Genomic DNA, 57671 nt, shown 5'->3' on the forward strand with positions numbered 1-57671 from the left:
GGGGCACTTCCCCCGCGGGGAAGTGCCCACTCGACGTGGTTGGGGGCGCTCGGTCGGGTCAGAGGAGCCTGCGTATGCCGGCCAGCTCGTCGGCGACGCCGGCCGGGTCCGTGGTCGGCCGGGACCGGAACAGCTCGAACACCATGACCGCCAGCTGGTCCATGACGGCGGCTGGCCCGAGGTCCGGGACCGGCCGGACCGGGACCCCACGCTCCCCGGCCACCCGGTCGGCGAGCGACTGGACGAGGACCCGGACGGACGGCATACGCGAAAGCGCGTGGTCGAGCGGCAGCTGGTGCCACCGCTCGACCACGCGCCGGAGCTCGTCGGACACCTCCTGCGGGGTCGGCGAACCCACGCGTGGAGATGCCATGGCCGTCAGTCGCGCAGGCGCGCGAAGAGACGGACGAACTCGATGTAGAGCCAGACGATCGAGACGATGAGGCCGTGCGCGAGCAGCCACGAGTACTTCTTCGGGGCGCCGACCCGCACGGCGTTGTCGATCGTGTCGAAGTCGATGGCCAGGGAGTACGACGCGAGGCCGACACCGAGGACCGACAGGACGATGCCGAGGCCGCCGCTGCCGCCGAAGCCCCAGCCGCTGATGACGCCGGTCATGAGGAGCACGACCTGCAGCAGGGAGAAGAGGCCGTAGCCGACGATGGCGAAGAAGAACATCCGGCGGGTCTTGTCGTTGACCTTGACGAAGCCCGTGGCGTAGCCGACGTACATCGCGACGAAGACGCAGAGCGTCGCGAGGACCGCCATCTGCACGACGCCGTCGTACTTCGGGATCGACGCGATGTACTGGCTGAAGGCGCCGAGGAAGGCACCCTGCAGCACGGCGTAGACCATGAGCAGCGGCACCGACACCTTCTTCATGAAGGCGATGACGAAGCCGAGGATCAGCGTGCCGAACATGCCGCCGAGCCAGAACGGCAGCGTCATGTCGGTGTTGGCGGCCGTCCAGAACCACGAGACGCCGGCCACGGCGACCGTGACGACGAACAGCGTGAGGCTCTTGATGACGACGTCGTCGACGGTGACGCGCCCGGTGTCGGCCGGCCCGGCCGGCGGCTGCGCGTACATCTCGTTGAGCTGCCGAGCCGTCATCGCGTCCTGGGTCGCGTAGCCGGTCGAGGCAGCCTGGGTGCCGTGCTGCGCCTGCTGATGCGGACTGCCCTGGGGCGAGCCGAAGCCGGCGTAGCGCTCCTTCTCGATCTGCTTGTTGAGCCGGTCGAAGACCGGGTTTCCACCTGCCATGTGAGTGCGCTCCTAAAAGCACTGGGTGCCACGACCCGCGACTGGGCGTGACGACTGTCCCCAAGGGTAAGCGAACGCACCCCACCAGAAGGTTCCCGCGCGCCGGATCCGAGCACGCACGACACCGAGGCCGGCGCCCGGCACGGGGTCGACCGAGCCGACCGCCGGGACGGCATACTGGGGACCCCGCCCCCGTGGCCCAACCGGCAGAGGCAGGCGACTTAAAATCGCCAACGGTGAGGGTTCGAGTCCCTCCGGGGGTACGTCAGGGGAGCCAGCCCTCCGGGCACGGTTCGGTAACGCCCTGCTCACGCCTTGGCGAGGCGCGGCAGGCGCCGCGCCGCTCCGCCTAGAATGGCCGGCGAGACCGTGGTCCAGGGGCTGCCTACGCGCTCCTTCTGGATCGTGCGCGCCGTCTGGCGCCGACCCCTCACCAGACGAAGGAGCAGCGGGTGCTGGAGCATCGAGTCGCCGACGCGACGTCGACCGGCTCCGCACGCACGTCCCTGCTGACCGCGTGGCCCGTCGACGCCCGTGTCGCAGCCTTCGGCGAGCGCCTCGCCGACGCGCTGCGCCGCACGTGGGCCGACCCGATGGTCCGGCGAGGCACGCTCGGCACGACCCTCGTGGCCGCCGGCTCGATCAGCCCGGCCTTCCTGCCCGCCGACACCTTCGAGCACCCCGCCTCGCCCCTCATCGAGCGCTTCGGCCTCGAGTGGCTCGGCACGGGCGCGGGTCGGGTGCTCACGACGATCCTGCTCGCGGTCGGCATGGCCCTGCTCGTCGACGCGTGGCTGCGGATGCGTCCGGTGCACGGTCGCAAGGCGCCGTCGCTGGCTTGGCTCCTGTGGAGCCTGCCGATCATGCTCGCGCCGCCGCTCTTCAGCCGCGACGCCTACAGCTACGCCGCGCAGGGCCAGATCGTGCTGCGCAACATGGACCCGTATGCTGTCGGCCCGTTCTGGGTGCCGGGTCCGTTCGCCGACCAGGTCGACCCCATGTGGGTCGACACGCCCGCGCCGTACGGTCCGCTCGCGCTCCAGGTGCAGCACCTCGTCGTCAGCATCTTCCCCGAGAACGCCTACCTCTCGGCCCTCGCCATGCGCGTGCCCGCGCTGCTCGCCGTCGGTCTGCTCGCCTACGCGCTGCCCCGCCTCGCCGAGCGCTACGGCGTCAGCGGACGTCACGCGCTGTGGCTGGGCGTGCTCAACCCGCTCGTCATCATGCACTTCGTCGGCGGGGCCCACGGTGACGCGGTCATGGTCGCGCTCGTGACCTTCGCGCTGCTGCTGGCCAGCCGCGGCCAGTTCGTCACCTCCGCGATGACGATCGCCGCCGCTGCGGCCTACAAGCAGACCGCGGTCCTCGCGCTCATCGGCGTCGTCGGCATGGCCCTGCAGGCGCAGGGCGACCTCGCACCCGGTGCACCGGCGCGACTGCGCGCGATGGTCCGCCACGGCCTCGTCTACGGCGGGGTCACGGCCGCGACCTTCACGGCGATCACGGCCGTGTCCGGTCTCGGCTGGGGCTGGATCCCCAACCTCTCCGTGCCGGTCTCGTTGCGCTCGATGCTCTCGCCGCCGACCTTCGTCGGCAGCGTCGTCGAGTGGCTGCTCCGGGTCGCCGGCATGCCCGAGAGCGTCACGTCGGCGCCGGTCCCGATCGCCCAGTCCATCGGACTGCTCGCCGGTCTCGCCGGCATCGCCTGGATCGTCTGGCGAGTGGCGCCCCGAAACCCGGTGCTCGCCACGGCCGGAGCCCTGCTCGTGCTGTGCGCCTCGGGTCCGGTCATCCACCCGTGGTACCTCCTGTGGGGTGGCCTGCTGCTCGCGGCGGTCCGCCTGTCGGCCAAGCACGTGCGCGCCGTCGTCTTCGTGACGCTCTTCTTCGTCACCTACGGCGTCGTCGACGCGACGGTCTCCAACGGCACGTGGGCCCTCGGCGTCTCGGCCGCCCTCTGGATGATCGCGCGGTGGCGCGCCAACCGCCGACGGGTGCACGAGCAGTCCGACGAGCCCGTGCTCGCCGCTGCGCTCCCCCGGACCTGAGGGTCAGGCGCGGCGGGCCGCGCTCAGCGCGATCCCGTCGAGGATGTCGTGCTCCGACGTGACGACCTCGGTGACGCCGGCACGGTCGACGACCCGCTCGACGACGCGGCGCCAGACGAGCGCGCCCGCGCCGATGACGTCGACCCGGCCCGGGTGCACGTAGGGCAGCTCGGCGCGCTGCGCCCGTGGCATCGCGAGCAGCTCGTCGCAGGCGACGACCATGTCCGCGGGGGCCGAGCGGGCCAGGTGCACCCGTTCGGGGTCGTATGCCGGCAGGCGCAGCAGGTGCGCCGTGATCGTCGTGACGCTGCCGGCCAGACCGACGAGCGTCGCGACTCCCTCGAGGGGCACGAAGGACTCGGCCACGTCGAGCGCCGCGTCGATGTCGCGGGTCGCCGCTGCGATCTCGGCGTCGGTCGGCGGGTCGCCGACGAGGTGGCGCTCGGTCATCCGGACGCAGCCGATGTCGACGGAGCGGGCGGCCTCGACGTGGTCGGTGCCGCGAACCAGCTCGGTCGAACCGCCGCCGAGGTCGACGACGAGGTACGGCCCGCAGACCCCTCGGGCGGCGAGGCCGCCCGTGGCCCCGGCGAACGACAGCGCGGCCTCCTCGTCACCCGAGACGACCTCGGGTGAGACCTCCGAGCCGAAGTGCTCGGCGAAGGCCGCCCGCACGCCCTCGATGAAGTCCGCGGCGTTGCGCGCGTCGCGCGAGGCGGAGGTGGCGACGAAACGCACCCGGGTGGCGCCGAGCTCACGGCACGCGGCGGCATACTCCCGCGTGACGGCGAGGGTGCGCTCCATCGACTCGGGCGCGATGACGCCGGTGCGGTCGACACCGTGGCCGAGGCGGACGATCTCCATGCGGCGCAGGACGTCGGTGAGCGCGCCGGACGCGGGGTCGACGTCGGCGACGAGGAGGCGGATCGAGTTCGTGCCGCAGTCGATGGCGCCGACGCGCAGGGGCTCCCCCGTGCTGCCAGCGGTGCTCACGGGGGTCGTCATCGGTCGACCCCGTCCGCGGTGTCCTGCTCGGTGTGCTGCGCGGTGTCCTGCGCGGTGTCCTGCGCGAGCGCCGTCGTGGCGTCCTCGGCGGCGTGGACGGCCGCGCACGACGTCGGCTTCCACCAGTCGCCCAGCATGGCGAGCGCCTCGTCACCGAGCGGGTTGACCCCGGGTCCGGCGGCGAGCGAGTGACCGACGAGGACGTGCAGGCACTTGACGCGGGTCGGCATGCCACCCGCCGAGACGCCCTCGATCTCCGGGACCGCGCCGAGCTCGGCGCGCTGTGCGAGGTAGTGCTCGTGGGCCTTGGCGTAGGCGGCAGCGAGCTGCTCGTCACGACCGAGGCGCTCGGTCATCTCCTTCATGACCCCGGCCGTCTCGAGCGTGCTCACCGCGCCGGTGAGCCGCGGGCACGTCGCGTAGTACGTCGTCGGGAAGGGCGTGCCGTCGGGCAGACGGGGCTCGGTGCGCAGCACGTCCGGCTCGCCGCACGGGCACCGGTGCGCCACGGCGGCCACGCCGCGGGGACGTCGCCCGAGCTGGCGCTCGACGGCGTCGAGGTCGGCGGGCTCGACGGGCGGCTGGGAAGGACGGTCGGGGTTGCTCACGCGGTGCTCACTTCTCGGTCTGACGGGGCGACCGCGGTCACTTGGTGCTGGTGACCCCGGCCGCGGGTCGGTCGGCGATCTGCACCGACTGCCACACCTTGCCGTACCAGGGTGACGCGGCGTTGGCCAGGGGTGCGGCCACGGCGGGGCGCGCGGTGGCCGGGGTGGCGGCCCGGTCGGCCGACGGGTCGATGACGGTGTAGGCGCGGTCGCCGACCCGGACGAACTTGAGGCGTTCGCGCGCCTGGACCTCGATGTAGGCGGGGTCCTTCCACAGCGCGGCCTGGCGTTCGAGCTGTTGCACGCTCTGCTGCTGCTCGGCGACCTTCTCCTGCATCGCCGCAGTGTCGCCGCGCTGCTGCACGAGCGAGCGCAGGGTCGGCACGATCGTCACGGCGAGCATGACGACGATGCCGAGCAGGATGGCGCCACGGACCCACGCCGTCGAGGCCGACGGCGGCGCGGCCTGGGGCGTGCGCGGGCGGGCGGCGAGCGCGGGTCGCTCCTTGCCCGCTCCCGGCCGGCTCGTCCGGGCCGCGCCGGGACGCGACCGTCCCGGTCGGGTCGCGGACGAACGCCCGGATCCGGCGCGGCTGCTGGTGCGTGCGGAGGACGAGCGGCCGGCGGACGTCGAGGACCCGGTGCCGGGACCCTTCGCCGTCGAACCCGACGTGGAGCTCGGCTTGGGGCTCGGCTTGGGTGCCGACGTCGCGCTGGGCGTCGACGTCGAGCCCGCCCCGGACCCGGACCCCGACGCGGGGCGCGAGGTCGGGCGGGCACCCGGCCGCGCGCCGCCGCCCGGGCGACCCGTCGACGACGGGCGGCCCGGGCGGGACGGCGTGCGGTCGGCCATGAGCTCAGCCCTCGGCGCCGAAGCGGCTCGCGTCGAAGCGCGGGAAGGCGCCCGTGCCGGCGTAGACGGCGGCGTCGTCGAGCTCCTCCTCGATGCGCAGGAGCTGGTTGTACTTCGCGACGCGCTCGGAGCGGGCCGGGGCGCCGGTCTTGATCTGGCCGCAGTTGGTGGCGACGGCGAGGTCGGCGATCGTGACGTCCTCGGTCTCACCGGACCGGTGGCTCATCATGCAGCGGTAGCCGTTGGTCTGCGCGAGCGTGACCGCGTCGAGGGTCTCGGTGAGCGTCCCGATCTGGTTGACCTTGACGAGCAGGGCGTTGGCGGTGCCGGTGGAGATGCCGCGCCCCAGCCGCTCGGGGTTGGTGACGAACAGGTCGTCGCCGACGATCTGCACCTTGTCGCCGAGCAGGTCGGTCATGGCCTTCCAGCCGTCCCAGTCCTCCTCGTTGAGGGGGTCCTCGATGGAGACGAGCGGGTAGGCGTCGACGAGCTCGGCGTAGTAGGCGACCATCTCCTCGGCCGACTTGCTGGCGCCCTCGAAGGCGTAGGAGCCGTCCTCGAAGAACTCGGACGCCGCGACGTCGAGCGCGAGGGCAATGTCGCGACCGGGCTCGTAGCCGGCGGCCTTGATCGCCTCGAGGATGAGGTCGAGCGCGGCGCGGTTGGACTCGAGGTTGGGAGCGAAACCGCCCTCGTCGCCGAGGCCGGTGGCGAGGCCACGCTCGCTCAGGACCTTCTTCAGGGCGTGGTAGACCTCGGCGCCCCAGCGGACGGCCTCGCGGAAGGTCGGTGCGCCGACGGGCGCGATCATGAACTCCTGGATGTCGACGTTGGAGTCGGCGTGCGACCCACCGTTGAGGATGTTCATCATCGGGACCGGCAGGACGTGCGCGTTGGGGCCGCCGACGTAGCGGAAGAGCGGCAGACCGGCCGACTCGGCCGCGGCGTGCGCGACGGCCAGCGAGACGCCCAGGATGGCGTTGGCGCCGAGGTTCTCCTTGTTGGCCGACCCGTCGAGCGCCATCATCTCGGCGTCGATGAGCCGCTGCTCGCTCGCGTCGAACCCGACGAGGCGCGGGTTGATCTCCTCGATGACCGCGTCGACCGCCTGCTCGACGCCCTTGCCGAGGTAGCGACCCTTGTCGCCGTCGCGGCGCTCGGAGGCCTCGAAGGCCCCGGTCGAGGCGCCGGACGGCACGGCCGCGCGAGCGAACGTCCCGTCGTCGAGGCGGATCTCGACTTCGACGGTGGGGTTGCCGCGCGAGTCCAAGATCTCGCGGGCGCCAATCTCCTCAATGCTGGCCACTGACACTCCTGTGAGGGTTCGCTTCGACATCCGGCGCGGTTACGCGTGGATGCTCCGGTGGGGGGCAGTGCACCCGGGGAGCCTGACCTCCGAGCGGTGCGCACGACGCCCGATACGGTCGAAGCCTAGTCGCTGCCCGGGGCGCCAGCCTTCAGCGACCCGGCTGTGGCCCGAATCGTGGATGGCGCGAGGTCGTGAACCTGAAATCCCCTGAGACATTGCATCCCAAGTCGACCCATACAACGCCAAACAGACATGGTCTTTACTCATTCCTTACCCGCGCTTGACCCGGACGGACATACTCCGAAGTAGTCATCCGGGGGGGTGGCAATTCATGGGTGAGTTACGACGCCAAGGGGGTTGGTGCTGTCATGGGGCAAGCCGTGGGTCAGCCGGGGATGATTCTCCTGGACCTGAGTGCACGAGTGGATGCACGAGGAACGACGGACCGGGCGCGGGGGGAGCGCCTGCTCCAGCTCGCGATCGCAGCGGGCGACGTGTTCATCATCGCGACGGCGACGCTTCTTGCCGCCGCCCAGCGGTTCGACGTCCCCATCATCCCGGTGACCAACGACATCAACTCCATTGCGGTTTCGGTGGGCCCGTGGATCGTCATCGCGTGGGTGCTCGCCAATGTCGTGCGTGGCACCTACGCGCGGGCCCACGTCGGAGTCGGCACCGTGGAGTACGCGCGCGTGCTCAGCGCGGCGGGACTGACAGCAGGGGCCATCGGCATCAGCAGCTACCTGACGAAGTTCGAGCTCTCTCGGATCTTCTTCGTCCTGATGTTCCTCATCGGCGTACCCATGCTCCTGCTGTGGCGGTGGTCTGCCCGCCGCATCGTCCACGTCCTGCACCACCGGGGACACCTGCTCACGAAGGTCCTCATCTCCGGTTCTGAGGAGCGGATCGACGAGGTCGCCACCGTGCTGCGCCGCGAGAAGTGGCTGGGCTTCCAGATCATCGGAGCCCTGGTGCCGACGTCCGCGACGGCCACCGAAACCCCTGGGGGTGTGCCGGTCATCGGCTTCACGAACGAGACCGCGCCCAACGCGCTCGCCTCAGAGGCCGATCTCGTGCTGTTCGCCGAGGGCGCGTTCCCATCCCCGGTCGACTTCCGACGGATCGCCTGGGACCTCGAGGGTCATGACGTCCAGATGGCGGTCGTCCCCAGCCTGAGCGACATCTCGTCGGGCCGGATGGCGATGCGTCCGGTCGGCGGCCTCCCCTTGGTCCACGTCGAGCCTCCCCAGAGCCTTGCCGCCTCGCGAGGCCTGAAGCGCGCCTTCGACCTCGTCGGTGCCAGCATCGCCCTGCTGCTCGCGTCACCCGTGATGCTCGTCTTCGCGCTGCTCACCAAGCTCCAGGACGGTGGTCCGGCGCTCTTCCGCCAGACCCGCGTCGGCCGGGACGGTCAGCTCTTCGAGTGCCTCAAGTTCCGCAGCATGGTCGTGGACGCCGAGGCGCGCCTCTCGAGCATCGGCCACCTCAACAAGAACGCGGAGGGCGTGCTCTTCAAGGCCCAGAACGACCCTCGAATCACGCGCGTCGGCGCAGTCATGCGACGGTTCTCGATCGATGAGCTGCCCCAGCTGATGAATGTCATCAACGGGGACATGAGCCTCGTCGGTCCGCGACCAGCCTTGCCGGCCGAGGTTCGTCGCTACGAGATCGACGTCCAACGTCGCCTTCACGTGCGTCCGGGACTGACCGGCCTCTGGCAGGTGTCCGGTCGCAGCGACCTGTCGTGGGATGACACCGTCCGCCTGGACCTCTACTACGTCGACAACTGGTCGATCGTGCAGGATCTCAGCATCCTCGCCCGGACCGTGCACGCCGTCTTCGCCTCTCACGGTGCGTACTGAAGCCTGAGAGCGACGAAGCTTCAGGAAGGTCGATCCCGGTCGGCTGCTCACCGCAGTCGCGGGGGCCGTCGTGCCGGCTCAGGCGTCCGGCGTCAGTTCACCCGATGCGCTGGCGGCCTCGAGCTGCCGTAGGGTCTCGCGCAGGGCTGCCTCGGCGTCGACGCCCTCGGCCCGCGCCCGGCGCACGAGGTCGAGCAGCCGGGCGCCGAGACCGTCGGCGGCCACGGCCGTCTCGACGAGGTCGTCGCGCCCGGCCCGGTGCAGCCGCGAGACGTACTTCTCGGCCCGGGCCAGCGCCGGCAGCGAGGTCGGGACCCCCTCGAGCGGGTGGGTCCGGTGCTGCTTCTCGGCGGCCTTGATCGTCTCCCAGTTGGCCTCGACGGCGTCCGGGGTGTCGGCCTCGATGTCGGAGAAGACGTGCGGGTGGCGCCGGACGAGCTTGTCGACGAGGCCGCCGGCGACGTCGTCGATGCCGAACGGCTCGCTCGGGTGCTCCTGCGCGACGCGGGAGTGGAAGACGATCTGGAGCAGGAGGTCGCCGAGCTCCTCCTGCATGTGCTCGGGGTCGCCGCTCTCGATCGCCTCGATGGCCTCGTGCGCCTCCTCGAGCAAGTACGGGACGAGGGAGGCGTGCGTCTGCTCGGCGTCCCAGGGGCAGCCTCCGGGCGAGCGGAGACGGTCCATGACGGCCACGACGTCGAGCAGCCGGGCTCCGGGCACGTCGTAGGAGCCGATGAGCAGCTCGACGTCGGGCGGCTCGGGCAGGCGGGTCACCTCGACCGCGACCGCGTCGCTCAGCCCGGGGTCGCCGTCGGAGGACCCGACCCACACGACGTCGCGGACAGCCGAAGCGGTGACGAGGTCGCGCGCGAGGTCGGCCGGGTGACCCTCCTCGCGGGGCACGACCTCGATCCCGGACTCGACCAGGGCGGCGACGAGCGGCTCGTCGGGACGGCCCCACACGGCATCCGCCCGTTCGAGGGTGCTCCAGGCCTCACGGGTCAGCAGGCCGGGGGCGATGCGTGGGGTCGTGACGAGCAGGACGACGCGGGCGGTCACGACGGCGAGGGGCGCAGGACTACTGCGCGGGGGTCGGCGTGGCGGCCGGGGCGGGGTTGGCGCCCGGCTTGACCCAGTTGGGGGTCTGCTGGCCGAGCGTGAAGTAGACGGGGCCCTGGTCGGACTGCACGATCGAGCCGTACTTGGGGTTGACCGAGATGTTCGCCTTCTTGAGGTCGGCGCGGTAGGCGGCGACGTCGGCGGGCGTCATCTTCTGGGACTGGATGAGCGCGACCGCCTCGACGAACTCCTTCGTCGTGTCGGTGGCACCGGGGATCGAGGAGATGACCGAGGCGTAGGTCTCGTCGGGCTTCCAGCTACCCGAGGCGGAGACGGCGTCCTTGAGCAGCGGCGCCGCGACGAGGGCCGTGACGACGATGTTCTCGGCGAAGTCGAGCTTGGCCGCCTTGAGCTGGTCGAACGTCTCGCGGACGTCGGACTCGTGGATGACCGTGCCGTTGACGACGGCGGCGGCCTGCTGGCGCGTCTCGAAACCGCACCCGCCGAGCAGCGAGACGGCACCGAGCGCCACGACGCCGACGACGGCCGCACGCTTCGCGGGATGAGCAGACCAAGCCTTCACGAATTTCCTCCTCTGGCGGATGCGTCTGACATCCTACGGTGCTCCCGCGGCGGACCTGGCCGCACCCGACGATGCGGCCGCCGAGGCGGACATCGAGGCGGACGCGGCAGCGATGTCGTCGAGCAGGACGGCTTGGATCAGCTGCCTCGCCCACGTCAGCACCTCGACGTCGCGCAGCGGCTTGCCGCCGACCCGCGCCGTCATCGGGGCGGGCACGAGGATCGTGCCGAGGGCCTCCTTGACGAGCGTGCCGGGGTAGAGGCGCATGAGGCGGAGCTGCTGGCTCTCGCGCAGCTCCTTGACCGGTCCGAACCGGACGACCTTGCCCTGGACGCCGATGTCGCCGATGCGGGCGGCTCGGGCCACGACCCGCAGCCGGGCGACCTCGAGGAGGTTCTCGACCGGCTTCGGCGGCGCGCCGTAGCGGTCGCGCAGCTCCGCCTCGATCTCGTCGACGGCCTCGAACGTCTCGACGGTCGCGAGCTTCTTGTAGGCCTCGAGGCGCAGCCGCTCCCCCGGCACGTAGTCGTGCGGCAGGTGCGCGTCGACGGGCAGCTCGATCTTGATCTCGGCCGGCAGGTCGACGGCGTCGCCGCGGAAGTCGGCCACGGCCTCCCCGATGAGCCGGACGTAGAGGTCGAAACCGACACCCTGGATGTGGCCCGACTGCTCGCCGCCGAGGAGGTTGCCGGCGCCGCGGATCTCGAGGTCCTTCATGGCCACGGCCATGCCCGACCCGAGGTCGGTGTTGCTCGCGATGGTGCGCAGGCGGTCGTGCGCCGTCTCGGTCATCGGCTTCTCGGGCGGGTAGAGGAAGTAGGCGTAGGCCCGCTCCCGCCCGCGACCGACGCGGCCACGCAGCTGGTGCAGCTGGGAGAGGCCGAGCACGTCGGAGCGCTCGACGATGAGGGTGTTGGCGTTGGAGATGTCGAGGCCGGTCTCGACGATCGTCGTGCAGACGAGCACGTCGAAGCGCTTCTCCCAGAAGTCCTCGACGACCTGCTCGAGCTTGTGCTCGCCCATCTGGCCGTGCGCCGTGGCGATGCGCGCCTCGGGGACGAGCTCGCGCAGCCGGGCGGCCGCCCTCTCGATGCTGCTCACCTTGTTGTGCACGAAGAAGACCTGACCCTCGCGCAGCAGCTCGCGCCGGACCGCGGCCGTGATCTGCTTCTCGTCGTAGGCCCCGACGAAGGTGAGGACCGGGTGACGTTCCTCGGGCGGCGTTGCGAGGGTGGACATCTCACGGATGCCGGTGACGGCCATCTCGAGCGTGCGCGGGATGGGCGTGGCCGACATCGACAGGACGTCGACGGCCGTGCGCATGGTCTTGAGCAGCTCCTTGTGCTCGACGCCGAAGCGCTGCTCCTCGTCGATGATGACGAGACCGAGGTCCCTGAACTTCACGTCCTTGGCGAGCAGCCGGTGCGTGCCGATGACGAGGTCGAGGGTGCCGTCGGCCATCCCGGCCATGACCTCCTTGGCCTCCTTGTCGCTCTGGAACCGCGACAGCGAGGCGACCTTGACCGGGAACTGCGCGTAGCGGTCGGAGAAGGTCTGCTGGTGCTGGCTGACGAGCAGCGTCGTGGGCACGAGGACGGCCACCTGCTTGCCGTCCTGGATCGCCTTGAAGGCCGCGCGCACCGCGATCTCGGTCTTGCCGTAGCCGACGTCACCGCAGATGAGGCGGTCCATCGGGACCTGCTTCTCCATGTCGGCCTTGACCTCGTCGATGCTGACCAGCTGGTCGGGTGTCTCGACGTAGCCGAAGGCGTCCTCGAGCTCGCGCTGCCACGGGGTGTCGGGCGCGAACGCGTGGCCCTTCGTGGCCTGGCGGGCGCTGTAGAGACGGATGAGGTCGGCGGCGATCTGCTTGACGTAGCGCTTGGCGCGCGACTTCGTCTTGCTCCAGTCGGAGCCGCCCATCTTGTTGAGGGAGGGTTCCTCGCCGCCGACGTACTTGGTCACCTGGTCGAGCTGGTCGGTGGGGACGAAGAGACGGTCGCCCGGCTGGCCCCGCTTGCTCGGCGCGTACTCGATGACGAGGTACTCGCGGGTCGCGCCGGCGACGGTGCGCTGCATCATCTCGACGAAGCGGCCGACACCGTGCTGCTCGTGGACGACGTGGTCGCCTGGGCGCAGCTGGAGGGGGTCGACCTGGTTTCGGCGGCGTGACGGCATACGGCGCATGTCCTTGGTGGACGTGCCGCTGCCCGGCTGGCCGGTCAGGTCGGTCTCGGTGAGGACCTCGAGGCGCGACGCCTCGTGGACGAATCCGCGACCGAGCGGCGCACACGTCACGCTGACGAAACCGGCCTCGAGGGGATCACGGTCGTCCGGGCCGAGCGCACGAACCGGCACCTCGTTGTCGCGCAGCACCTCGCCAACGCGCTTGGCGAGACCGGGCCCCTCGGTGACGACGGCCACGACCCAGCCGTCTCGGACACGCTCGCGCAGGTGCTCGACGGCGCGCTCGGTGTCACCACGGAAGGCCTCGGGGTCGCTCGTGCGCACGGCGAGGCGCTGGTCGACGTCGTCATCCTCGCTGACGAGCTCGGCGTCGGCGACGAAGGGCGTCATCGTCCACCAGGGCAGCGCGAGACGTTCGGCACGTGCACGCACCTCGGCGAGCGACCAGTAGGAGGCGCTCCCCAACAGGGACTGGAGGTCGACAGGCACCTCGTTGCCGGCGGCGGCATTGGCCCAGCTGGCCTCGAGGAACTCCGCACTCGTCGCGACGAGGTCGTGCGCGCGCCGGCGTATGCGCTCGGGGTCGGCGAGCAGGACGACGCAGTGCTCGGGCAGGACGTCGAGCACGGACTCCATGCCCTCGACGAGCGCCGGGGCGAGCGACTCCATGCCTTCCACAGCGATCCCCTCGGCTACCTTGGAGAGCATCTCTGACACGCCGGGCAGCTGGTCGGCGAGCGCCCGGGCCCGGGCGCGCACGTCGTCGGTGAGCAGCAGCTCGCGGCACGGGGGGGCCCACAGCCCGTGGTCTGCGATCTCGAGGGATCGTTGGTCGGCGACCTTGAACCAGCGCACCTCCTCGACGGTGTCGCCCCAGAACTCGATGCGGACGGGGTGCTCCTCGGTGGGCGGGAACACGTCGAGGATGCCGCCGCGCACGGCGAACTCGCCGCGCCGCTCGACGAGGTCGGTGCGCGTGTAGGCGGCGGCGACCAGCGCGTCGACGACGTCCTCGAGGGGTCGCTCGTCGCCCGCGCGCAGCGCGACGGGCACGAGCTCGCCGAGACCCTTGGTCAGCGGTTGGAGGATCGCGCGTACCGGCGCCACGACCACTGACAAGGGGCCGTATGCCGGGTCGCCGGGGTCGGGGTGGGCGAGCCGTCGCAGCACGGCCAGGCGACGACCGACCGTGTCGCTACGGGGCGAGAGGCGCTCGTGCGGCAGCGTCTCCCACGACGGGAAGACGGCGACGCCGTCGCCACCCAGGACGGCCGCAAGGGCGTCGGCGAGGTCCTCGGCCTCCCGCGTCGTGGCCGTGACCGCGACGACGGGGCTCCCGGTCGGGGCAACCTGCTCCGCGAGCGCCGCCACGAGGAAGGGCCGGGTGCCATCGCTTCCCGACACGTCGACCAGGCGCGATCGGCCCACCTCGGCAAGCACTGCCTGCACGTCCGATGTCCTGCGCCACGCGTCGAGCACCGGGGTCAGGTTCGGTCTGTCGGCGGGAGGGGCGGCAGGGTTCATCAAGGGTCCCAACGGTTTCGGACAACGCGAAGAGCCCATCCCGGGGGCGGAGGGGCCCAGCCCACTCTAAGGCCTGTTGCGGAGCCGGCTCACGCGACACCGGCGCGTGTGCGGGCGCCTGTCCGACCGGGCTCGAGGCGGGTGTTGTGAGGCCGGGGACGGCTCCTCACACCACCCCCGGCTCAGAGGACTCCCGCACGGCTGCGAGGTACGCCTCACGCGCAGGTCCGTCCTCATGGGACTCGTGCAGCAGGTTCGGCTCGGCGTAGTCACGAGCGGGTCGGCTTCGAAAGGCGTCCCTGGCCAGGGCCACGACGCTGGCCAGCGTCGTGTCGCGAGTGTTGAGGAACGCGATCTGCCCGGAGAAGCGGGTGTCGGGGAGCAACGGGACGGGTCGTAGACGGTCCACGGCGCGAACGAGCCAGGTCCATGCCGAAGGGATGCCGACGCCCGTGGGGTCCGCACGGAGTGCCCGTGAACGGACCTCCGCGGCGGCGAGCGCCAGTTCCGTCCCGCCGAGGCGTGCCCGCGCCGCAAGGAGCTCGCGGTCCACCCCGGGCCGTCGCAACGCGAGGTCGAAATCCTTGGCCCAGACGAGGCGGTGCCCTCCGGAGTGCACGAGGTGGTAGGCGAGGTGGAGCACCGTGTCGACGGGGTCGAGGGTGCGAGCCGGAATTCCCTCCAGCCCGGCGGGAACCGACCGTTCGAGAAGGGTTGCCGTGGGGAATCGAAAGGCGCGGCGCAGGTCTGGCTCGTTGACGACGTTCCAGTGCAGGTCGAGGCGGGTCCCGTGCGGAAGCCTGAGTGAGAGCTCGGCTCGCATCTGCCGCCGGATCAGGAGCCAGTTCCGGTCCACGAGTGTGGCCCCGGCCGCGATGAGCACCTTCAGCGCTTCACCGAGGCGCCGACCGTCGATGAGCAGGTCGAGGTCACCGTACTGGCGCATGTCGCTGCGGGGCCAGACGCGCTCCGAGAGAACGGGGCCCTTCAGCACCAGGGAGTCGATGCCGGACCGGTCGAGAACGGACGTCACCAGCCCCAGCTCTCCCAGGGTCATCATGTGCCGGCGCACCTGGTCGGAGTAGGCGAGCTGGAGTCGGCGAACGAGGGCGTCCGGCGCCGACGGGTCGTCGCGGACCCGGAGGTAGAGGGCCGGTGCGCAGCTGTTGAGCATCGCCGACAGGAGGAGGCGGTCTGGGTCGACGGCGGACCAGTCCACGGGCTTGTGGGCATGCGGCCTCTCCACGCTGTCGACCAGCAGCTGGACGATGCCCTGGTCCTGATCGCTCATCTCCCGCCTCCCCGACGCTGCTGTCGCAGGATACCCAGCAGCGTGGGTGCGAACGTCCGAAACGGCGGGCACCCGATCTCGCGAAAGCATCCATGGACCCGACCGTTCCGTTCTACGCTTCGGCCAACGACGACGTTCTGGGGGGAACATGCGATTACGTCAAGAGGGGTTGGTCTGGCGCGAGGTCGATGGAGAGATCATCCTCCTCGATCTCGATTCGTCGCGATACCTGACGACGAACGGCTCGGGCTCCTTTCTGCTCCAGCGCCTGACGTCGGATCAGGACCGGGATGACTTGGCGCGAGCGCTCGCAGAGCGCTACGACCTCGACGTCGAGCGCGCGCGAGCTGATACCGACTCGTTCCTGAGGGTGCTGCAGGAACGCCGTCTGCTCGCCTGACGCAAGACATCACAGGCTGGGCGCGCTCACCGCGCGGCCAGGGACATCGATGTACGGCTGAGCCGACACCGCGGTGGTGACGGTCAGGGGATGTCCCTCATGGACAAGTCGGTCGGGAGGAGGTGAAGACCAATGGAGAACTACGAGTCGCCATCGCTGACGGACGTGGGTTCCGTCGTCGACCTGACGATGGGAGACCTGTTCCAGCCCGGACAGGACGCCCTCTCGCAGATCCCGATCATCGGGGGACTTTTCGGGTCCTGACACGTGGTACGCGCGGGGGCCGCGCCGACCGGCGGGCCCCCGCGCTTCCTTCCGCGCCCCTGCTCGACGCCGTGGCGCATCCGGCCGAGGAGAGCAGGACGATGAGTTCACCGACCACCGTGGGGTCGCGCCACGAGTACTACCGTCTGACGGCGTTCGAGGTTGCGACCAGCTGGGTCCACGGGCAGGTCCAGGACCCGCTGCGGGGCCGGGGCCGTGCACGCGAGACACCGCGGCAGGCCCTGGAGGCGATCCTGCTCCGCCCGATCCTGGCGGGGCCCTGCTACGTGGCCTTCTCCGGGGGTCGGGACTCCTCTGCGGTGCTGGCCGTGGCCACCCACCTCGCGCGGCGACACGGGGTGCCGGACCCGGTGCCGGTCACCGAGCGCTACCCGGGCCTCCCCGAGGCAGACGAGGCGCGGTGGCAGCACCTGGTGGTCGATCATCTCAAGCTTCGCGAATGGCACACGATCGAGCTCGACGAGACGCATGACCTGCTCGGCCCAGGAGCGCGAGCAAGCCTGGCACGCCGCGGGCTGCTTTGGCCGGCAGCGCTCCACCTCAAGACCCGGGTGCTCGCGGAGATCGGTGGGGGGTCCTTCCTCACCGGAGAGGGCGGCGACGAGGTGTTCGGGGACCGTCGGGTCGCGCGCGTACGCCACGTGCGTGACCGCGGACGGCGCCCCACCTTGGCGGAATCCCGTTCAGCGGCAACAGCGCTCGCACCTGAGGTCGTTCGTCGCTGGAGGATCCGCACGCGCCTCGAGCGCGATAGCTTCCAACCCTGGGTGCGCAGCGAGATCCTTCGAGTGCACCATCAGCTGTTGGCGACCGACGCGGCTTCCGAGCCCATCGACGCTTCTGCGTCGATCCGCTGGCTCCTGCGCCGCCGGGCGTCCGCCGTGTCCGCGCACAACTACGCCCGGCTCGCCTCGGAGTACGGTCTGGACCTCGTCCAACCGCTGCTCGCGCCACAGTTCGTCCACGCCCTCGCGGCGGCCGCGGGCACGTGGGGCTACGCGTCGAGGACCGAGGCCATGCGCCATCTCTGTCACGACCTGCTGCCGGACGAGATCCTCGCCCGGACGTCCAAGGCGTACTTCAACCGTGCCTTTGTCGGCGCGGGCGCGCGGGGCTTTGCGCGAACCTGGGACGGATCCGGCGTCGACACTGACATGGTCGACCCGGGACGACTCCGCTCGGAGTGGCTCTCGGACTTTCCTTCCGCCCTGAGCACGACGCTTCTGCACGCTGCGTGGCTCGGACACACCACCGAGCGGACCGGGTCATGACGGCTGGCGTCCGGGCTGCGGAAGGACTCCGCCGGGCACGCGACGCGGCCGCGGCGCTGGCCATCGCCTGCCTCGTGGAGGTCGGCGTCAGAGTCGTGCGCCTACCGGAGTTGGCGGCGTGGCTGGGGGTCCCGCTGTCCACCGAGCCCCTCGCGCCAACCGATCCCGACACGCGGGTCGACCTGCCAGCGTGCGCGAAGCGCCGCCTGGCGGCGACCGAGCGCGTGATGCGGCACTGGCGCTTCGGAGACACGTGTCTGCGCCGGGCACTCGTCGCGGGCTGCCTCCTCAGGCGCCTGCACCCCGTGCTGCGCATCGGCGTGACCAAGGTCGAAGGCGAGGTGCGGGCTCATGCCTGGATCGAGATCGAGGGCAGAACCCACGACCCGGGCTTCGTGGACTTCGGCATCGTGGAGAGGATCCGTCCGGCATGACTCACGTGGCGAGCCTGTACGGGCTCACCGTCGCAGCGCCGTTTCCCCTGCACGTGGCGCGTCCGGCCCCCCGAGGGCCCGTCGACGTCCAGTTCGTGCTGGGCGCCCCCATCGCAGCGACGTCTGACCGGCCCCCCGGAGTCGTGGTCGTCCACCGGCCCATCAGCGACGAGGTCCACGCCACGTACGTCCGAACCGACGACGGCGGATACCTCCTGCGCTTCGCCCGGACCTGCGACTTCGTCATCGACGCCTCCCTCGGTCGTATCACCATGCACATGGCGCAGGACGTGCCGCCCGAGATGGGTGCGGTCATCGCCTTGGGGACCGTGCTGTCGTTCGTCCTGCTGCTTCGCGGCGACTGCGTGCTGCACGCGAGCGCCGTACAGGTCGGCGGCCACGCCATCGGCTTCGTCGGTCACTCCGGGATGGGCAAGTCGACGATGGCCGCGCTGATGTGCGCCGATGGCGGACGGGTCATCACGGACGACGTCCTCCGCCTCACACCACGGGACGGCCTGCCGCGGTGCGCGCTCGGGGCCACCGAGCTCCGGCTTCGCAGCGCTGCAGGTGCCTTGGCCGACGACCTCGTGGACACGCTCGGTCAGGACGTCTCCGCACGGTCGACGGCAGACGAGCGCAGCGCACTCCAGCTGCCCACCGCCACCGAGGAGGACCTCGAGCTCGCCGCGCTCGTCATTCCCCGACCCCGGCGCGACCTCGCCGAGGTCTCCGTGACACTCCTCGACGCGAAGTCGGCTCTGCTCACGCTGATCCGATTCCCCCGTGTCGTGGGCGTCGTCGACCCTGTCATGCAGGGCGAGCAGTTCGATCACCTGGCGTGGCTGGTCGCGACCGTCCCGGTCTATCTCGGCGACGTGCCGTGGGGGCCCCCGTTCCCGACCGGGACCGGCCGCGCTCTCGCCAGCCTCGTCGGGGCGTCCGGACGAGTCGCCGACCCAGACCTCAGCCGCGAGTCGGCTCGATGAAGGCAGACGCCTGGAGCCGGAACAGTTCCGCGTACCGCCCACCCAGTTCGATGAGCTCCTCGTGGGACCCGGACTCGACGACCCGGCCCTCGTGGAGGACCACGATCCGGTCCGCCTCACGCACCGTCGACATGCGGTGGGAGATGTAGAGCGCCGTGCGTCCGCGCAGCATCGACCGGAGCGACACGAAGAGCTCGTGTTCTGCCCTGGGATCGAGCGAGGCGGACGGCTCGTCGAGGATCACGAACGGCGCGTCCCGGTAGAGCGCGCGCGCGAGCGCCACTCGCTGCCACTGCCCCAGCGAGAGCTCCTGGCCACCGACGAAGCTCTTGCTGAGGATCGTGGCCAGGCCGTCGGGCAGCCGGCGAAGTGCCTCGTCGACGCCGACGGTGGCGGCGGCCGCCATGATGCGCTCGTCCGTCGCCGGTTCGTCTGCCCGACCGAGGGCGATGTTGTCCCCGGCCGGCAGCTGGTACCGGAGGAAGTCCTGGAAGATGACGGCCGTCTGCGTCAGCATGGACGCGCGGTCCAGGTCGCGAAGGTCGACCTCGTCGCGCACGACGCGTCCGGACGTCGCCGGGTAGAGACCGGCCACGACCTTCGCGAGGGTCGACTTTCCCGACCCGTTCTCTCCCACGAGGGCCACCACGTCGCCCTGCTTGATCTCCAGGGACACGCCACTCAGGGCGGGCTGGCGTGAGCCCGGGTACACGAAGCCGACGTCCTCGATGCGTAGCGTCTGGAACGGCCCGTCCACCACGACGCGGTCCTCTGCAGCCGGCTGCACGGCGAGCGCGAGGAAGTGGTCCAGGTCATCGAGGAACAGACCCGACTCGAAGACGAGCTGGCTGCTCGAGGCGATCGTCGTCAGCTGCCCCGCCAGGAGTCGCACGGCGACAAGGGCGGCCCCCGCCTCGGCCAGCCCGACCTTTCCGACGCTGACCAGCCAGACGACGATGATGAGTGTCCCCGCAAGGACGATCGACGAGACGACGGAACTGACGAGCGAGAGCAGGCTCTTGCGCCGGACATGCCGACGCAGGGCGTCGACGTAGTCTCCGTAGACCTGGTCGAAGCGATGGTGCAATTCCTCCGCGATGCCGTACGCACGGACCTCGTTCGCCTCCGTGCGCCCGACCTGAACGCCCATCAGGTACTCCCGCAACCGCAGCCTGGGCACCTGATCGACGGCAAAAGCGAACTCGAGGCGGCTCGAGCGCCGGGAGGCCAGCTGGACCGGTACGCCCGACAGCAGCAGCAGCGGGAGGAGAACCGGGTGGATCGAGGCGATGACCACGGCCAGGCCCACCGACCCGACGATGCTGCCGATCAGCCCCACCAGCCCTTGGCAGACACTCAGTGGCCGAGTGACGGCGTTGAGCTGGACACGCTGGAGCCGGTCGTAGAACGACGGGGTCTCGAACGCGAGGAGGTCGACCTGGCTCGCGACCCGCAGGATGTCCGATCGGGTGCGGCGCGCCACGACCTCGCCCTGAAGTCGCTGGAGCTGCGGTAGGACGGCCGAGGACACACTGGACACAGCCATAGTGCCGGCCAGGAGCAGCACCGGGCCGACGGCCGCGGACACCGATCCCCCGGACTGGATCCCGAGGAGGGCGTCGAGCACCCATTTGACAGCGAGTACCTGGACCGCGACGAGAGCTGCGGCGACGAGCTGGATGGCGGCGGTGACGAGGAAGAGCCCACGGTCGGCGCTCCACGCGAGCCTCAGGCTGCGCGTGACGATGGACACGAGCCGACCCCAGGTCCGTCGCTGACGCACGGCCTCGATCTGCAGTTCCATGTGGTCGAGCAGCGGCTCTCCCCGCATCCTCGTCGAGGCGCGGTCGTTCGGCTCCCTGCCCTCGTCGGCATCGGCGTCGCGCGGTCCCCCGCGGCGACCGGAGACCCGTTCGGCGGACGCCTCAGGCACCTCAGTCCCCAGCACTCATGGACTCGGCGACCACCGTCGCGTCGTGGCCGGACGCGGAGGACTGCCCCGCGCCCAACTCGCTGTACACGGACGTGTAGACAGCCGCCTGGGCCCGCCAGTCGAGCACGTCCTCGGCGCGCTGTCTCCCCAGGGCTCCCAGTCGTGCACGCCGCTGCGGGTCGTCGAGAAGCTTCTCGACCTCGTCGGCGAACGCAGCGACGTCGCCGGACTCGACGTAGATCCCGACCTCCCCTGCCGAGCAGCGAACCTCCCGGAGGTCGAAGGAGATCGTCGGGAGCCCGTACGCCATGTACTCCATGGTCTTGTTCATGGTGGAGAGGTCGTTGAGCGGCGTCTTCAGGTCCGGGCCGAGCCCGATGTCGGCCGTGCTGAGGTAGCGGGTGATGTCAGGTAGCCCGACGCGTCCGGTGAACTGGACGTTCCCCTCGAGGCCGAGTTCGATGGCCTGGGCCTTGAGCTCGTCCAGGCAGTCGCCGAAGCCGAGCAGCGCCAGCCTGACCTTCCCCCGACCACGACGGTTCACCAGCTCGTCCATGACCAGCAGCAGTTGGTCGACGTCGTCCTGGGGGCCCATGATCCCGAGGTAGACCAGGAGGCTGTCGGCGCCCTCGCGCAGCGAGAGGTCCGGCTCCTCCGGCTTCATCCGGCTGGTGTCCGGGCCACTGCGCACGACGCTGACCTGCTCGGGCGCCTTGCCGCCTCGCGACCGTGCTATCGACGCGTACGACTCGTTCGTCGAGATGACGTGGTCGGCAGTCTTGTACGTCTGGCGTTCGAGCCAGAGCAGCCCGCGGTACTGGATGCGACCGGACAACCCCTTGGGCGTGCCGAACCGCGACAGGAAGAGTTCCGGATTCAGGTCGTGCTGGTCGTAGACGAAGCGAACCCCGCTTCGGCGCCAGAGACGAGCGAGCAACCAGTACGTGTCCGGCGGGTTGCAGGCCTGGATGACGTCGAAGCCGCAGCGCTGGTGGACCTTGACCGAGAGCAACGCCGTGCGCAGCCACGAGTAGGCGAACTCGTACGCATAGCCGAGGGCACCCCGGACGGGCGGGGCCGGCCGGTACCGGCGGATGTGGACGCCTGCGAGCTCCTCGTGAGCCGCGTCCCCCGGTCCTTTGGGACAGATCACGCTCACCTCGTGGCCTTCGGCGACGAGCGCCTGGCACTCGAGCCACACCCGCCGATCCATCGGCACCGACAGGTTCTGGACGATGATGAGAACACGAGCACGATCGGACATCTGCCCCCCTCGACTGTCATTCGGCGTCAGTCTGCCAGCCACCGGGTCCGATGTCCGGGGAACTGTCAGTTGAGCCGAAAGCACGGACAGGGACCGCAGGCTCAAGCAGAATCGAAGGCATGCAGGGGGGAACGCACGCAGCAGTCACGCTCATCGTCGTCACGTGGAACAGCGGGGCCCATGTCGTGGACCTGTTGTCGTCGTTGGACGCTGGCCTCGAAGGGACACCGAACTGGCGGATCCTCGTCGTCGACAACGATTCTCGTGACGACACGGTCGATCTCGTCGCCGCACACCGTCCCGATGCGAAGGTCATCGGTACGGGATGCAACGCCGGCTACGCGGCAGCTGTGAACGTCGGCGTAGCGGCCTCCGAAGCAGGCAGTGCGGTCGTCGTGCTCAACCCCGATGTCGCACTGGGGCAGGGCTGCGTCACGAAGCTGCTCGCCGCGCTCGAGGAGCCCGGTACCGGCATCGCCGTCCCCCGGCAGATGGCACCGGACGGAGCGCTCCAGCGGAGCCTGCGACATGAGCCCACGGTCAGACGGGCATGGGGAGAGGCGGTGCTCGGGGGCAACCGGGCCGAACGCTTTCCCGCGTGGTGCGAGGTCGTCGGCAACCGAACCGTGTACGCGCACGACTGCGAGACCACATGGGCCACGGGCTCCGTGATGGCCGTGTCGCGGGAGTGCCTCGAGGTGGTGGGCCCCTGGGACGAGCGCTTCTTCCTCTATTCCGAGGAGACCGATTTCTGCCTCCGCAGCCGCGACGCAGGGTATGCCGTGCGGTACGTGTCGGATGCGGTGTGCACGCACCGAGGCGGCGAGTCGCACGCCTCCCCCGCCCTGTGGAGCCTGCTCGTGGTCAATCGCCTCAGGTTGTTCCGGGCCAGGTCCGGGCCGGTGCGCGGCGCAGCCTTCCACGCGGCGCTCCTCGCCGGCGAGGGTGCCCGTGCCGCCGTCGGCCGACAGCGGTCGCGCGCGTCCTTCCGGGCGCTGTGCACGGGCTCACGTGCGGCCGGCCACATCATCGCCACCCTGCAACAGACGCAGCCTGCGGCGACAGAAGCGAGTGGCGCGCGATGACCGTGACAGCTGCCCTGCGGGCATCGGTCGTCATCCCCGCCCACGACGAGGCGTCGGTGATCCAGCGCCTTCTCGACGAGCTCACGAGCGGCACAAGGCCTTCCGATGAAACGACGCCCCTCGATCTCGAGATCGTGGTCGCGTGCAACGGCTGCTCGGACGGGACGGCACGTCTCGTGCGAGAGCGCTACCCCGATGTCGCAGTGGTCGAGACGCCGGTGGCGAGCAAGGCGATCGCACTCGACCTCGGCGATCGCACCGCGACGACGTTTCCCCGGCTCTACGTCGACGCCGACGTCTACATCGACCGCCGCTCGGTTGCCGACCTGGTGCGAGCGGTCAACCGCCCCGGAGTGCTTGCCGCGGCGCCCGAGCGAGTGCTCGAACTCGACGGGTCCGACGTGCTCGTGAGGTGGTACCACGCCGTCTGGGAACTGCTCCCAGCCGTCCGGACGGGCCTCTACGGTCGGGGCGTGATCGTGGTGAGTCGCGAGGGACATGGCCACGTCTCCCAACGTCAGGACGTCATGGGCGATGACCTGCTCGTCCACCACTCGTTCACTCCGGAGGAGCGTGTGATCGTCTCCACGGCGACGTCCCACGTGTGGGCCCCGACGCGTGTCCAGTACCTCGTCCGCCGCCGGACTCGCGGCGCTTACGGGAATCACCAGCTGGCGAGCCTGCTCGGAAAGGAGACCACGACGGGACGAGAATCCTTTGCGTTCGTCACCGACCTGCTCATCGCCGAGCCGTCGATGTTCCCGAAGGTCGTCACGTTCGTCGCCGTCACCGGCTGGTGCCGTCTGGCGGCGTTGCGGGCGCGACGCAGCAAGGGCGGTGTCGCGTGGCTCCGCGACGACAGCAGCCGCCTGAGAACGGAGCATTGATGGCCCCGACGGCCAACGTCGCGACGAGCACCCTTGTCGCGCACGGCACCAAGTTGACCGCACTGGCTCAGATCGCCACCCAGGGCAGTCGCCTGCTGACCAACATCGTCCTCGCTCGTCTCCTCGTCCCCGACGACTTCGGCGTCGTCGCGATCGCCCTCGTCATCACGATGCTCATGGACCAGTTCAAGGATGCCGGAACCGGCTCGGCGCTCATCCAGCAGGAGACGATCAGCGACTCGCTGACCAATGCCGTCTTCCGGCTGAACATCGCGATCGGCCTGGTGATGACGCTGGCCGTCTTCTTCCTTGCCGCCCCACTCAGCAGCCTCCTCGGGAGCACGTCGGCGACCCCGTTCCTGCAGGCGATGTCGTCGGTCGTGATCATCGGCTCCCTGGGCCACGTCCACAACTCGCTGCTCCGACGTGAGCTGCGGTTCGGGGACGCCGCATGGGTCACGACGATCTCGGCGCTGACCAATGCCGTGGTCGCCATCGGCGCCGCCCTGATCGGTATGGGCGCCTGGGCCCTTGTCCTCGGGGCCGTCACCAGCACGGCCGCCGGAACCGTCACGTCGTGGCGGCTGAGCCGTTGGCGGCCGTCGCGGTCGGCGGACTACCGCAGCCTGCGCGGCATCATGGGTTACAGCCTCAACCTCTTCGGCTCCAACCTGATGTACTTCGCGTTCACCCAGGCCGACAAGGTCCTGATCAGCCGAGCGCTCGGCACCGCTCCGCTCGGTGCTTATGCCTTGGCGCAGCGTACGGTCATGAACCCCATGCAGTCGGTCGGCAGCGTCGTCAGCGAGGTCGTCTTCCCGGCCTTCTCACGCCGCCAGGACGACAACGCGGCCGTCGCGGCAGGCTTTCGCCGGATGAGCAGGGTCGTGGCGCTCGTGACCTTTCCGGCCATGGCGGGGATGGCCGCGGTCGCGGATCCCCTGGTGCCGGTGCTCTTCGGTGAGCAGTGGCGCGACCTGATCCCCCTCGTCTGGGTCCTCGGACCGCTGGCCGCCGTCATGTCGGTGACCTCCAACTCCAGCCAGCTCCTGATGGCGAAGGGCCAGACGCGGTGGATCTTGCGGTGGGGAATCCTCTACGGCGTTCTCGTCATCGGCGCCGAGATCGTCGGCCTGCGCTGGGGCGTGGTCGGCGTCGCCTCGGCGTACGCACTCAGCACCCTGGTTCTGACCCCCTTCGGACTCGCACTCGCCTTCCACTTCATCGACCTGCGCCTGCGAACGTTCCTGCGCGACCTCGTCGTCCAGGCCGCGCTCACCATCGCCATGGTCGGGGCCGTCGTCGCGTCCAACACGCTGACCCGAGGAGCGGGCTGGTCCGACATCGCCGTACTGGCGACGGGGATGGCCGTCGGGACGGTCACGTATGTCGGGCTCGTTGCCCTGGTCAGACCTCCGGCGCTCCCTGAGGCGATCGCGGCCCTGAAGTCCCGACGACCGACATGAGCGGCACCGGTCCCGACACGGAGATTCATGGTCGGGTCGAGGTGTCGGTCATCGTTCCTGTCTTCAACGCCGCTGCCCACATCGCGGAGCAGCTCGAGGCCCTTGCTCGTCAGACTTTTCCCGGTCGATGGGAGGTCGTCCTCGCCGACAACGGGTCCACCGACGCCTCGATGGACATCGCCAGATGCCGCGAGGACGTGCTCGACCTGCGCATCGTCGACGCCTCTGATCGCGGGGGCCCGGGTCACGCCCGGAACGTCGGGGCCGCGGCAGCCCGCGGCGAGTGGCTCGCCTTCTGCGATGCCGACGACGTCGTCGAGCCCGGGTGGCTCGCCGCACTGCATGCCAGCCGTGGGCACGCTGACCTCGTTGCCGGTGCGATTCGGGTCGACACCCTCAACACGCCGGCCATGGCGCACGCCCGGGGAGGTGCGGCGCTCGTCGACCGCCTGCCCGATGGACCTGCTGGCTTTCTGCCGTACGCACCGTCGGGCAACCTGCTCGTAAGACGTGAGCTGTTCCAGCAGCTCGGCGGATGGGACGAGACTCTCCGGCACTGCGAGGACGTGGACTTCTCGTGGCGCGCGCAGCTGGCCGGGCACACCCTCGCCGTCGCCCCCGGTGCGGTCCTGCACTACCGCTTCCGCGGCACCCCCCTCGGCGTCTACCACCAGACCCGCCGCTACAAGGCGGCGGAGGCCGTGCTCTACCGACGCTTCCGCGGCGCCGGGGCACGCCGTCGCCCGGCACGGCGTGCCCTGCGAACCGTGTGGTGGCTGCTGTCCCGGAGCCCCTACGTCGTCCTCGGGGAGGAGCGACGCTACCTCTGGTTCACGCTTCTGGGCGAAGCCGTCGGCCACGTCGAGGGAAGCGTCGACCAACGCGTCCTCTACCTCTAGGCGGTGGCCACAGAGACCCGGACAGCCGCGCTCACGCACACCGAACCGCGACCGACAACCACCAGGAGGACAGATGACACTCGTCTCGATCGGCCTGCCCGTCTACAACGGGGAGAAGTACCTCTCGGAGGCGCTGTCGTCCGCCGTGGCACAGACGCACCAGCCCTTGGAGATCGTCGTCAGTGACAACGGGTCCACCGACGCGACCGAGGAGATCTGCCGCGAGTTCGCCGCGACGTACGAGCAGGTCCGCTACCACCGGCACGAGGTGAACCGAGGTGCCGCCTTCAACCACAACTACGTCGTGCACCAGGCCAAGGGCGAGTACTTCCGCTGGTACTCGTACGACGACCGCCTCGATCCGGCCTGCATCTCGGCCTGCGTGGGGGCGCTCGACGCCGACCCGGGCGCGGTGCTGGCTTGGCCCCAGACCTATGTCATCGACGAAACCGGCGAGGTGACCTCGGAGTACCGCAACGACCTCGCTGCCCCGGAGGGGCCGGCGAGCGTCCGCTTGAGCTCGCTGCTCGGACGGCCGACGCACGAGAGCCTCCTGCACATGTGCTACCCGATCTACGGCCTCATGCGCACGGAGGTCCTGCGTTCGACCCGGTTGTTGCAGAACATCAACGCCGGAGACGACGTGCTGCTCGTCGAGCTCGCGCTGCGGGGACGGTGGGTGCACGTTCCGGAGCGGCTCTTCTACAACCGCCGACACGCCGAGTCATCGGTGCCGGGTCGGACCCCCGAGCAGATCGCGGCGTGGTTCGACCCGGCACGCGGCACGGCATTCCCCATGCCGCAGTCGGCCCTGCTGCGAGGGTACCTGCGGGCCATCGCGGAGGCCTCCCTCCCGACGGAGGAGCGGCTCCGGTGCCTGCGAGTGGTTGCGGGGTGGGTTGCCGCGGAGCGTCGCTGGCGAGTCATCGGAGGAGAGGTCCGGATCCGAGGCGAGCAGCGCGTGCGACGGCTCCTCTGAGTAGGAGCCGCGGCCGCGCCCACGCCGTCTCGGAGCCGTCTCGGAGCCGTCCCGGCCCCACCGGGCCGCTCAGAGCGCCACGATCCCGGGGTGGATCCCGAGCCCCCGCAGCTCCAGACGGATCTCCTCGAGGTAGACCGGGTTCATCACCACGACCAGGTCGGGCGCGCTCCCCACCAGTTCCCCCGGACCGACGATCCGCTGACCGGTACCCGGCATGAAGTGTCCGTGCTTGTGCGGGTTGATGTCGACGACCCGACTGATCCCCGAGATGCCCGCCAGGTGCGCCAAGAACCCTGCTGGCTTCGACCCGGAGCCCCAGAGGACCACATCGCGACCGCGTCGGACCTCTTGGCCGACGATCCCGCGCCAGTGGGCCACTGCCCCGTCCACCTGCTCGGTGAATCGAGTTGCAGCGCGCTCCAGCCCCTCGACCCACTCATGTGAAGGCTCGAGGATTGGCACATCGCCGACGCGCGCGGTGATGAGGACGTACTGGGCGCCGTACACGACGTCCACCGACTCGACACGGAACCCGCATCGCTCGAACAGCGCCCGCAGCGAGTCGCCTGTGAAATAGCCACAGTGCTCGTAGTAGACGTCCCAGAAGGCGCCCTCGTGGAGGATGCGCCACGTGTCCGGGACCTCGACCAGGACGCGGCCCGGGGGCCCGCCACCTGCCGTCAGCGCGGTGCGTACGGCCGTGAGCAGGGAGACGGGATCCGCCACGTGCTCCAGGACGTGGCGCATGACGACACCGCGGCAGTCCGCCGGCAGCTGGGATCCCGGCCCGAAGGTCTCGGCGCGCCACTCGACGGCCCCTCCGGAGTCGTCGCCGACACGATCGAGGCGGAGTGTGGGGTCCAGGGCCACGACTCGAGCTGCCCCGGCACCGACCAACAGTCGACTGAATTCGCCACGACCACAACCGATTTCGACGAGACAGCCACCCTGCGCTCGTGCGTCCGCGACCCAGCGGCGCGCGAGGTCTTCGGCGTATCGTCGGAACGTGCCCGAGAACGCCTGGGAGTCCTCGAAGGCCGCTGCGCGATCGGCGAGGCCCTGGTCGAACGCCCGGTTGGCGAGATGCCCGCACCACGTACACAACCGCAGGTCGATCTCTCCAGTAGCGATGGACAGAGCCTCCTGCCGCGTCGCGAGGAGCACGGTGCTGCTGGCCGGAACCGACGTGAGCCGGTGGACGGGTGTGCCTCCAGGCCTGCCGCACACAAGGCAGACGTCGCGCGTCCGCGAGCGCGTCCCACCGTCCGGGCCCACGGTGGAGTCCTGCCGTGGCGTCACCGCTGCGACGGGGGTGGCGGCCCGGGGAGCAGCCGGGTCAGGCCTCGGGTTCGGCACCCGGTGTCCCACCCACGGTGAGCAGTGCCTTGTCGACGAAGAACGCCTCGGCGTAGGCCGACCTGCACTCGACGCCGCGGACCCGCATGAGGCCGAGGAACAGCTCCTCGCCCCACCAGTCGCGCTCGGTCTGTGACGGGTAGGCGGTGGCGAGCAGCTCGACCTTCCGCCGCGCCACCTCTGGCGTGACCGGGACGTAGTGGGTCGGCCGACCGAGGTCTCCGTCCCATTTCGGGATCTCGTAACGCAGGACCAGGGCGTCGCGCCACACCGTGGTGACCAGGGAACCGAGGAGCCGGTGATCCTGATGGGCGTCATCCACCCGGGGCGCGAGGATGAGGTCGGGGCGCACTCTCGTCGCCACGGACTCCAGGATCGCCTTCACCTCGGCCCAGTGGGCGGGCAGCCGTCCGTCAGGCAGCGAATGGGTCACGAGCTCCTCGAGGGAGCCCCCGAGGAACAGCTCCGCCGCCCGCGCCGCCTCCTCGTGCCGCTCCGCGGTACCGGACAGCACGACGTTGTGCACCCGCGCCCGTCGCGTGGCAGCGAGCTCCAACAGCGTCGCCCCACAGCCGATCTCGATGTCATCGGGATGGGCTGCGATACACAGGACCCGAAGGGGTCCGTGGGGCAGCGACAAGGGAACCATCACGACGACGTGGCGTCGAGCGATCCCACCGACTCCGGGTGCTTCCAGAGCATCCACGGCCCCTGACCCGCCCGGTGGAGTTCCTCGAGGTAGGTGCGTTCCTTGAGCGTGTCCATCGGCGCCCAGAAACCTCGGTACGGGATGGCCATCATGCGTCCATCCGCCGCCGACCGCGCACACCCGTGCCCCACGAGGTCCTCACCTTCGTCTATGTAGTCGAAGATCTCCTGTCGGAGGGTGAAGAACCCTCCGTTGATCCAGAGCGGTAGATCGGCGGCGGACTGGAAACCCTTGACCTGCCCGGTCTCCTCGTCGACGTGGACGACGTGGAAGGACGCCTGGGGCTTGACCGCCAGCAAAGACCCGACCGCGTCGCTCGCCTTGAAGCGGTCGACCACGTGGTCCAGCGGCGCGTTCGTCAACACATCGCCGTAGTTGGCAAGGAACATCTCGTCACCCTCGAGATACGGCCTTGCTCTGCGGAGCCGCTCGCCGATCTCGGTGCGGTCGCCGGTGTCGATGAACGTGATCTTCCAGTCGCTCGTATCCGTGTCGAGCAGCTCGATGTCGCGTCCCCCGTCGCGGAACACGAAGTCGTTCGAGCCGGTCTCCTCGTAGTGCAGGAAGTAGTCCTTGACCGCCTGAGCTCCATAGCCGAGGCACAGGATGAACTCCGTGTGACCGAAGTACGCGTAGTAGCGCATGATGTGCCACAGCACGGGGCGGTCACCGATGGGCGTCATGGGTTTCGGGGCCGACTCGGACCCTGACCGCATCCGCATTCCGTACCCACCGCAGAACAGCACCACCTTCATCGTCCGCTCCTTCAGAAGATCTCGAGGTGTGGCAACGGAACGACGAGCTGGGCACCCCACTCGCGTGTGTACGCGAGTTGCTCGGCGATCTCGGTGCGAAGGTTCCAGGGCAGGATGAGGATGTAGTCCGGCCGCTCCTGCTCGAGCCGCTCGGGCGCGTGGATCGGGATTCGTGTACCGGGCAACAGCATCCCCTGCTTCATCGGGTTGCGATCGACGGTGAAGCGGAGCTGGTCGGTCCGGACACCACAGTGGTTGAGCAGGGTGTTCCCCTTGCCCGGCGCGCCGTATCCCGCGACCGTGGCGCCCTTGCGGGAGCACTCCACGAGGAACTCCACCAGGTCATTGCGTGCAGCCGCTACGGCCTCGGAGAACCCGATATGGCCTTCGAGCGTGTGCAACCCGGCCTCTGCCTCCGCTGCGAGAACCTCGGCGACCCGCTCGCTCGGCGCATCCGCGCTCTCGATCGGCATCGACCACGTCCGGAGCGATCCACCGTGAGTGGTCAACTCCTCGACGTCGACGACCCGGAGTCCAGCAGCCTCCAGGACGCATTGGGTGGTCAGCAGCGAGAGATAGGAGAAGTGCTCGTGGTAGATGGTGTCGTACTCCCGCCCCTCGATCAGGCGCAGGAGGTGCGGGATCTCGATGGTCAGCGTGCCGTCGTCGGCCAGCAGAGCCCGCAGCCCCTTGGCGAAGTCGACGATGTCGGGAACGTGGGCGAAGACGTTGTTGGCCACCACGAGGTCGGCCTGTCCGTGGGTGGTCGCGAACTCCCTGCCGGTGCGCTCGCCGAGAAAGGCGACGGTGGTGTCGATCCCCTTGGCGCGCGCTGCCTCGGCGACGTTGGCGGCGGGCTCGATGCCCGCCGAGCGAATACCTGCGGCCACTGCGTGCTGCAGGAGGTAGCCGTCGTTGCTCGCGACCTCGACGATGAAGGAGCTACCGTCCAGGGACAGCCGCTTCCGTGCCAGGTCGACGTAGTCCTTGGCGTGTTGCACCCAAGAGGTGCTGTACGACGAGAAGTAGGCGTAGTCGGTGAAGATGTCCTCCGCGGCCACGTAGGTCGGAAGCTGGACGAGCAGACACTCCTCGCAGACCCGGACGTGCAGCGGGTAGAACATCTCACCGGCGTCAGCCGCCTCGCCGGCCACGTAGCTCTCGCACGGTGGCGACATCCCGAGGTCGACGAAGGTGACGGTCAGCTCGTGGCCGCAGAGACGGCACTGTGGCGTGCTCACGCGTGACTCACTCCAACCGTGTCGAGGTGCAGGTCGGGAGACATCACGCCGAGTTCCATGAGCTGGCGCACCCGTTCGAGGCGGACGAAGCGTGGCCCCTCGAAGTCCTCCACGGACAGTCCGCGCTGACTCATGTCGGTCGCGAGCTCCCTGATGCCTTTGTCGATCGACCACTGCGGGTCGAAGTCGAGGACGTCGTGGATCTTGGAGAAGTCCACGCGGTAGTCGCGAACGTCTGCACCGGCACCCTCGGCGAAGGTGACCCCGCAACCCATGATCGCCGAGACCTGGTTCGCGATGTCACGAACCTGGACGACGTCGCGGTCGACGCCAACGTTGAACGCCTCGTCGTGGACCTTCTCGCGGGGCGCCTGCAGCGCGGCGAGCACAGCACGTGAGATGTCCTCGATGTGTACGAGAGGTCGCCAGGGCGAGCCATCGCTTTGAAGCCGCACCTCACCGCGACAGAACGCTGTGCCGGTGAGGTTGTTGACGACGATGTCGGCGCGCAGCCGCGGCGAGGAGCCGTAAGCCGTCGCGTTGCGCATGTACGTCGGGCTGAAGTCGTCGTCGGCGAGGGCCGACAGTCCCTGTTCCGCGCGGACCTTGCTCTCCCCGTAGGGCGTGACGGGTTGGAACGCTGCGTCCTCGGCGAGCGCCACCGAGCCTCCCGAGCCGTACAACGAGCACGAGGAGGCGAAGACGAAACGGCCCACGCCGGCCGCCTTGGCGGCCCTGGCGACGTGGAGGGTTCCCTCGGTGTTGATGCCGAAGGTGACTCCGGGGTCCAGATGCCCGATCGGGTCGTTGGAGATCGCCGCGAGGTGGATGACGGCATCGAATCCCTCGAGCATGCCCGGCGTCACGTCCCGGACGTCCGCGGTGAGGCTGGTGCCGACATCCGGCATCGACCCGAAGTCGCAGCCGTCGTACCAGCCGGCGTCGAGGCCGACGACCTCGTGTCCGGCCCGCCGGAGGAACGGGGCGAGAACGGTCCCGATGTACCCCCGGTCCCCTGTGACAAGGATCCGCATCATGATGTCTCCCCTTCCCCGGTGACGGTCGGACGGACAGGTCGCACCCAGGCCTCACGGAAGAACGCATAGTCCTTGCGCGGGCACAGGTAGTGGTACTCGCCGCCGCAGACCACTCCGTCGAGGATGAGGCTCGGCGTCCTGGTCGTGAGCATTCGCCCGGTCTTCTCGTCGATCAGTCGTTCCACGCGCTTGACCACCTGGGCGCGCTGGCCGCAGTAGCGCAGCATCTCGCGGTCGAACCAGAGACCGCGGTTGCGCTGGTTGGTGTCGAGCTCGTCCATGACCTGCGACCTGCTCTTGATCTCCACCCAGTCACCCGGCTGCAGGTCGAGGGACACCAGGTCCGGCTTGTCCGCTCGCCCCCGGACGACCGGCAGCTCCTCCCCGCCACGAATCTGGGCCCAGCCGGGCAGCCGGTGCCGAGAGAACCGCTGGTAGCGGTCGAGGAACGCGATACCCATGGCCTTGAGCACGAGCGGCAGGGGTGCGTTCCTCGTTCTGATGTCCGTGACCCAGTGACGCATCCCCGTTCGCGGCCGGCTGGCATCGAGGAGCTGTGTGGCTTGGCAGCGGTAGTGGGCGTCGTCCTGCATCGTGTGCTCCGCGAGGACGGCTTGCGCGTCCGTGACCGCACGGCCCTGCGCACCGTGGCCGGCGTCGGAGACAACGGTCACGTCAGCCGCCTCGCGGCCGGTGCCACGCTGACCCGGGTTTACGGGGACGCCCTCCGGAGCAACCCGCTCCAGCCACTCCTCTTTGAAGAACAGGAGGCAGCCGGCCTGGCAGCCGCCGTGGGCCGACCCGTCGCAGCGCAGGCCCTCGAGGTGGACGGTGTCGGACATCTCGCGGCTGCAGCCCGTGATGTTGATGGTGTCGCAGGTCTTGTCGGCCCGGGCTGACACCGTGAAATCGCCGCCACAGAATCGAAGCATCTCCGGCATGAACGGAAGCCGGTCGGCGTCCCCGTGCTCGTCGAGCGTCGCCATGATGTCGCGGACCGGACGGATGCGGACCCGGTCCCCGCGACGTAGCTGCCTGCCGCCTGCACCGTCGGCAGGTGACTCGGATGTGTGCATGAATGGCCCCCCATTTGCGTCGAAAAGGTGCAGGTCGTCCGCAACGAGACATGACCCCCACCCACCACCTGCCCCATCAAGAGGCCCGCGGACGACGTCAACGTACCGCCGGGGCCGAGGCGGCGTGGTCGGAACCTGCAATTCGGCCGGGCGGGCCCCTCCCGGAACCCCGGCCCTGCGTCGGCACCTCAGGACTCTTCCGATTTCGTCCACGACCGTCCAGAACGCGAGGTACCGTCGAAATCGCCAGACCGGCGTTCGTGGCAAAGGGGTGGAGTGTGGATGCGTTCGACGTCCTCAAGGTGTGTCTGAGGCGCTGGTATGTCGGCGTACCCATCGTCCTGTTGGCTGCCGTGGTGGGAGTCGGACTCTCACAGGACCGCACGGTCGAGTACTCGGGCAGCTCGAGCATCGCGCTGATCTACGAGGCTTCCCCGGCGTCCAAGGCAAGTCCGGACAGCCCGATCTCTCGGAATCCGCTTGCAGGCAACGGTGGTTCGCTCCTGTATGAAGCCGTGTTGGCCGATCTCAACTCGCCGAGGACACAGCTCGAGCTCGCGGGTGACACCACCTCAGGCGTGCCCCAGACCGAGGCCTCGAACGGCTCCCGGTTCTCGGCATACGTCGTTCCGGACAAGCAGTCGATCACCGTCACTGCGTACGGCACGGACGCCAAGGCCGTTCGTGCGACTGTCGACCGCGTCATCGCCGCGACCGCCAAGAAGACGACCGAGATCCAGGACCGCGCCGGCGTGCCGAGGGATGGGCAGTTCACGACCTTCCTGACGATCGGGACTGAGCTGAGCATGCTGCCACCGGCCTCCGCGTCGAAACTCATCGCGGCGGTCGTGGGGGTCGGGATCCTCGCCGCTGCCGCACTGTCGATCCTCGTCGACCGGTTGATGACGCGTCGGCGCAAGTCACGCAAGCCAGCGTCCAGGCACGCTGCCACGGCTGCGGACGCCGAGGGGATCCCCACGGGGAACGCATCGGCGCCTTCTGTCACGGACCCACAGGATGAGACGCCTCAGCCGGCTCCGATCGTTGCCACCGCACCCTCCAACGTCGCCGAGGTCGCCGAGCCCACCGAGCCCACCGAGCCCACCGGTGCGGGGGGCGACGACATCTGGGAGACCGCCTCCGCGGCTAGCGGCGGGTCCTCGCGCACCTGACCATGCGACGAGTCTTGCACTGGGGGGTCATCGGACTCGCGCTGACCGTGTCGCTCATCATCCTCACGATGCTGGTGCAGGAGCGCGTGACCGTCACGTCCGCGATGACCGTCGGGGCCATGTCCCTGCTGCTGGCGGCGGCCGTGATCGGCGGTTTCGGCGTCGTCGATCGAAGCCCCGCAGCCGTTCTGACGCTGGTCTTCTTCGTCCTCTACCTCGTCCCCGAGAACTATGTCCTCGTCGGACCGCTCAAGTCGGTCGGCAACCCCGCCCTGCTCGGTGGCTTGGCGGCGCTGACCCTGTGGGGCGCCGGGCGGGTGCTGGCTCTGATCGTTGCGCGTCCGAGCCACCCGATCCGGTGGACGATCTTCGGCTACGTTGTGGTCTCGGGCGTCTCTTTGGCAGCCGCGATGATGCGGCCGGTCACCGCAGCGGAGGCCGCTGGCTCGACCCGGGCGATCTTCCCGCTCCTGGCGATGATCGGGATCGCCATTCTCGCGTGCGACGGCTTGGCCAGCGTCGGTGAGGTGAGCAAGGTGCTTCAGCGCATCGTCTGGGTCGGCGGCGGAGCCGCCCTCATCGGCATCATGGAGTTCTTCAGCGCCAGCTTCAACTACCGGACCGTGATGAAGGTCCCGATCTTCACGACGAACACGGAGATCATCAACGGACAGCGTTCGGGCTTCCAGCGTGTCGACGGGGCTGCGGCGCACCCGATCGAGTATGCCGTCGCCCTCGCGGCCCTCGTCCCCCTCGCCGTCCACTTCGCGATCCACGGCAAGACCCGCCGGGCCAGACATACGAGCATCGCGTCCCTCGCGCTCATCCTCGCGGTGGTCCCGATGACCGTCTCACGATCAGGCATCCTCGCCATCGTCGTCGGCCTGGTCGTGTACGGGGCGACGTTGGCGCCTCGCATGCGTTTCAACTTTGCCGTGCTCGGGGTCGCCGGCCTGCTGGCTTTCAGCTTCGTCGTCCCGGGCCTGCTGGGCACGATCCGGAGCCTCATCACGGTCGGCAGCGCAGACCCGAGCATCTCGGGGCGGACGGAGGACTACGCCAAGATTCCTTCGCTGCTCGACGGCCACTGGATCTTCGGCAGAGGTCTGGGCACCTTCCAACCCCTGCAGTACTTCTACCTCGACAACCAGTACCTCGGGTCGCTGATCGAAGGCGGCCTGCTCGTCCTGACCGCTCTCATCCTGCTCTACATCGCGGGCATGGGATGCGCCAGGGGCGCCAGGCGCCGGCTCACCGACGTGCATGAACGGAGCCTCTGCCAGGCCATGCTCGCCAGCGTCGCTGCGCTCGCGGCATCGTCCGGCACCTACGACGAGCTGAGTTTCTACCAGACCGGCTTCCTGCTCTTCCTGCTGCTCGGGTGCATCGGCGCCGTGTGGTCGTATGCGAAGGATCGAACCGCCGCGTCGGTCGGACCCCGTGCTCCGCAGAGCTCGGCGGATCGCCCGACCGAGGTCCTGAGCCGGATCCCGGCGTGACATCAGCCCGACGCGTCCCGCGGCAGGTCCTCGTCCGTGCCGCCAAGAGGGCCCAGCGAGCGCTGCGTCCCACGCCGCGGCTCTCCGACTGGGCCCCCCGGAGCATGCTCCGGCCTCCGTCGACGCCCGTACTGCGACCCCGCTTTCCGGTCGTCGACTTCCACAACCACCTCGGGCGCTGGCTCACCGCGTCGGATGAGTGGATGGTTGCCGACGTCGATGCGCTCGTGGAGCGGATGGACGAGCTCGGTGTCCAGACGATCGTCAACCTCGACGGACGGTCCGGCGACCTCGACGAGAACCTCGAGAGATACGACCGGCGCCATCCCGGCCGTTTTGTGACCTTCACCCACCTCAACTACCCCCTCCTGCTGGGCGAAGACCACGCTGCGGGCCTACGCATGCTCCGGCGAGCCTTCGACAACGGCGCCGGGGGCGTCAAGGTCTGGAAGGACCTGGGGTTGTCGGTGACCGACGCGAGCCGTGGACGCGTCGCTGTCGATGACCGACGTCTGGAACCGGTCTGGGCGGCCGCCGCGGACGCCGGCCGGCCAGTTCTGATCCATGTTGCCGAGCCGCGGGCGTTCTTCACCCGTCCCGATCGCCACAACGAGAGGGTGGAGGAGCTGCGACGGCACCCACGACTGCAACTCCACAGGTCAGGGACGCCGGACTTCGGGCAGCTGCTCGACGAGTTCCAGCGCGTCCTCGCCGGGTTCCGGGACACGACCTTCGTGGCGGCGCACCTGGCCAACTGGGGCGACGACCTGGCAGCGTGTGCCAGGCTGCTCGACGAGCACCCGAACCTCCACCTCGACACGTCCGCGCGGCTGGCCGAGCTGGGCCGCCAGCCGCGAGCGGCCGCCGCCTTCCTCACCCGGTACGCCGACCGGGTGCTCTTCGGCACCGACGCGTACCCGCCGTCTGCGGCCGAGATGCGGGTCTGGTTCCGCGCCCTGGAGACGGCCGACGAGTACTTCCCGTACACGAGCGGACAGCCCCTCCAAGGGCGCTGGCAGATCTATGGCCTGGAGCTGGACGATGACGTCCTGCGAAGCGTCTACGCGGAGAACGCGCGACGGATCCTGGGCCGGCCGTGAGCGAAGAACGCACACCGCGCTCGGCCCGAGAGCCGGGCCCCACCGTGTCACCTCGCTCACTCGGCCGCGATCTCGTGGTCAGCCTCGGATTCCTCACCTGGGCCGACGCCATCGACCACGAGATGTCCTGGTCGGCGGACCGGATGCTCGAGCGGGCCCTGGTGGACCCGGGCATCGCGCACGTGCTCGTGGCCGACCCCGTGCGGTCCGTCGCCTCTCTGCTGCGCCGGCACCCGATCGGGCGCGCCCAGGAGTTCCCCCGGGGCGCTGGTCGGACTCTCGTCCACCCCCTTCGGCTCAGGCGCCGTGATCCCGTCTCGGTCCGGGCCGCGGTCCGGGGATACGAGCGCCTCGACGCGTGGCTGGCGAAGCGGGCCGCCTCGGCCGGCCTTCGACGACCCGTTCTCGTGACGACACAGCCGATTCACGCGGCGTGCGCGGACCGGGACCGGTGGGCAGACGTCATCTACTACGGCTGGGACGACTGGGCCGCGTTCGAACCGTTCGGTGCGTGGTGGTCGACGATCGAGTGGGCGTACGCCGAGATCGCGCGTCGCGACGTCGCCGTCCTCGCCGTCTCGCAGCGCATCGTGGAGCGAATCGGCGCACCGCGCAGCAGCGTGGTCCCGAACGCCGTCGCGCGCGAGGACGTCGAAGGCGACGGAAGTTCGCCCCCGTGGTTCGCGGACCTACCCGGACCGGTCGCGCTGTACGCGGGAACGCTCGAGGAGCGTGTCGACGTCACCGCGGTGCTCGAGGCGGCTCGCGCCCTGCCGGACTGGACGTTCGTGCTCGTCGGCCACCTCGCGAGCCCCGGGCACTTTGCCGAGGTGGCCGCGCTCCCGAACGTGCATCTGCGGGGGCGTCAGCCACGCAGTGAGGTGCTCGCCATGATGGCCCGGGCAGACGTCTGCCTCGTGCCGCACCGGGACACGCCACTCACCCGGGCGATGAGCCCGCTGAAGATCTTCGAGTACGTGGCGGCGGGTGCGCACGTCGTGGCGACCGACCTGCCACCGATGCGTGGCATCAGTGACCAGTGCCTCCTCGTCGCTCCCGGCGAGGACTGGGCCGGGGCGATCCGCCACGCGGCGTCACGGCCTCGCCCCACCGCGTCCGAACGGGCGGAGTGGATCAGCAAGAACGACTGGGACGCGCGTTACGCCGTGTGGCGTCGTCACGTTCTCCATGACGACGGCATCGCCCGTTCGTAGGAGTCGATCAGCCGCGCCCCGGCCTGAGACCAGGACCAGGAGGGCGCCTCGTCGAGGACGGTCTGTCGCAGCCCCGTGAAGGCCACCACATCCCCCAAGGCGTCCTCCAGGTGCGCAGCCAGCTGCGCCGTCTCGCCGGTGCGATGCACCAGGCCCACACCGCCCGGCGCCCCGCTCGCGTCGGACACGAGCGGCACGACCCCGGACCCGATGGCCTCGTACACGGCGAGCGCACTGCCCTCGGTGAAGCTCGGATGCACGAGGACGTCGGCGCGAGCAAGCACCGACTCGACGTCGGGCCTGTGGCTGGTGTGCTCCACGCGCGGATCGGCGAACAGGGCCGCGAGGCGGTGGCGGACATCCGCGCGGACGTCACCGCAGAGCAGCAGGCGCGCACCTTCCGGCAGACGCGCCGAGGACCACGCCGCGGCCAGCACGTGGATCCCCTTGGCCGGCTCGCACCGGCCGACGAACACTGCGGTGGGCGGATCCAACGGCACCCGGTCGACCGACGGGCGGAAACGCGTCGGGTCGTAGCCGTAGGGGACCACGTCGACACGGACCGGGAACGGAGCCCTCTCGAAGCTGGCACGGGCCGCGGGCGATCCGACGAGCACGAGGTCGACGACAGCGAACTCCTCGTCCTCCAAGGCCACCGAGCGTGGGCTGGGGCGGTGGAAGTGGCCCGCGGGGGGCTGAAGTCCCATCTGCGCCCAGGCTGCCGCGGCTTGATCGATTGCCACCCGTGTGTACGGGCTCGGAGCCTCTCGCACGACGGCGGCTCCCACCGTTCGGGCTGCCAGGGCCGTGTGCAGCACGGCTCGCGGCCAACAGTGCACGACGTCCGGGCGTACCCGCCGGGTCACCCGGGCCGTGAAGCGGTCGTGCCAGTCGTGAGCCCGCTCGATCCCGACCATCCGGGGGCGGACGGGACCCATGGAGGACCAGACGGTGATTCCCGAGTCCGGGGGCAGGCTGCGCGCCACCCGGCTGCAGACGACGGTCACACGGGCACCGGCACCAGCGAGGGAGACCGCTTGGTTCCACGCCGTGGTCCCTATTCCAGGGCCACCGAGCGGGTGCGGGAAGCTCACCAGCACGTGCATGCCATGCCACCCCCTGCCGCTGGCCCTGCGGTCCAGATCCAAGAGCCGCGTTGGGACGATGATGCACGACGTCGGCGGTCTGGACTACCGAATGACGCAAGCGGGTGGCGCCCCCCCGTCATGAGGAGGGCACCACCCGTGGTTTCGACCCCGATCAACGGAGTGCGTCGTGTTTCCGCTCAGCCCTGACCGCAGAGGTTCACCGGCTGGCCGGTGGCCTCGCGGACGTTGCCGTTGCTCGTGAAGGCGGCCGTGCCTCCGGAGTTGGCGCGGTTGTCGCAGAGACCCCAGTGCTCCGCGTCGCCGAACTTGTTGCCGGTCACACGCAGGTTGGTGGCGTCGAGCATGAGCGTGTAACCGGCGCCGTTGAGCCAGTTGTTGGAGACCGTGATGTTACGGTCGCCGCCGTTGGCGTCCTCGAGGTAGATCACCGAGTTGTACATCGGCTTGTACGCGCCGGTGTCGAACGTGTTGCAGTCCACGGTGAGTCCGTCGACACCACGCACCTGCAGCCCGTCGTAGTGAGCGTCGCTCGGCACGTTCGGCGCGTGGATGTAGTTGTGCGACAGCGTGATGTTGGACGCCGGGCCACGGTCAGACGTGACGTGCAGGCCGTCCTCGGGGCTGTTGGAGATGTCGCTGTACTGCACCTTGGTCCCGACGGCGCCCGAGAACGCCATGCCGGTGGCGGTGACGTGGTCGATCGTTGAGTTGCGGCCGGTGACGAGGACCCCGCCGTCGACGCGAACGTTGCGGAGGGTCACGTTGTCGGCACTGATCTCCAGGCCACCGCTGATCGCAACGTTCTGGATCACCTGACCGTCGGTCGAGGCGTTGGTGATCGACGAGGACCCGAGGGAGCCGGAAGCTCCGGTGTTGCCCGTTCCGGGCTTGGCGCAGGAACCGGACGGGGCGGGCGGCGTCGAGGTCGGCGTCGAGGTCTGGGTCGGCGTCGAGGTCTGGGTCGGCGTCGAGGTCTGGGTCGGCGTCGAGGTCTGGGTCGGCGTCGAGGTGTGGGTCGGCGTACCGGTAGGCGTGGGTGTGGAGGAGGCTCCCGCCGGTCCGACCCAGAAGAAGCGACCGTTCTCGACCTTGACGTAGCCGGACCGCACCAGTTCCGCGGTCGCTGCCGAGAGCTCGGACGCCGCCTTGGGCGAGATGCGACTCCGCAGATCGCTTCCCATGGCAAGCAGCGTGTCGGCAGACACTCCGTCCTTGAGTGCCTTGTCGAGCTCGTCCATGGTCTCGGGCGAGACATGACCCTTGAGCGCTGCCTCCAGCTCTGTCGCGCTCTGCTGAGAGATCGCACCCGGTGCGGCCGCCTGGAGGAAGTCGACCGGGTTGCAGGCGGCGGTGGAGACGACGCCACCGGACAGGATCACAAGACCCGTGACGGTGCGAATGGTTCGAGTCCTGGCCACGCGGGCTAGGGCATTGAGGGACATAGGGGAACTCCTTGGAGGGAATCGCACCACGCGGAATGCAGTGCGACAGGGAGGGACTTCCGGTTTTCACGACCCAGCGTCGGCACGGGAGCCGATCGGACAGCCGGACGGCCGAAGGGAACGCGGCGAGTGTCACGTCACTGTCGAGGACTTGGCTTGCCTCGATCAGGCCGAGCGGGCTCAGCACCTTGGCATCGCGGAAGAGATCACAAAAACATCAAGACTGAGCAACAGAATTACAACAACGCTGCGGTGGTCTCGACGGTTCTTTATCATGCGGGCGCTCCCACTCCGGGTCAAGTCGAGCCGGCCCCCCGGAGTCGATCCATGCACCTTTATGTCCGCTTTGTGGGCATCTGAAGACCCGCTATACCGTGATAAATCGGGCACCAAATGTTTGCTGAGAATCTTGGCCCCACCACATCAGAGTGACCTGAGACCTCAAGCGCCACAGGGGGTGAGGGCTCGTCCGCGGGCGTCGACGTTGGCCCGCATCCTCGGCGCCTGACCCCGGGTGAAGGACGCCTTCGCCTCACACAGGCCCCAGTGTGCGTCGTCACCGAACGTGTTGCCGTCGAGGAGGACCCGGTCCCCGTCGAGCATGAGCGCGTAGCCGCCACCGTTGATCCAGTTGTCCGCGATGCGCACGTCCCGGACGCCGCCGTTGGCGTTCTCGAGGTAGATGGCCGCGTTGTACTGCGGTTTCCAGACCCCGAGGTCGTAGGTCGAACAGCTGATGACCAGGCGCTCGGCACCCCTCACCTGCGTGCCGTCGTAGTGCGCGTCGTAGGGAACGTCTGGCGCATGGACGTAGTTGTAGGCCAGTACGACATCCGAGACGGGTCCGCGATCAGAGGTGACGTGTATGCCGTCCTCGGCGCTGTCGCGGATCTGCGCGTACGAGACCGACACCTTGGAGGCGCCTGATATCGCGATTCCCCTGGCCGACACGTGCGTGAGAGTGGCCCGACGCCCCAACACGAGGACGTTGCCGGCGATGGAGACGTTGTCGACCACGACATCGTCACCTTCCACGGTCAGACCGCCCGACACCATCGCATTCTCGAGGTGCTGGCCGTCCGATAGGACGATGTTGGAGCCGGCCGGCTCCAGGGTCCCGGTCGCGCCGGTGTTGCTCGGCCCGGGCTTGAGGGCGCAGGGTCGCGGCGCTCCCTTTTCCGTGGTGGAGATCGGGGCCGAGCCAATGACCGGGGCACTGACAGGGGCGCTGCAGGCCGCTGCCGCGGTCACCACGAGAGTCAGCACGAGAGTCAGCACGAGAAGAGTACGCCCACACACGTTCGCCACCCCAGAACCTCCTCGGACCCCCCGCGGCCAGTCAACCCGGCTCGCCCGACGAGCATGTCACGTCGCGTCCGGCTCCGGAGTCGATCAGCGTGGGGCGTGGAAACGCTGCTGCGCGTCGAGGAGCCCCACGTCGATGAGCGCCTCCACGGCGTCGGCGCCCTCGTCGACGAGGAACGGCAGCACCTCGGTGCGCTCGGCCTTCGAGAAGTCCTTGAGCACGAAGTCGGCAGGGTCCTGGCGACCGGGCGGACGGCCGATGCCGAGGCGGACGCGGAGGTAGTCACGCGTGCCGATGGAGCGGGAGACCGAGCGCAGGCCGTTGTGGCCACCCTCGCCGCCGCCCAGCTTGAGCCGGACGAGCCCCGCGTCGATGTCGAGCTCGTCGTGGAGCACGATGACGCGCTCGGCCGGCACGTCGTAGTACTTCGAGAGGCCGGCGACGGCCGATCCCGACTCGTTCATGAACAGGGACGGCACCGCGAGGACGACCTTGGGACCGCCCACGCGCAGGCGCGCCTCGGCGACCCGGGCGCGGGCGGCCTTGTGCGCCTTGAGGGTCGCTCGGCCCCCGACGGCGCGGCCCGCGAGCTCGTCGACCGTCATCGCGCCGACGTTGTGCCGGTTGCCGGCGTAGCCGGGTCCGGGGTTGCCGAGCCCGACGACGAGCCAGGTGTCCATGGTGTCCTCGTGGTTGCGAGTGGGTGCGCGTGGTCGCGTCCGGCGGGTCGGGAGCAGTCCGACCCGATCGGGTCAGGGTGCGGGCACGGGCCCCGCCGAGCCGGAGCTCGGACGGGACCCGTGGACGCGTGTCGTGCGTGTCGGGGCGCTGGGTGCGCCGCGAAGGGAGGCTCAGGCCTCGTCGCCCTCGGCCTTGTCCTCGTCGCCCTCGGCGTTCTCGCCCTCGGCGGCCTCGGCGGCCTCCTCGTCGGACTCCTCGCGCTCGATGCCGGCCTCGGCCTCGGCGAGCTCGGCCTCGAGGGCCTCGGCGGAGATGGCCTGCGTCACGTTGACGACGAGGGCCTCCGGGTCGGTGACGAGCGTCGCGCCCTCGGGCAGCTCGACGGCGCCGGCGAGGATCTGCGTGCCGGCCTCGAGGCCCTCGACGGAGACGACGACGTTCTCGGGGATGCTCGTGGCCGGGGCCTCGACCTGGAGCGAGTTGTGGTCGAGCGTGACGACGGTCTCGGGAGCGGCCTCGCCCTCGAGGTGCACGGCGACGTCGACGGTGACCTTCTCGCCCTTGCGGACGACGACGAGGTCGACGTGGTCGATGACCGGCTTGATGGCGTCGCGCTGGACGTCCTTGGCGAGGGCGAGCTGCTCCTTGCCGTCGATGACGATGGTGAGCAGGGCGTTGGCCTGCTTGAGGGCCATCATCGTGTCGTGGCCGGGCAGCGAGATGTGCACGGGCTCGGTGCCGTGGCCGTACATGACGGCGGGGATGTTGCCGGCGCGGCGGATCTTGCGCGCGGCGCCCTTGCCGAAGTCGGTGCGCTTCTCGGCGACGAGCTTGGTGTTGTCGGACACGGGGGTCTCCTGGGTATCTCGGATGAGGCGATCTCTGGGTGGTCGGCCTCGACGCGGGACGACGCGCGGTGATCGGCAGTGACGGAGCAGGTCGGTCGTGTGGTCCGCACGCAGAGGCGAACCCGACCATGGAGCTCCACGTCAGGCCACCGCGTCGATCACGGACCTCGTCACGCCCTGCCGTGGCAGCCGTGCACCGTCCCTCGCCGAGGCAACTGCTCGATCTTACGGGACGCCGGCCCCGGGCACGAAATCCCGTTCCACCGCCGCGGTCACGGTGCCGGGCAGGGCTGGCTGAGCGGCCCGCCCTCGCCCGTCGCCCGGGGGCCCCGTGCCTCGTCGGCCCGCACGGCCACGAGGCCGGCGACGATGAGCACCCCACCGAGCAGCTGGACCGTCGTGGGCAGCTCGGCGAGCACGAGCCACGCGAAGAGCACGGCGAAGAGGACCTCGGTGAGCGCCACGAACGAGGCGACCTTCGCGCCGAGCAGGCGCACGGCGGCGATGCCCGTGACGTAGGCGAAGGCGGCGGCCACCAGCGCGATGACGAGCACGGGCACCCACCAGTCGACGACGACCCCACCGAGCGGGACGCGGGACGCCCCACGGCTCATGTCGAGCACCCCCACGAGCCCGGCCAGCCCGAGGGACAGCGCGCCGACGGCGAGACCGCCACCCGCGAGCGCGAGCGGCGGCACGTCGTCGTCGACGTGGTCGGCCAGCAGGAAGTAGAGAACGAGGCACACGGCGGCGCCGAGCCCCCAGAGCCCCCCGACCGGGCTGACGTGCGCGCCGCCGAGGACGTCGAGGACGAGGAGCAGGCCCGCCACGGCCAGGGCCACACCCGCGACCGTGAGGCGACGTGGTGTCTGGCGGTGGCGCAGCCAGAGCCAGCCGACGATGAGGACGGGCGCGAGGTACTCGAGCAGCAGCGCGACCCCGACGGAGAGGTGCGTCACGGCGTTGAAATAGGCGAGCTGGCAGCCCGCGACGCCGGTGAGGCCGTAGCCGACGACGACCCAGGCGTTGCGCCGCAGGGCCGCCCAGCGACCGCGCAGCGACCAGAGCGCCGGACCGAGCAGGACGAGCGCGGCGAGGGTGATCCGCATCGTCACGACGGCACCGGGAGACCAGCCACCGACGAGCAGGGACTTGCCGAAGGCTCCCGACGTGGCGAACGCGGCGGCCGACACGAGGGCCACGCCGAGCCCGACGAGGGGGTGACGGGCCCCGCGGGAGCTGGGCGCCGCCACGCCCGCTCCACCCGCCGAGGCCGGCGCGACCGTTGCCGGTGTGCCGACCTCGACCTGATCCGTCATGTCCGTCCTCACTGCTCCCGCATGGTCGGCCCCACCCCGTCGACCGGGCGTCCGGGATCCGACCGTCATCACCGAAACCGATTACAGTCCTGACAGTAGCGATCGCCACTGTCAGGAGTCAACGTGCTTTTCACCCATGACACCGATCTGGCCCTGACGGCCGCCGCCGCACTCGTCAACACGATGCCCGGCTCGGTGCCCGGCGACGACGCCCCCGACCGGCTCACGACGGTCGCCGAGCTCGAGGACCTCTACCGCGACCAAGGGTGGACGGGGCGGTTCGACCGCGACGCCGCCGAGCTCGAGGCGGTCCGCGCCCTGCGTCCCCGGCTGCGCGGCTTCTGGGAGCACGACGAGGCCGCGGTCGTGGGTCTCGTCAACGAGCTGCTGACCGAGGCCCGCGCCCTCCCGCAGCTCGTCGACCACGACGGCATCGGCTGGCACGTCCACGCAACCCCCGCGGGCGCGCCGCTCCCCCGGCGCATGGCCGTCGAGGCCGCCATCGCCGTCGTCGACGTCGTGCGCACCGGTGAGCTGGCCCGGCTGCGCGTCTGCGAGGCCGCCGACTGCGACGACGTCGTCGTCGACCTCTCCCGCAACCGATCGCGCCGCTTCTGCGAGGGCGGTTGCGCAGCCCGCGCCCACACGGCCGCCTACCGCGCCCGCCGCGCCGCGCACGCCTGAGGACCCCACCACGAGCGGAGGGCGTATGCCGTGGGCCCACGGCATACGCCCTCGTCGTGCGCGCGGCCGGATCAGGCCTTGCCGTCGAAGAGGCTCGTCACGGAGCCGTCCTCGAAGACCTCCCTGATCGCCATCGAGACGAGTGGCGCGATGGAGAGGACCTCGAGCTTGTCGAAGCGGCGGTCGTCGGGGATCGGGAGCGTGTTGGTGACGATGACCTCCTCGACCTTGCAGGCCTTGAGTCGGTCGACGGCCGGGCCCGAGAGGATCGCGTGCGTGGCGGCGATGATGACGCTCGCCGCGCCCTGGTCCATGAGCGCGTCGGCGGCCTTGGTGATGGTGCCGGCGGTGTCGATCATGTCGTCGACGAGCACGCAGGTGCGGCCCTTGATCTCACCGACGACGCGGTTGGCGACGACCTCGTTGGGCCGGTTGATGTCGCGCGTCTTGTGGATGAAGGCCAGCGGGGCGCCGCCGAGGCGCGAGCTCCAGTCCTCGGCGACCTTGATGCGGCCGGCGTCGGGCGAGACGACGGCGAGGTCGAGGTGGCCGTACTTCTTGCCGACGTAGTCGGCGAGGATCGGCATGGCCATGAGGTGGTCGACCGGACCGTCGAAGAAGCCCTGGATCTGGGCCGTGTGCAGGTCGATCGCCATGAGCCGGTCGGCGCCGGCCGTCTTGAAGAGGTCGGCCATGAGCCGGGCCGAGATCGGCTCGCGACCGCGGTGCTTCTTGTCCTGGCGGGCGTAGCCGTAGAAGGGCAGCACGACGGTGATGCGCTTGGCCGAGGCCCGCTTGAGCGCGTCGATCATGATGAGCTGCTCCATGATCCACTCGTTGATCGGAGCGGTGTGGCTCTGGATGACGAAGGCGTCGGAGCCGCGGACGGACTCCTCGTAGCGCACGTAGATCTCACCGTTGGCGAAGTCGTAGGCCGACGTGGGCACGAGGTCGGTGCCGAGCGCCGCGGAAACCTCTTGGGCGAGCTGCGGGTGCGCCCGGCCGGAGAAGACCATGAGGTGCTTCTCGGTCGTCTTGTTGATGCCGCTCATCGTCGGGCGTCCTTCGTGTCGGTGGTGGGCTGGTCGTTCTCGACCGCAGCCCCCGCGACGGCCGGGAGCTCGGCATCGGTCTCCGCGGCGGACTCGGACGACAGCACTGCGGCGGCCTCGGTCGCGGTGCCGGGACGGCGCCTCGCCACCCAGCCCTCGACGTTGCGCTGCGGGGCTCTGCTGATCCCGAGCTCTCCAGCCCCGATGTCACGGGTCACGGCGGATCCGGCTGCTACGTAAGCACCGTCAGCGATCGTCACCGGCGCGACGAGCACCGAGTCGCTGCCCACGAAACTGTGCGCGCCGACCGTGGTGTGCGACTTGGCGACGCCGTCGTAGTTGGCGAAGATCGTGCCGGCACCGATGTTCGCGCCTGCGCCGATCGTCGCGTCACCGCAATAGGTCAGGTGTGGGACTTTCGCACCCTCGCCGATGACGGCGTTCTTCGTCTCGACGAAGCCGCCGATCTTCCCCCGTGCCCCGAGCCTGGTGCCCGGACGGAGGTAGGAGAAGGGGCCGACGGAGGCGCCCACGCCGACTACGGCGAGCGTGGCCTGGGTCCGCACCACGGACGCCGAGTCGCCCACCTCGCAGTCGGTCAGCGTCGTGTCCGGGCCGATGACACAGTCCGAGCCGATCGTCGTCGCACCGTGCAGCTGCGTGTTCGGGTGAACCACCGTGTCAGGTCCGATCGTGACGTCGGCGTCGATCCAGGTCGCGGCCGGATCGATGACGATGGCACCGTCACGCATGGCCTGCTCGACGGTCCTGCGGTTGTGCTCGACGCCGAGGCGGGCGAGCTGCACCTTGTCGTTGACGCCCTCGGTCTGCCAGACGTCGTCGACGAGATCCGCACGGACACCGAGTCCCTGGCGCCGCGCGATGGCCACGACATCGGTGAGGTACATCTCGCCCTGTGCGTTGTCGCTCTCGACCTGGTCGATCGCTTCCCTGAGGAACTCGGCGTCGAAGGCGTATATCCCGCTGTTGACCTCGGTGATCGATCGCTGCTCGGGCGTCGCGTCCTTCTGCTCGACAATGGCCTCGACGACGCCGTCCGCCCCCCGGATGATCCGTCCGTAGCCGGTGGGGTCGGCGAGGGCCGCCGTGATCATCGTGATGGCGTCGCCACCCTCGACATGCATCGCGGTCAGCTCGAGAATGGTCTCCGACGCGAGCAGCGGCACGTCTCCGTAGGTGACGACGACGGTGCCCGTGAGCCCTTCGGGCAGCGCCTGCAGTGCGCAGGCCACGGCACGCCCGGTTCCCTTGACCTCGTCCTGATCGACGATGATGACGTCCTCGTCGAGCGCCGAGACATGCTCGGCGACACGCTCGCGCTGATGCCGCACGACGACCGCGAGGCGTTCCGGAGAGGCCCCACGCGCGGCGCGGATCGCGTGACCGACGAGGCTCCGACCACCGATCGTGTGCAGCACCTTCGGGGTCGTGGACTTCATGCGTGTGCCCTCACCGGCGGCAAGGACGATCACGGCGGTCGGCCGCGGATCGCTCACGGGCGCAGCTCCTTATGGATCGGGTGCCTCGGGTGGAAATGTCCCGAGCGGCTCGCTCGTCACGCGCCGGCAGTCACTCTACTCGCGAGCCCTTCGGCCGCACCGACGCCCGGAAGTCGACGAGTGACGTCCTTCACACGCGCCTCTAGGCGTCGTGGACCCCATGGTGATTGCCGACAACCATCGCCGATGACCCTGCACGGGACATGGCTCCCCGGGCAGGAGTCGAACCTGCGTCGCTTGTCCTGATTCAAAGTCAGGCGGGCCCTACCGGCAGACCAACCGGGGAACGTCCCAGCGCCGTCAGCATTCGGGACGTGCACAGGGTAGTGCAGGGTCACCCGGATCGGGGCGGCGCGCCCCACAGCGCCCCCTCACACGGGACGGCCTCGTCCTGACCGCCCTGCGGACCGGTCAGGACGAGGCCGTCCGGCTGACGGTGTACTCGCTCTGCATCGGAAACATCCCGCCGTGGTACCGGTGGTCGAGCACCTGGAAGCCGTGGGTGCGGAGCTGATCGTCCAGCCACTCGGTGCTGTAGCGGACGACGTGCAGGGGGACGATGAGATCGAAGGGCACGTAATCCTCGGGATTGAACGTCACCTCCGGGCAGTCATCCTCCACGTACGCGGTGAAGAACACCTTCCCGCCTGGACGGATCACCCGAGCGAACTCCGAGATGTAGCGTGCGACGTGGGCCGGGATGGCATTCGTGAACACTCCCCAGCAGTAGACGACGTCGATGCTCGCATCGGGCACGGGAAGCACGACCTCGGCACCGTCCACCGCCCCTTGCGGGTTGTAGAGCTCGCTCGCGATGTCGATGTGGCGGAAGCGGTACGACGGGTGCTCGCTCTCTAGGTGGGATACGCACCACTCGTAGAACTCGCGATTCGGTTCGATCCCGAGGTAGTCGACGTCGTCTCCGAACTCGATGAGCATTCCCGTGACGAGTCGACCGAGGCCACTACCGACGTCGAGGACGGCGGTGCCGGGCAGGTGACCCAACTGCGCACTCAGCCTCGTTGCCTCGACGACCGCGGACTGAACGTAGAAGTCGTCCAGGAGGAACACCGTCCCGCACAGATGATCTCGTAGACGTCGCGGCGGCATCCGTTGACCCCAGTGGACCGCTTCGGCGGGGCTCTCCCACTCGACCGCATTCGCCATGGCGGCCAGCTTGCGCGACGCCCGGGCCATGAGGGCACCCGCCCCACGGCGCAGTGACAGCCGGGCTGCGGTGTCGTTCTGCTGCATCGTCGCCATGTCCCCCATTCACCGGGCCCCCCAAGCCGCCCCCGCGGGTGGTGCCTGTCGAAAACGCTGGTCTTCAGCACGTGCCGATCACGCTACCCCGTTTGTCGTGCGACCGGACCGAGATCCGCGCGCATCGGCGACCGCGCTGCAGGCCGGGCCGACGAAGCGAACAACGAGCGGTCGGCTCGTGGTCCGATCCACTTCCGTCCGGGTCGGGGGATGCAGCCGACGTGGGCGCACTTCGAGGCGGGCCACCTCGCCGTCACGTAGCCACCCGTCGTCGCGGACGTGGTCGACGCCTGCTCGTCCCAGACCCTCGGCCCTGCACAATGGTGCCGTGACCGCCGACCGAGCCGACCGTTCCCGCCCGCGCTCCCGAATGACCGGACCGGAGCGACGCGAGCAGCTCATCGCCGTCGGCCGCAAGCTCTTCGCCGACAAGGGCTTCGAGGCCACGACCGTCGAGGAGGTGGCCGCCAAGGCCAACGTCTCCAAGCCGGTCGTCTACGAGCACTTCGGCGGCAAGGAGGGCCTCTACGCCGTCGTCGTCGACCGCGAGATCCAGGCCCTCATGGGCGGCATCAGCGCAGCCCTCGAGGAGCCCGAGGGTGCACGGGTCCTGCTCGAGCGGGCCACCCTTGCGCTCCTCGACTACATCGAGAACGACCCGGCGGGCTTCCGCATCCTCGTGCGCGACTCCCCGCCGGGGCAGTCGACGGGGTCGTTCGCAAGCGTGCTCGGCGACGTCGCCGTGCAGGTCGAGCACCTGCTCGGCGCCGAGTTCAAGCAGCGGGGCCTCGACCCGAAGTCCGCGCCGATCCACGCCCAGATGCTCGTCGGGATGGTGGCGCTGACCGGACAGTGGTGGCTCGACCGCCGTAAGTTCAAGAAGGACCAGGTGGCCGCTCACCTCGTCAACCTCGCCTGGAACGGCCTGTCGGGACTCGACCGGGCACCCCGGCTCGTCACCGTCCCCCACCGCTGACCCACCGGCCGAGCGCCTCCCGGCCGTGCCGGCCACTCCCCTCGTGACGGACGGACGGAACAGCCACTCGATCAGCGCCCCAGTCCGTCGCGCTGCGACGCGTACGGCGTCGCCAGCTGGGCGGTCAGTTGGCTCGTCGGGTGGGTCGGCAAGTCTCGGTCCAGGTTCGACCCCACGCGTCGGTGACGCGCACGAGGACCGCATGGGGACCGTCCGTGCCGGACTGGTCGAGCAGCACCTGACCGCGGCCTCCGGAGCACTGCACCGACCAAGCCCCCGCCTGCCCGCACGACCAGCTGGAGTTGCGCACGGTCAGGGCGCCAGAGCCGGACGCGTTGCTGACGCGCACCGTGAGCGAGCCGGCCACGCGACTGCGCACGCTCACCGACAGTCGCGCCGGGTCGCCCGCTGACACGAGTAGCACCGCCACCGCGGGTGCGCCGCCCCCCGGAGGCGGAGGCGGGGGTACCTGCGTCGTCGGGGGCGGAGCCGGGCTGGTGGGAGAAGGGGACGGCGATCCACCTGCCGGCACCGGGCCCGTCGACGGCCGGGTCGGGGTCGAGGTGCTCGAGCCGCCTCCCGGGCTCACGCTGGGACCCCCCGGCGGCCTTCCGGGCGAGGCCGTGCCGGCGACCCCGGGGCCTGCAGACCTGCCCACCGAAGCCGACGCCGCGGACGGCATCTCCGTCAGATCGGGCGCCGGATGGGTGGCCGTCGCACTCACCCTCCGGAGGGGGTCGTGAGTGGGTGAGGGCGCCCCGGTCGACGGGTCCGCCGTTCGGGACGACGCGGACGTCGGGCCGGACGCCGGGTTCGGCCGGTTCGCGCCCGGCACCGCAGACGAGGTGACGGAGAGTGATGGCACCGACGCCGCGGACGGGACGGCGCCAGAAGTGGCCGGGAACGCGAGGGCGCCCGCCACCGCTGCCGTAACGGCGAGACCAGCGACCAGGGCCGTCACCTGGCTGGCGACCTCCGCGACGACCCCGACACCTGACGCACCTGACGCACCCGACGCACCCGACGCACCCGACGCACCCGACGCGGCCGGGCCGGCCGGGCCGGCCGGGCCGGCCGGCGGAGCGTTCGAGGTCACCGCGGCTCCCCCGGACAACCCGGCGAACGCGGCGACGCCGACGAAGCCCGGCGTGCCGAGACCCGCCGCGAGCACCAGGGGCACGAGCAGGGCCGGGAAGCCCTCGTGGAGCAGGCGCAGGTCGTCGGCGATGGCCGCCGCGTGGGGACAGCCGGCCACGTGCGCCTCGGCCCGCTCGGTCTGGCGCTTCGGCAGGCGTCCTCGCACGAGGGCGCCGAGATGGTTGACCGTCCAGCGGCACTCGTCGGAGTCGGCGCCCGCGAGCCCGCGCTGGGCGCGGGCGTCGAGGTAGAGCGCCCGCAGCGACTCGCGCGCCCGCATCGCGCGGACGCTGACGGCGTTGGCGGTCATCCCGAGGGCGGGCGCGACTGCGCGCGGCGCCGCGCCCTCGACGGTGGTGTGCCACAGGACCCGCTGGTCCCGCTCGGAGAGGCCGGCGAAGGCCTGTCGCACCAGTGCGACCCCCTCCTCGTCCGCGGCGATGATCGCAAGGTGGTCCTCGTGCGGTGCAGCGAGCGCCTCGAGGTCGTCGGCCTCGGCGGGCACGACGCGCAGGTCACGGCGCCCCTGGTCGATGGCGACGGTGCGCACGGCGGACAGGAAGTAGGCGCGGAAGTTCTCGACGGGCCCTCGTCCTTCGCGGATGAGGCCGAGCACGCGGGCGGCGGCCTCGGCGACGACGTCCTCGGGAGCCGAGCGCCCCCGGTGACGCCCGGCGACGGCATACGCAGCAGGCAGGTGACGACGCCACAGCTCGCCAAACGCCTCGGCGGAGCCCTCCCGGGTGCGCAGGAGGAGGTGGGCGTCAGGGGACGAGGCCCACGCCTCGCTCGACCACAAGGTCGCGTCTGCCGACAACCCTTCGCCCTTCCACTGGCCCCGGTACGGGCCAGTCTGCCAAGCCGGGCGGCCGGCGTCGAGTCGAAGCGCGGCGCCCGCACCATCGGGACGAACCGGACGCGGCACAGTCCATCCCGAGCCGTGGGCACGAGCAGGTGGGCAGGTTCCGTCCTTCCGAATGGTCCCCTCCACGAAACCACGCGGAAGGACGAAACCTGGCGGCACCACCGAAGACAACCGAAGAGGTCACTCCCTCCCCTGACCAAGCGGGAGACCCCTGCGGTGGCGTCATCTGTATGACGTGCCAGGGCCCATTTCATGACACAGTTCTGCGAAATGGGGCGAAATGCCAGAAATTGGCGGAGTTTTTTTGCTGGCACGGGTCTCCCGGCGTCAACCAGACCCGCCCGTGACCGCCCTCAGAACACCTGTTGACCGCTCCGGTCAGACCTCTCGGCCATGATGGGCCGGTGACGAAGCGCTGGCTGTTCGCCGACCAGCTCGGCCCCCACTTCGACGTGGGCCGCGACGGCGTGCTGCTCGTCGAGAGCCGTCGGGCCTTGACCCAGCGTCCCTTCCACCGCCAGAAGCTGCACCTCGTCCTGTCGGCGCTGCGCCACCGGGCGGCCGAGCTCGGCGACTCCGCCGTGCTGCTGCGCACCGACACCTACACCGAGGCGCTACGCGAGCTCGGCGAGCCCGTCCGGGTCCACGAGCCGACGTCGTATGCCGCCGAGCGCCTCGTGCAACGGCTGCTCGAGTCCGGCATCGTCGAGTCGGTCGACCCGACACCGGGGTACAGCCTGGCCCGCACCGAGTTCGCCCGGTGGGCCGGCGACCGCCGGCAGCTGCGGATGGAGGACTTCTACCGCTTCCAGCGCCAGCGGCTCGACCTCCTCGTCGAGGGCGACCGCCCGGTCGGGGGACGGTGGTCGTTCGACGAGGACAACCGCGAGCCGCCGCCGCGGGGCGTCGACCACCTCGACGTGCCGCCGCCCTACCGACCGCGCGAGGACGACATCGATGCCGAGGTGCGCGACGACCTCGACCGGTGGACCCGCGACGGGGTCATCTCCCCCGTCGGCGACGACGGGCCACGGGTCTTCGCCGTGACGCGCCGCGAGGCACTCGCCGCGCTGGACCGCTTCGTGACGCACCGGCTCGGGGCTTTCGGACCCCACGAGGACGCGATGCTCCGCGGCGACTGGGCCATGGCGCACAGCCTCCTGTCGGTGCCGCTCAACCTCGGTCTGCTCGACCCGGTCGAGGTCGTCGACCGGGCGGCGCAGGCCTACCACGACGGCGACGTCCCCCTCGCGTCGGTCGAGGGCTTCGTCCGCCAGGTCATCGGCTGGCGCGAGTACGTCTGGCACCTCTACTGGCACTTCGGACCCACCTACCGTCGGCGCAACGCCCTGCAGGCGCGCACCCCGCTGCCGGACTGGTTCGACCACCTCGACGCCGACGCCGTCGAGGCCGCGTGCCTGCACGACGCGCTGGAGGGGGTGCGCGACCGCGGCTGGGTGCACCACATCCCACGGCTCATGGTGCTCGGCAACTGGGCCGCCCAGCGTGGCTATGACCCCGACGCCCTGACCGAGTGGTTCCAGTCGCGGTTCGTCGACGGCTACGACTGGGTCATGCCGGCCAACGTCGTCGGGATGAGCCAGCACGCCGACGGCGGGGCCATGGCGACCAAGCCGTACGTCTCGGGCGGGGCCTACCTCAACCGGATGAGCGACCACTGCGGCGGCTGCCGCTACGACCCGAAGAAGCGGGTCGGTGACGACGCCTGCCCCTTCACCGCGGGCTACTGGGCCTACCTCGACCGCAACGCCGGGCGGCTCGAGGGCAACCACCGGATGGCTCGGCCGCTCCAGCAGCGCCACCGTCTCGCCGACCTCGCCCAGGTCGTCGAGCAGGAGCGCCAGCGCGGCGACGCGCCACCCTGACCGACCCGTCAGCCGGGGGTGCGCGCGACGGCGAAGGTGCGGGTGAAGGGGAAGAGCACCCCGAACGACCTGCGGGGGTATGCCGTGTCGAGCTCCCGCTCGTAGTCCGCGACGAACCGCTCCTGCTCGTCGGCGTCGAGCACGCCCAGCACCGGGCGCAGGCCCGTGCCGCGGACCCACTCGAGCACCGGGTGCGGGGCGTCGACCTCGGCCGGGAGGACGTGCTGGTAGGTCGTCTGCCACACGTCGACCTCCGGGGCGAGGCCGAGCAGCAGGGCCGCGTAGGTCTCCGGGTGGGCGACGGCACGCGCGCGGTCGAGGCCGGGCTGCAGGTCGGCGGCGCGGGGGTGCCGCGCCGCCACCTCACGCATGAGCCGGTGCGACGGCGCGTCGAAGTTGGAGGGCACCTGCATCGCGAAGCTCCCGCCCGGCGCCAGGCTCTGGACCCACGTCGGGATGAGGCGCAGGTGGCCGGGCACCCACTGCAGGGTGGCGTTCGTGACGAGGACGTCGACGGGCGCACCGCACTCGGTGGGGTCCCAGTCCTCCGCGCTCGATTCGACCCACTCGACGCGACCGGCGGTGTCCTGGGCACGGGCCCGCTCGAGCATCTCGGGGGAGCTGTCGACCCCGACGACTCGCGCTCCGGGCCAGCGCTCGGCGAGACCCAGGGTCAGCTCACCCGGACCGCAGCCGAGGTCGACGACGAGCGTCGGGGCGGTCGCGTCGACGCGGGCGACGAGGTCGGCGAAGGGCCGACCGCGGTGTCCGGAGAACACGGCATACTGCCTCGGGTCCCAGGCGGCGTCCGTCGCGCGGGAGCCTGCCACCGGGTCCCCCGGGGCGGTGTCGCTCGCGGCACCGTCGGGTGGGATGGGTCGGTCGGGTGAGAGTGTCATGGCGTCCTCGGTTTCTTTCGATGTCAAGACTCTTGACGGCGACTAGGGTTGGGGCATGAGCGCCGACCGCAGGCCCGCCGACGACGTCGACGAGATCGTCGCGGCCTGGCGGCGGGAGCGACCGGACCTCGACGTCTCGCCGCTCGAGGTCCTCTCCCGGGTCTCGCGACTGGCGCGCCGGCTCGACCTGGCGCGTGGGTCGGCCTTCTCCGAGCACCTGCTCGACGGGTGGGCCTTCGACGTGCTCTCGGCCCTGCGCCGGGCGGGAGAGCCGTACGAGCTCTCGCCGGGGCAGCTCGTGCAGCAGACGCTCGTGACGTCGGGCACGATGACGAACCGCGTCGACCGCCTCGAGCGCAGTGGCTTCGTGGGGCGCCACCCCGACCCGGGCGACCGTCGTGGGGTGCTCGTGCGCCTCACCCCGGCCGGACGCGACGTCGTCGACTCGGCGATGGCCGACCTCATCGAGCAGGAGAAGTCGCTCCTGTCCGAGCTCTCGGCCGCCGACCGCGCGCAGCTGGCCGACCTGCTGCGCCGCATGCTCGCACCCCTGGAGACGCGGGAGACGCGGGAGACGCGCGAGACGCGCGAGACCCGATAGGTCGCCAGAGGCCCTGCACCTGGACGACGACCCGGCTCGATCACGACGCGGCCTGCTGGAACTCCAGCCGGTTGCCGACGGGGTCCGCGGTGTGGAAGCGGCGCAACCCGGGGATGGAGTCGTCCCACACGACGGCGGCGCCCGACGCCTCGACGACCCGTGCCAGCGCCTCGACGTCGGCGACGGCCACGCCCGGGTGCGCCTTGCGGGCGGGGGTGAAACCGTCCTCGATCCCGACGTGGATCTCGGCCGCTCCAGCCCGGAACCACGCACCGCCGCGGGCGCGGAGGCGCTCGGGTTTGGCCACCTCGGTCATGCCGAGCACCCCGACGTAGAAGGCGCGCATGGCGTCCTCACACCCGGCAGGACCGGACACCTGGACGTGGTGCAAGGTCATCTCCATGCAGCGAAAGTATCTTGATATCAAGATACTTTCAAGACCCCCACCCCGGCAACACACCGAGCAGCGGGCAACCCGCCGGCGCTGGAGCACGGTGGGTTGCAACGTGCTCGGTGTGTTGCGGGAGATGGGCCCAGGCGCGGGTCAGCCGACGACCTCGGCGGCCTCCAGCCACTCGAGCTCGAGCTCCTCGCGCTCGGTGACGACGGCCTGCAGCTTCGCGTTGAGGTCGGCCAGGGCGGCGGGGTCGGTGGCCTTCTCCGCCATGTCTCCGTGCAGGCGCTCCTCGCGGTCCTGCAGGCGCGAGAGCTGCTTCTCGACCCGGGCCATGACCTTGCGCGCCTCACGGACCTCGGCGGGGCTCGCCGTCGTCGTGGAGGCGACCGCGCCACCGGACCCGCCTGCACCACCACTCGAGGTCGGGGCCGATGTCGATGCCGATGCCGACGCGATGCGCGCGGTCTGGCTCGCGATGTCGGCCGCCCGGAGCCGGAGGTACTCCTCCACGCCGCCGGGCAGCTCGCGCACCTTGCCGTCGCCGAGGAGCGCCAGCTGCTTGTCGGCCACGCGCTCGAGCAGGTAGCGGTCGTGCGAGACGACGACGAGCGTGCCAGCCCAGCCGTCGAGGACGTCCTCGAGCGAGGTCAGGGTCTCGATGTCGAGGTCGTTGGTCGGCTCGTCGAGGATGAGGACGTTGGGCTCGGTGAGCAGCAGGCGGGTCAGCTGGAGTCGGCGTCGCTCGCCCCCGCTGAGATCGCCGACGCGCGACTGCTGTCGGCCGCCGGGGAAGCCGAGCCGCGTCGCGAGCTGGCTCGCACTGATCTCCTTGTCGCCCAGGGTCGTCCACTGCTTGACGTCCTCGATGGCCTCGATGACGCGCCACTGCTCGAAGCGCTCGAGCTCGCGGACCTCCTGGGTCAGGTGCGCGATGGCGACGGTCTTGCCGATCTTGCGCCTGCCGCCGGCGAGCGGGATCTCGCCCGTCAGGGCGCGCAGCAGCGTCGACTTGCCGGCACCGTTGACGCCGACGATGCCGA

The 57671-nt window shown here is 70.2% G+C and carries 51 protein-coding genes and 2 tRNA genes (1 of these 53 running past the window's edge); 21 read left to right on the forward strand and 32 right to left on the reverse strand.

Translation table 11 applies throughout. The annotated features are described in order from the left end of the window. Positions 1-58: 58 nt before the first annotated feature. Both TAE01_RS14235 and TAE01_RS14240 read right to left on the reverse strand, forming a co-directional pair. The gene (locus TAE01_RS14235) at positions 59-373 is read right to left on the reverse strand and encodes a hypothetical protein (protein WP_246111361.1); all 315 of its coding nucleotides are present in this window, start codon (positions 371-373) and stop codon (positions 59-61) included. Positions 374-378: 5 nt separating this feature from the next. Continuing rightward, positions 379-1263: a Bax inhibitor-1/YccA family protein gene (locus tag TAE01_RS14240; RefSeq protein WP_147067485.1), complete on the reverse strand. Its 885-nt coding sequence runs from the start codon at positions 1261-1263 to the stop codon at positions 379-381. Positions 1264-1451: 188 nt separating this feature from the next. On the opposite strand from TAE01_RS14240, the gene TAE01_RS14245 reads away from it, so the two are divergent. Then, positions 1452-1526: transfer RNA gene (locus TAE01_RS14245), tRNA-Leu, on the forward strand. A gap of 189 nt (positions 1527-1715) precedes the next feature. Beyond that, positions 1716-3311, forward strand: coding sequence for a polyprenol phosphomannose-dependent alpha 1,6 mannosyltransferase MptB (gene mptB / locus TAE01_RS14250; RefSeq protein ID WP_147067486.1), 1596 nt, complete (start codon positions 1716-1718; stop codon positions 3309-3311). Between the two features lie 3 nt (positions 3312-3314). On the opposite strand, the gene TAE01_RS14255 is transcribed toward mptB, so the two are convergent. The 4 genes from TAE01_RS14255 to eno are packed head-to-tail and all read right to left on the reverse strand — an operon-like array spanning position 3315 to position 7083. Further along, on the reverse strand, positions 3315-4316 hold the full coding sequence (locus TAE01_RS14255) for a Ppx/GppA phosphatase family protein (protein WP_147067487.1): 1002 nt from the start codon (positions 4314-4316) through the stop codon (positions 3315-3317). Then, positions 4313-4924, reverse strand: coding sequence for a DUF501 domain-containing protein (locus TAE01_RS14260; RefSeq protein WP_147067488.1), 612 nt, complete (start codon positions 4922-4924; stop codon positions 4313-4315). The genes TAE01_RS14255 and TAE01_RS14260 overlap by 4 nt, the downstream gene beginning before the upstream one ends. 37 nt (positions 4925-4961) lie before the next feature. Next, positions 4962-5777: an FtsB family cell division protein gene (locus TAE01_RS14265; protein WP_147067489.1), complete on the reverse strand. Its 816-nt coding sequence runs from the start codon at positions 5775-5777 to the stop codon at positions 4962-4964. A gap of 4 nt (positions 5778-5781) precedes the next feature. Further along, positions 5782-7083, reverse strand: coding sequence for a phosphopyruvate hydratase (eno, locus tag TAE01_RS14270; protein ID WP_147067490.1), 1302 nt, complete (start codon positions 7081-7083; stop codon positions 5782-5784). A gap of 425 nt (positions 7084-7508) precedes the next feature. On the opposite strand from eno, the gene TAE01_RS14275 reads away from it, so the two are divergent. After that, on the forward strand, positions 7509-8948 hold the full coding sequence (locus tag TAE01_RS14275; RefSeq protein ID WP_246111363.1) for a sugar transferase: 1440 nt from the start codon (positions 7509-7511) through the stop codon (positions 8946-8948). A 78-nt stretch (positions 8949-9026) separates the two neighbouring features. Here TAE01_RS14275 and TAE01_RS14280 read toward each other — a convergent pair whose 3' ends face one another. From TAE01_RS14280 to TAE01_RS14295, 4 genes are all read right to left on the reverse strand, one after another. Next, positions 9027-10007 carry a nucleoside triphosphate pyrophosphohydrolase gene (locus TAE01_RS14280; RefSeq protein ID WP_147067492.1) on the reverse strand — a complete coding sequence of 327 codons (981 nt, stop codon included), beginning with the start codon at positions 10005-10007 and terminating at the stop codon, positions 9027-9029. Positions 10008-10026: 19 nt separating this feature from the next. Next, positions 10027-10590 carry a hypothetical protein gene (locus tag TAE01_RS14285; protein WP_147067493.1) on the reverse strand — a complete coding sequence of 188 codons (564 nt, stop codon included), beginning with the start codon at positions 10588-10590 and terminating at the stop codon, positions 10027-10029. 33 nt (positions 10591-10623) lie between these two features. Further along, entirely contained in the window at positions 10624-14301 is a 3678-nt protein-coding gene (gene mfd / locus TAE01_RS14290; RefSeq protein ID WP_147067494.1) for a transcription-repair coupling factor, read from the reverse strand. 166 nt (positions 14302-14467) lie between these two features. Further along, positions 14468-15592 (reverse strand): nucleotidyltransferase family protein, encoded by a 1125-nt coding sequence (locus TAE01_RS14295; protein ID WP_186815215.1) that lies wholly within the window; start codon positions 15590-15592, stop codon positions 14468-14470. A 169-nt stretch (positions 15593-15761) separates the two neighbouring features. On the opposite strand from TAE01_RS14295, the gene TAE01_RS14300 reads away from it, so the two are divergent. From TAE01_RS14300 to TAE01_RS14320, 5 genes are all read left to right on the forward strand, one after another. Continuing rightward, positions 15762-15992: a PqqD family protein gene (locus TAE01_RS14300; RefSeq protein ID WP_222594136.1), complete on the forward strand. Its 231-nt coding sequence runs from the start codon at positions 15762-15764 to the stop codon at positions 15990-15992. A 132-nt stretch (positions 15993-16124) separates the two neighbouring features. After that, positions 16125-16256 (forward strand): lasso RiPP family leader peptide-containing protein, encoded by a 132-nt coding sequence (locus TAE01_RS14305; protein WP_147067497.1) that lies wholly within the window; start codon positions 16125-16127, stop codon positions 16254-16256. A 101-nt stretch (positions 16257-16357) separates the two neighbouring features. Continuing rightward, positions 16358-17548, forward strand: a complete 1191-nt coding sequence (locus tag TAE01_RS14310) for an asparagine synthase-related protein (protein ID WP_147067498.1) — start codon at positions 16358-16360, stop codon at positions 17546-17548. Beyond that, a complete protein-coding gene (locus TAE01_RS14315) occupies positions 17545-17982 on the forward strand; it encodes a lasso peptide biosynthesis B2 protein (protein ID WP_147067499.1) in 438 nt (145 codons plus the stop codon). Before TAE01_RS14310 ends, TAE01_RS14315 begins: the two co-directional genes overlap by 4 nt. Further along, positions 17979-18971, forward strand: coding sequence for a phosphoenolpyruvate carboxykinase (ATP) (locus TAE01_RS14320; RefSeq protein ID WP_147067500.1), 993 nt, complete (start codon positions 17979-17981; stop codon positions 18969-18971). Before TAE01_RS14315 ends, TAE01_RS14320 begins: the two co-directional genes overlap by 4 nt. Here the strand turns inward: TAE01_RS14320 and TAE01_RS14325 are convergent. Beyond that, entirely contained in the window at positions 18949-20904 is a 1956-nt protein-coding gene (locus TAE01_RS14325) for an ABC transporter ATP-binding protein (RefSeq protein ID WP_246111365.1), read from the reverse strand. The two genes, TAE01_RS14320 and TAE01_RS14325, sit on opposite strands and share 23 nt — an antisense overlap. A gap of 1 nt (position 20905) precedes the next feature. After that, positions 20906-22273, reverse strand: a complete 1368-nt coding sequence (locus TAE01_RS14330; protein WP_246111366.1) for a glycosyltransferase family 4 protein — start codon at positions 22271-22273, stop codon at positions 20906-20908. A 14-nt stretch (positions 22274-22287) separates the two neighbouring features. Between TAE01_RS14330 and TAE01_RS14335 the strand changes: the two genes are divergently transcribed. From TAE01_RS14335 to TAE01_RS14355, 5 genes are all read left to right on the forward strand, one after another. Then, entirely contained in the window at positions 22288-23253 is a 966-nt protein-coding gene (locus TAE01_RS14335) for a glycosyltransferase (RefSeq protein WP_147067570.1), read from the forward strand. After that, positions 23250-24140: a glycosyltransferase family 2 protein gene (locus tag TAE01_RS14340; RefSeq protein WP_147067502.1), complete on the forward strand. Its 891-nt coding sequence runs from the start codon at positions 23250-23252 to the stop codon at positions 24138-24140. The genes TAE01_RS14335 and TAE01_RS14340 overlap by 4 nt, the downstream gene beginning before the upstream one ends. After that, positions 24140-25606: a lipopolysaccharide biosynthesis protein gene (locus tag TAE01_RS14345; protein ID WP_147067503.1), complete on the forward strand. Its 1467-nt coding sequence runs from the start codon at positions 24140-24142 to the stop codon at positions 25604-25606. Before TAE01_RS14340 ends, TAE01_RS14345 begins: the two co-directional genes overlap by 1 nt. Continuing rightward, on the forward strand, positions 25603-26505 hold the full coding sequence (locus TAE01_RS14350; protein ID WP_147067504.1) for a glycosyltransferase family 2 protein: 903 nt from the start codon (positions 25603-25605) through the stop codon (positions 26503-26505). Before TAE01_RS14345 ends, TAE01_RS14350 begins: the two co-directional genes overlap by 4 nt. A gap of 73 nt (positions 26506-26578) precedes the next feature. Beyond that, positions 26579-27484, forward strand: coding sequence for a glycosyltransferase family 2 protein (locus tag TAE01_RS14355; protein ID WP_147067505.1), 906 nt, complete (start codon positions 26579-26581; stop codon positions 27482-27484). A 69-nt stretch (positions 27485-27553) separates the two neighbouring features. Here TAE01_RS14355 and TAE01_RS14360 read toward each other — a convergent pair whose 3' ends face one another. From TAE01_RS14360 to TAE01_RS14385, 6 genes are all read right to left on the reverse strand, one after another. Then, positions 27554-28651: a class I SAM-dependent methyltransferase gene (locus TAE01_RS14360; RefSeq protein ID WP_186815216.1), complete on the reverse strand. Its 1098-nt coding sequence runs from the start codon at positions 28649-28651 to the stop codon at positions 27554-27556. Positions 28652-28823: 172 nt separating this feature from the next. After that, positions 28824-29492, reverse strand: a complete 669-nt coding sequence (locus TAE01_RS14365; RefSeq protein ID WP_147067571.1) for a PIG-L deacetylase family protein — start codon at positions 29490-29492, stop codon at positions 28824-28826. Then, positions 29492-30307: a sugar phosphate nucleotidyltransferase gene (locus TAE01_RS14370; protein WP_147067507.1), complete on the reverse strand. Its 816-nt coding sequence runs from the start codon at positions 30305-30307 to the stop codon at positions 29492-29494. The genes TAE01_RS14365 and TAE01_RS14370 overlap by 1 nt, the downstream gene beginning before the upstream one ends. A gap of 11 nt (positions 30308-30318) precedes the next feature. Then, positions 30319-31548 carry a class I SAM-dependent methyltransferase gene (locus tag TAE01_RS14375; protein ID WP_147067508.1) on the reverse strand — a complete coding sequence of 410 codons (1230 nt, stop codon included), beginning with the start codon at positions 31546-31548 and terminating at the stop codon, positions 30319-30321. Then, positions 31545-32585, reverse strand: coding sequence for an NAD-dependent epimerase/dehydratase family protein (locus TAE01_RS14380; RefSeq protein WP_222594138.1), 1041 nt, complete (start codon positions 32583-32585; stop codon positions 31545-31547). The genes TAE01_RS14375 and TAE01_RS14380 overlap by 4 nt, the downstream gene beginning before the upstream one ends. Beyond that, a complete protein-coding gene (locus TAE01_RS14385) occupies positions 32582-33571 on the reverse strand; it encodes a hypothetical protein (RefSeq protein WP_222594139.1) in 990 nt (329 codons plus the stop codon). Before TAE01_RS14385 ends, TAE01_RS14380 begins: the two co-directional genes overlap by 4 nt. Positions 33572-33939: 368 nt before the next feature. Here TAE01_RS14385 and TAE01_RS14390 point away from each other — a divergent pair, with 368 nt between their 5' ends. The 4 genes from TAE01_RS14390 to TAE01_RS14405 all read left to right on the forward strand — a co-directional run bounded on the left by TAE01_RS14390 (position 33940) and on the right by TAE01_RS14405 (position 38646). Then, complete coding sequence (locus TAE01_RS14390; protein WP_147067509.1) at positions 33940-34833, forward strand: hypothetical protein; 894 nt, start codon at positions 33940-33942, stop codon at positions 34831-34833. Between the two features lie 2 nt (positions 34834-34835). Then, entirely contained in the window at positions 34836-36332 is a 1497-nt protein-coding gene (locus TAE01_RS14395) for an O-antigen ligase family protein (RefSeq protein WP_147067510.1), read from the forward strand. Positions 36333-36535: 203 nt separating this feature from the next. Next, a complete protein-coding gene (locus TAE01_RS14400; protein ID WP_246111369.1) occupies positions 36536-37432 on the forward strand; it encodes an amidohydrolase family protein in 897 nt (298 codons plus the stop codon). After that, entirely contained in the window at positions 37429-38646 is a 1218-nt protein-coding gene (locus TAE01_RS14405) for a glycosyltransferase (RefSeq protein WP_147067511.1), read from the forward strand. Before TAE01_RS14400 ends, TAE01_RS14405 begins: the two co-directional genes overlap by 4 nt. On the opposite strand, the gene TAE01_RS14410 is transcribed toward TAE01_RS14405, so the two are convergent. The 6 genes from TAE01_RS14410 to TAE01_RS14435 all read right to left on the reverse strand — a co-directional run bounded on the left by TAE01_RS14410 (position 38610) and on the right by TAE01_RS14435 (position 45351). Next, positions 38610-39752 (reverse strand): glycosyltransferase family 4 protein, encoded by a 1143-nt coding sequence (locus TAE01_RS14410; RefSeq protein ID WP_147067512.1) that lies wholly within the window; start codon positions 39750-39752, stop codon positions 38610-38612. The genes TAE01_RS14405 and TAE01_RS14410 overlap by 37 nt on opposite strands. Before the next feature lie 179 nt (positions 39753-39931). Further along, positions 39932-41197 (reverse strand): right-handed parallel beta-helix repeat-containing protein, encoded by a 1266-nt coding sequence (locus TAE01_RS14415; protein WP_147067513.1) that lies wholly within the window; start codon positions 41195-41197, stop codon positions 39932-39934. A gap of 441 nt (positions 41198-41638) precedes the next feature. Continuing rightward, positions 41639-42214 (reverse strand): right-handed parallel beta-helix repeat-containing protein, encoded by a 576-nt coding sequence (locus TAE01_RS14420; protein WP_147067514.1) that lies wholly within the window; start codon positions 42212-42214, stop codon positions 41639-41641. A gap of 375 nt (positions 42215-42589) precedes the next feature. Further along, a complete protein-coding gene (pth, locus tag TAE01_RS14425; protein ID WP_147067515.1) occupies positions 42590-43183 on the reverse strand; it encodes an aminoacyl-tRNA hydrolase in 594 nt (197 codons plus the stop codon). Positions 43184-43354: 171 nt separating this feature from the next. Next, positions 43355-44032, reverse strand: a complete 678-nt coding sequence (locus TAE01_RS14430; RefSeq protein WP_147067516.1) for a 50S ribosomal protein L25/general stress protein Ctc — start codon at positions 44030-44032, stop codon at positions 43355-43357. A 272-nt stretch (positions 44033-44304) separates the two neighbouring features. Further along, a complete protein-coding gene (locus TAE01_RS14435) occupies positions 44305-45351 on the reverse strand; it encodes an EamA family transporter (RefSeq protein WP_147067517.1) in 1047 nt (348 codons plus the stop codon). 123 nt (positions 45352-45474) lie between these two features. Here TAE01_RS14435 and TAE01_RS14440 point away from each other — a divergent pair, with 123 nt between their 5' ends. After that, positions 45475-46035: a CGNR zinc finger domain-containing protein gene (locus TAE01_RS14440; protein WP_147067518.1), complete on the forward strand. Its 561-nt coding sequence runs from the start codon at positions 45475-45477 to the stop codon at positions 46033-46035. 71 nt (positions 46036-46106) lie between these two features. Here TAE01_RS14440 and TAE01_RS14445 read toward each other — a convergent pair whose 3' ends face one another. From TAE01_RS14445 to TAE01_RS14460, 4 genes are all read right to left on the reverse strand, one after another. Next, positions 46107-47087: a ribose-phosphate diphosphokinase gene (locus tag TAE01_RS14445; RefSeq protein ID WP_147067519.1), complete on the reverse strand. Its 981-nt coding sequence runs from the start codon at positions 47085-47087 to the stop codon at positions 46107-46109. Further along, positions 47084-48604 carry a bifunctional UDP-N-acetylglucosamine diphosphorylase/glucosamine-1-phosphate N-acetyltransferase GlmU gene (glmU, locus tag TAE01_RS14450; RefSeq protein ID WP_147067520.1) on the reverse strand — a complete coding sequence of 507 codons (1521 nt, stop codon included), beginning with the start codon at positions 48602-48604 and terminating at the stop codon, positions 47084-47086. The genes TAE01_RS14445 and glmU overlap by 4 nt, the downstream gene beginning before the upstream one ends. A gap of 207 nt (positions 48605-48811) precedes the next feature. Beyond that, positions 48812-48893, reverse strand: a tRNA-Gln gene (locus tag TAE01_RS14455). A 125-nt stretch (positions 48894-49018) separates the two neighbouring features. Beyond that, complete coding sequence (locus TAE01_RS14460; protein ID WP_186815218.1) at positions 49019-49870, reverse strand: class I SAM-dependent methyltransferase; 852 nt, start codon at positions 49868-49870, stop codon at positions 49019-49021. Positions 49871-50240: 370 nt separating this feature from the next. Between TAE01_RS14460 and TAE01_RS14465 the strand changes: the two genes are divergently transcribed. After that, positions 50241-50846, forward strand: coding sequence for a TetR/AcrR family transcriptional regulator (locus TAE01_RS14465; protein WP_147067575.1), 606 nt, complete (start codon positions 50241-50243; stop codon positions 50844-50846). A 124-nt stretch (positions 50847-50970) separates the two neighbouring features. Here TAE01_RS14465 and TAE01_RS14470 read toward each other — a convergent pair whose 3' ends face one another. Continuing rightward, positions 50971-52800, reverse strand: a complete 1830-nt coding sequence (locus tag TAE01_RS14470; protein ID WP_186815219.1) for a sigma-70 family RNA polymerase sigma factor — start codon at positions 52798-52800, stop codon at positions 50971-50973. 452 nt (positions 52801-53252) lie between these two features. Between TAE01_RS14470 and TAE01_RS14475 the strand changes: the two genes are divergently transcribed. Then, positions 53253-54734 (forward strand): cryptochrome/photolyase family protein, encoded by a 1482-nt coding sequence (locus tag TAE01_RS14475; protein ID WP_147067523.1) that lies wholly within the window; start codon positions 53253-53255, stop codon positions 54732-54734. 8 nt (positions 54735-54742) lie between these two features. Here the strand turns inward: TAE01_RS14475 and TAE01_RS14480 are convergent, their stop codons facing one another. Continuing rightward, the gene (locus tag TAE01_RS14480; RefSeq protein WP_147067524.1) at positions 54743-55633 is read right to left on the reverse strand and encodes a methyltransferase domain-containing protein; all 891 of its coding nucleotides are present in this window, start codon (positions 55631-55633) and stop codon (positions 54743-54745) included. A gap of 55 nt (positions 55634-55688) precedes the next feature. Between TAE01_RS14480 and TAE01_RS14485 the strand changes: the two genes are divergently transcribed. Continuing rightward, positions 55689-56234 carry a MarR family winged helix-turn-helix transcriptional regulator gene (locus TAE01_RS14485; protein ID WP_147067525.1) on the forward strand — a complete coding sequence of 182 codons (546 nt, stop codon included), beginning with the start codon at positions 55689-55691 and terminating at the stop codon, positions 56232-56234. 40 nt (positions 56235-56274) lie between these two features. On the opposite strand, the gene TAE01_RS14490 is transcribed toward TAE01_RS14485, so the two are convergent. Both TAE01_RS14490 and TAE01_RS14495 read right to left on the reverse strand, forming a co-directional pair. Then, positions 56275-56637: a VOC family protein gene (locus TAE01_RS14490; protein WP_147067526.1), complete on the reverse strand. Its 363-nt coding sequence runs from the start codon at positions 56635-56637 to the stop codon at positions 56275-56277. 141 nt (positions 56638-56778) lie between these two features. Then, positions 56779-57671, reverse strand: the final stretch of a protein-coding gene (locus tag TAE01_RS14495; RefSeq protein ID WP_147067527.1) for an ABC-F family ATP-binding cassette domain-containing protein. The gene runs 982 nt beyond the window's last position; 893 of the gene's 1875 nt are visible here — the last part of the coding sequence; the start codon falls outside the window, past its right edge; it ends in the stop codon at positions 56779-56781.

This window comes from Terrabacter aerolatus, assembly GCF_007991735.1.
GTDB lineage: Bacteria > Actinomycetota > Actinomycetes > Actinomycetales > Dermatophilaceae > Terrabacter > Terrabacter aerolatus.

Excerpts from the sequence above, each read along its gene's own strand:
- TAE01_RS14235 (WP_246111361.1), bottom strand. The coding sequence starts at position 373 with ATGGCATCTCCACGCGTGGGTTCGCCGACCCCGCAGGAGGTGTCCGAC.
- TAE01_RS14240 (WP_147067485.1), bottom strand. The coding sequence starts at position 1,263 with ATGGCAGGTGGAAACCCGGTCTTCGACCGGCTCAACAAGCAGATCGAG.
- TAE01_RS14255 (WP_147067487.1), bottom strand. The coding sequence starts at position 4,316 with ATGACGACCCCCGTGAGCACCGCTGGCAGCACGGGGGAGCCCCTGCGC.
- TAE01_RS14265 (WP_147067489.1), bottom strand. The coding sequence starts at position 5,777 with ATGGCCGACCGCACGCCGTCCCGCCCGGGCCGCCCGTCGTCGACGGGT.
- mfd (WP_147067494.1), bottom strand. The coding sequence starts at position 14,301 with ATGAACCCTGCCGCCCCTCCCGCCGACAGACCGAACCTGACCCCGGTG.
- TAE01_RS14295 (WP_186815215.1), bottom strand. The coding sequence starts at position 15,592 with ATGAGCGATCAGGACCAGGGCATCGTCCAGCTGCTGGTCGACAGCGTG.
- TAE01_RS14305 (WP_147067497.1), top strand. The coding sequence starts at position 16,125 with ATGGAGAACTACGAGTCGCCATCGCTGACGGACGTGGGTTCCGTCGTC.
- TAE01_RS14310 (WP_147067498.1), top strand. The coding sequence starts at position 16,358 with ATGAGTTCACCGACCACCGTGGGGTCGCGCCACGAGTACTACCGTCTG.
- TAE01_RS14315 (WP_147067499.1), top strand. The coding sequence starts at position 17,545 with ATGACGGCTGGCGTCCGGGCTGCGGAAGGACTCCGCCGGGCACGCGAC.
- TAE01_RS14320 (WP_147067500.1), top strand. The coding sequence starts at position 17,979 with ATGACTCACGTGGCGAGCCTGTACGGGCTCACCGTCGCAGCGCCGTTT.
- TAE01_RS14335 (WP_147067570.1), top strand. The coding sequence starts at position 22,288 with ATGCAGGGGGGAACGCACGCAGCAGTCACGCTCATCGTCGTCACGTGG.
- TAE01_RS14340 (WP_147067502.1), top strand. The coding sequence starts at position 23,250 with ATGACCGTGACAGCTGCCCTGCGGGCATCGGTCGTCATCCCCGCCCAC.
- TAE01_RS14345 (WP_147067503.1), top strand. The coding sequence starts at position 24,140 with ATGGCCCCGACGGCCAACGTCGCGACGAGCACCCTTGTCGCGCACGGC.
- TAE01_RS14350 (WP_147067504.1), top strand. The coding sequence starts at position 25,603 with ATGAGCGGCACCGGTCCCGACACGGAGATTCATGGTCGGGTCGAGGTG.
- TAE01_RS14355 (WP_147067505.1), top strand. The coding sequence starts at position 26,579 with ATGACACTCGTCTCGATCGGCCTGCCCGTCTACAACGGGGAGAAGTAC.
- TAE01_RS14365 (WP_147067571.1), bottom strand. The coding sequence starts at position 29,492 with ATGGTTCCCTTGTCGCTGCCCCACGGACCCCTTCGGGTCCTGTGTATC.
- TAE01_RS14370 (WP_147067507.1), bottom strand. The coding sequence starts at position 30,307 with ATGAAGGTGGTGCTGTTCTGCGGTGGGTACGGAATGCGGATGCGGTCA.
- TAE01_RS14380 (WP_222594138.1), bottom strand. The coding sequence starts at position 32,585 with ATGATGCGGATCCTTGTCACAGGGGACCGGGGGTACATCGGGACCGTT.
- TAE01_RS14385 (WP_222594139.1), bottom strand. The coding sequence starts at position 33,571 with ATGGCGACGCTCGACGAGCACGGGGACGCCGACCGGCTTCCGTTCATG.
- TAE01_RS14395 (WP_147067510.1), top strand. The coding sequence starts at position 34,836 with ATGCGACGAGTCTTGCACTGGGGGGTCATCGGACTCGCGCTGACCGTG.
- TAE01_RS14400 (WP_246111369.1), top strand. The coding sequence starts at position 36,536 with ATGGTTGCCGACGTCGATGCGCTCGTGGAGCGGATGGACGAGCTCGGT.
- TAE01_RS14410 (WP_147067512.1), bottom strand. The coding sequence starts at position 39,752 with ATGCACGTGCTGGTGAGCTTCCCGCACCCGCTCGGTGGCCCTGGAATA.
- TAE01_RS14415 (WP_147067513.1), bottom strand. The coding sequence starts at position 41,197 with ATGTCCCTCAATGCCCTAGCCCGCGTGGCCAGGACTCGAACCATTCGC.
- pth (WP_147067515.1), bottom strand. The coding sequence starts at position 43,183 with ATGGACACCTGGCTCGTCGTCGGGCTCGGCAACCCCGGACCCGGCTAC.
- TAE01_RS14435 (WP_147067517.1), bottom strand. The coding sequence starts at position 45,351 with ATGACGGATCAGGTCGAGGTCGGCACACCGGCAACGGTCGCGCCGGCC.
- TAE01_RS14445 (WP_147067519.1), bottom strand. The coding sequence starts at position 47,087 with ATGAGCGGCATCAACAAGACGACCGAGAAGCACCTCATGGTCTTCTCC.
- TAE01_RS14460 (WP_186815218.1), bottom strand. The coding sequence starts at position 49,870 with ATGGCGACGATGCAGCAGAACGACACCGCAGCCCGGCTGTCACTGCGC.
- TAE01_RS14465 (WP_147067575.1), top strand. The coding sequence starts at position 50,241 with ATGACCGGACCGGAGCGACGCGAGCAGCTCATCGCCGTCGGCCGCAAG.
- TAE01_RS14480 (WP_147067524.1), bottom strand. The coding sequence starts at position 55,633 with ATGACACTCTCACCCGACCGACCCATCCCACCCGACGGTGCCGCGAGC.
- TAE01_RS14485 (WP_147067525.1), top strand. The coding sequence starts at position 55,689 with ATGAGCGCCGACCGCAGGCCCGCCGACGACGTCGACGAGATCGTCGCG.
- TAE01_RS14490 (WP_147067526.1), bottom strand. The coding sequence starts at position 56,637 with ATGGAGATGACCTTGCACCACGTCCAGGTGTCCGGTCCTGCCGGGTGT.